At 50.7% G+C, this 44,657-nt stretch carries 37 protein-coding genes and 1 tRNA gene; 21 read left to right on the top strand and 17 right to left on the bottom strand.

Features of this window, described 5'->3' with window-relative positions:
- Positions 1-225: 225 nt before the first annotated feature.
- The gene (locus tag KSO86_RS08120) at positions 226-420 is read right to left on the bottom strand and encodes an Rv0909 family putative TA system antitoxin (RefSeq protein WP_216378742.1); all 195 of its coding nucleotides are present in this window, start codon (positions 418-420) and stop codon (positions 226-228) included.
- Positions 421-1,853: 1,433 nt separating this feature from the next.
- Between KSO86_RS08120 and clpB the strand changes: the two genes are divergently transcribed.
- Both clpB and KSO86_RS08130 read left to right on the top strand, forming a co-directional pair.
- Positions 1,854-4,520: an ATP-dependent chaperone ClpB gene (gene clpB / locus KSO86_RS08125; protein ID WP_216378744.1), complete on the top strand. Its 2,667-nt coding sequence runs from the start codon at positions 1,854-1,856 to the stop codon at positions 4,518-4,520.
- Positions 4,521-4,601: 81 nt separating this feature from the next.
- Positions 4,602-6,074, top strand: coding sequence for an amino acid permease (locus KSO86_RS08130; RefSeq protein ID WP_253280524.1), 1,473 nt, complete (start codon positions 4,602-4,604; stop codon positions 6,072-6,074).
- 75 nt (positions 6,075-6,149) lie between these two features.
- Here the strand turns inward: KSO86_RS08130 and KSO86_RS08135 are convergent, their stop codons facing one another.
- The 3 genes from KSO86_RS08135 to KSO86_RS08145 all read right to left on the bottom strand — a co-directional run bounded on the left by KSO86_RS08135 (position 6,150) and on the right by KSO86_RS08145 (position 9,697).
- On the bottom strand, positions 6,150-6,848 hold the full coding sequence (locus KSO86_RS08135; protein WP_216432061.1) for a hypothetical protein: 699 nt from the start codon (positions 6,846-6,848) through the stop codon (positions 6,150-6,152).
- Positions 6,849-6,889: 41 nt separating this feature from the next.
- Positions 6,890-8,395 carry a coiled-coil domain-containing protein gene (locus KSO86_RS08140; protein WP_216432063.1) on the bottom strand — a complete coding sequence of 502 codons (1,506 nt, stop codon included), beginning with the start codon at positions 8,393-8,395 and terminating at the stop codon, positions 6,890-6,892.
- Positions 8,396-8,617: 222 nt separating this feature from the next.
- Positions 8,618-9,697 carry an inositol-3-phosphate synthase gene (locus KSO86_RS08145; RefSeq protein ID WP_216378747.1) on the bottom strand — a complete coding sequence of 360 codons (1,080 nt, stop codon included), beginning with the start codon at positions 9,695-9,697 and terminating at the stop codon, positions 8,618-8,620.
- 368 nt (positions 9,698-10,065) lie between these two features.
- Between KSO86_RS08145 and KSO86_RS08150 the strand changes: the two genes are divergently transcribed.
- Positions 10,066-10,881, top strand: coding sequence for a serine hydrolase domain-containing protein (locus KSO86_RS08150; protein WP_216378749.1), 816 nt, complete (start codon positions 10,066-10,068; stop codon positions 10,879-10,881).
- Here the strand turns inward: KSO86_RS08150 and KSO86_RS08155 are convergent.
- Positions 10,874-11,680, bottom strand: coding sequence for an exodeoxyribonuclease III (locus KSO86_RS08155; RefSeq protein WP_216378751.1), 807 nt, complete (start codon positions 11,678-11,680; stop codon positions 10,874-10,876). The genes KSO86_RS08150 and KSO86_RS08155 overlap by 8 nt on opposite strands.
- Before the next feature lie 36 nt (positions 11,681-11,716).
- Between KSO86_RS08155 and KSO86_RS08160 the strand changes: the two genes are divergently transcribed.
- From KSO86_RS08160 to KSO86_RS08170, 3 genes are all read left to right on the top strand, one after another.
- Positions 11,717-12,484, top strand: coding sequence for an SDR family NAD(P)-dependent oxidoreductase (locus KSO86_RS08160; RefSeq protein WP_216378753.1), 768 nt, complete (start codon positions 11,717-11,719; stop codon positions 12,482-12,484).
- Positions 12,485-13,051: 567 nt separating this feature from the next.
- Positions 13,052-13,975: a DUF8370 family protein gene (locus tag KSO86_RS08165; protein ID WP_216378755.1), complete on the top strand. Its 924-nt coding sequence runs from the start codon at positions 13,052-13,054 to the stop codon at positions 13,973-13,975.
- Between the two features lie 76 nt (positions 13,976-14,051).
- The gene (locus tag KSO86_RS08170) at positions 14,052-14,459 is read left to right on the top strand and encodes a (deoxy)nucleoside triphosphate pyrophosphohydrolase (protein ID WP_253280525.1); all 408 of its coding nucleotides are present in this window, start codon (positions 14,052-14,054) and stop codon (positions 14,457-14,459) included.
- A gap of 58 nt (positions 14,460-14,517) precedes the next feature.
- Here KSO86_RS08170 and KSO86_RS08175 read toward each other — a convergent pair whose 3' ends face one another.
- From KSO86_RS08175 to KSO86_RS08185, 3 genes are read right to left on the bottom strand one after another with little or no spacing between them, the layout of a single operon-like run.
- Positions 14,518-15,825: an ApeA N-terminal domain 1-containing protein gene (locus tag KSO86_RS08175; RefSeq protein ID WP_216432065.1), complete on the bottom strand. Its 1,308-nt coding sequence runs from the start codon at positions 15,823-15,825 to the stop codon at positions 14,518-14,520.
- Positions 15,818-17,458 carry a restriction endonuclease FokI C-terminal domain-containing protein gene (locus KSO86_RS08180; RefSeq protein WP_216378759.1) on the bottom strand — a complete coding sequence of 547 codons (1,641 nt, stop codon included), beginning with the start codon at positions 17,456-17,458 and terminating at the stop codon, positions 15,818-15,820. The genes KSO86_RS08175 and KSO86_RS08180 overlap by 8 nt, the downstream gene beginning before the upstream one ends.
- 2 nt (positions 17,459-17,460) lie before the next feature.
- The gene (locus KSO86_RS08185) at positions 17,461-18,558 is read right to left on the bottom strand and encodes a DNA cytosine methyltransferase (protein ID WP_216378761.1); all 1,098 of its coding nucleotides are present in this window, start codon (positions 18,556-18,558) and stop codon (positions 17,461-17,463) included.
- Between the two features lie 217 nt (positions 18,559-18,775).
- Between KSO86_RS08185 and KSO86_RS08190 the strand changes: the two genes are divergently transcribed.
- Together KSO86_RS08190 and KSO86_RS08195 are read left to right on the top strand one after the other, a co-directional pair.
- Positions 18,776-19,282 carry a hypothetical protein gene (locus KSO86_RS08190; RefSeq protein ID WP_216432067.1) on the top strand — a complete coding sequence of 169 codons (507 nt, stop codon included), beginning with the start codon at positions 18,776-18,778 and terminating at the stop codon, positions 19,280-19,282.
- Positions 19,275-19,925, top strand: a complete 651-nt coding sequence (locus tag KSO86_RS08195; protein WP_216432069.1) for a TrmH family RNA methyltransferase — start codon at positions 19,275-19,277, stop codon at positions 19,923-19,925. Before KSO86_RS08190 ends, KSO86_RS08195 begins: the two co-directional genes overlap by 8 nt.
- A gap of 3 nt (positions 19,926-19,928) precedes the next feature.
- On the opposite strand, the gene KSO86_RS08200 is transcribed toward KSO86_RS08195, so the two are convergent.
- Positions 19,929-20,795 (bottom strand): SIR2 family NAD-dependent protein deacylase, encoded by an 867-nt coding sequence (locus KSO86_RS08200; protein ID WP_216432070.1) that lies wholly within the window; start codon positions 20,793-20,795, stop codon positions 19,929-19,931.
- Positions 20,796-20,935: 140 nt separating this feature from the next.
- Between KSO86_RS08200 and KSO86_RS08205 the strand changes: the two genes are divergently transcribed.
- From KSO86_RS08205 to KSO86_RS08240, 8 genes are all read left to right on the top strand, one after another.
- Positions 20,936-22,309 (top strand): putative Ig domain-containing protein, encoded by a 1,374-nt coding sequence (locus tag KSO86_RS08205; protein ID WP_216432072.1) that lies wholly within the window; start codon positions 20,936-20,938, stop codon positions 22,307-22,309.
- Positions 22,310-22,457: 148 nt separating this feature from the next.
- Positions 22,458-23,480: a class II fructose-bisphosphate aldolase gene (gene fbaA / locus KSO86_RS08210; RefSeq protein ID WP_216432076.1), complete on the top strand. Its 1,023-nt coding sequence runs from the start codon at positions 22,458-22,460 to the stop codon at positions 23,478-23,480.
- 209 nt (positions 23,481-23,689) lie between these two features.
- Entirely contained in the window at positions 23,690-25,345 is a 1,656-nt protein-coding gene (locus KSO86_RS08215; protein WP_216432078.1) for a DUF4091 domain-containing protein, read from the top strand.
- On the top strand, positions 25,342-28,362 hold the full coding sequence (locus KSO86_RS08220) for a glycoside hydrolase family 2 TIM barrel-domain containing protein (protein ID WP_216378770.1): 3,021 nt from the start codon (positions 25,342-25,344) through the stop codon (positions 28,360-28,362). The genes KSO86_RS08215 and KSO86_RS08220 overlap by 4 nt, the downstream gene beginning before the upstream one ends.
- Before the next feature lie 57 nt (positions 28,363-28,419).
- The gene (locus KSO86_RS08225) at positions 28,420-29,907 is read left to right on the top strand and encodes a glycoside hydrolase family 5 protein (protein ID WP_216378771.1); all 1,488 of its coding nucleotides are present in this window, start codon (positions 28,420-28,422) and stop codon (positions 29,905-29,907) included.
- Positions 29,908-30,036: 129 nt separating this feature from the next.
- Positions 30,037-31,359 carry an ABC transporter substrate-binding protein gene (locus tag KSO86_RS08230; protein ID WP_216378773.1) on the top strand — a complete coding sequence of 441 codons (1,323 nt, stop codon included), beginning with the start codon at positions 30,037-30,039 and terminating at the stop codon, positions 31,357-31,359.
- 68 nt (positions 31,360-31,427) lie between these two features.
- Entirely contained in the window at positions 31,428-32,378 is a 951-nt protein-coding gene (locus tag KSO86_RS08235) for a carbohydrate ABC transporter permease (RefSeq protein WP_216378775.1), read from the top strand.
- Complete coding sequence (locus KSO86_RS08240; RefSeq protein ID WP_216378777.1) at positions 32,378-33,289, top strand: carbohydrate ABC transporter permease; 912 nt, start codon at positions 32,378-32,380, stop codon at positions 33,287-33,289. The genes KSO86_RS08235 and KSO86_RS08240 overlap by 1 nt, the downstream gene beginning before the upstream one ends.
- Before the next feature lie 66 nt (positions 33,290-33,355).
- On the opposite strand, the gene KSO86_RS08245 is transcribed toward KSO86_RS08240, so the two are convergent.
- The 3 genes from KSO86_RS08245 to KSO86_RS08255 all read right to left on the bottom strand — a co-directional run bounded on the left by KSO86_RS08245 (position 33,356) and on the right by KSO86_RS08255 (position 35,763).
- A complete protein-coding gene (locus tag KSO86_RS08245; RefSeq protein ID WP_216378779.1) occupies positions 33,356-33,811 on the bottom strand; it encodes a hypothetical protein in 456 nt (151 codons plus the stop codon).
- Positions 33,798-34,766, bottom strand: coding sequence for a hypothetical protein (locus tag KSO86_RS08250; RefSeq protein WP_216378781.1), 969 nt, complete (start codon positions 34,764-34,766; stop codon positions 33,798-33,800). Before KSO86_RS08250 ends, KSO86_RS08245 begins: the two co-directional genes overlap by 14 nt.
- Positions 34,767-34,896: 130 nt before the next feature.
- Complete coding sequence (locus KSO86_RS08255; RefSeq protein WP_216378783.1) at positions 34,897-35,763, bottom strand: hypothetical protein; 867 nt, start codon at positions 35,761-35,763, stop codon at positions 34,897-34,899.
- A 334-nt stretch (positions 35,764-36,097) separates the two neighbouring features.
- Here KSO86_RS08255 and KSO86_RS08260 point away from each other — a divergent pair, with 334 nt between their 5' ends.
- The 4 genes from KSO86_RS08260 (at position 36,098) to KSO86_RS08275 (ending at position 40,912) form a co-directional block, all read left to right on the top strand.
- On the top strand, positions 36,098-37,948 hold the full coding sequence (locus tag KSO86_RS08260; RefSeq protein ID WP_216378785.1) for a phosphoenolpyruvate carboxykinase (GTP): 1,851 nt from the start codon (positions 36,098-36,100) through the stop codon (positions 37,946-37,948).
- A 151-nt stretch (positions 37,949-38,099) separates the two neighbouring features.
- Positions 38,100-38,999: a phosphoribosylaminoimidazolesuccinocarboxamide synthase gene (locus KSO86_RS08265; protein ID WP_216378787.1), complete on the top strand. Its 900-nt coding sequence runs from the start codon at positions 38,100-38,102 to the stop codon at positions 38,997-38,999.
- Between the two features lie 130 nt (positions 39,000-39,129).
- Positions 39,130-40,467 carry an NADP-specific glutamate dehydrogenase gene (gene gdhA, locus KSO86_RS08270; protein ID WP_216378788.1) on the top strand — a complete coding sequence of 446 codons (1,338 nt, stop codon included), beginning with the start codon at positions 39,130-39,132 and terminating at the stop codon, positions 40,465-40,467.
- Between the two features lie 88 nt (positions 40,468-40,555).
- Entirely contained in the window at positions 40,556-40,912 is a 357-nt protein-coding gene (locus tag KSO86_RS08275; RefSeq protein ID WP_231699872.1) for a sterol carrier family protein, read from the top strand.
- A gap of 82 nt (positions 40,913-40,994) precedes the next feature.
- Here KSO86_RS08275 and KSO86_RS08280 read toward each other — a convergent pair whose 3' ends face one another.
- Positions 40,995-41,228, bottom strand: coding sequence for a DUF3073 domain-containing protein (locus KSO86_RS08280; protein ID WP_216378816.1), 234 nt, complete (start codon positions 41,226-41,228; stop codon positions 40,995-40,997).
- A 357-nt stretch (positions 41,229-41,585) separates the two neighbouring features.
- On the opposite strand from KSO86_RS08280, the gene KSO86_RS08285 reads away from it, so the two are divergent.
- Positions 41,586-41,777 (top strand): BldC family transcriptional regulator, encoded by a 192-nt coding sequence (locus KSO86_RS08285; protein WP_168917182.1) that lies wholly within the window; start codon positions 41,586-41,588, stop codon positions 41,775-41,777.
- Positions 41,778-41,848: 71 nt separating this feature from the next.
- On the opposite strand, the gene KSO86_RS08565 is transcribed toward KSO86_RS08285, so the two are convergent.
- The 4 genes from KSO86_RS08565 to KSO86_RS08305 form a co-directional block, all read right to left on the bottom strand.
- Complete coding sequence (locus KSO86_RS08565; protein WP_216378789.1) at positions 41,849-42,199, bottom strand: DUF3618 domain-containing protein; 351 nt, start codon at positions 42,197-42,199, stop codon at positions 41,849-41,851.
- Positions 42,196-42,630, bottom strand: a complete 435-nt coding sequence (locus tag KSO86_RS08295; protein ID WP_308165734.1) for a phage holin family protein — start codon at positions 42,628-42,630, stop codon at positions 42,196-42,198. Before KSO86_RS08295 ends, KSO86_RS08565 begins: the two co-directional genes overlap by 4 nt.
- A 100-nt stretch (positions 42,631-42,730) precedes the next feature.
- On the bottom strand, positions 42,731-44,506 hold the full coding sequence (gene murJ, locus KSO86_RS08300) for a murein biosynthesis integral membrane protein MurJ (protein ID WP_216378790.1): 1,776 nt from the start codon (positions 44,504-44,506) through the stop codon (positions 42,731-42,733).
- Between the two features lie 74 nt (positions 44,507-44,580).
- A tRNA-Asp gene (locus tag KSO86_RS08305) sits at positions 44,581-44,657 on the bottom strand.

Here is a 44,657-nt window from a genome sequence, read left to right on the forward strand (position 1 = left end):
TTCCGCTCGGTTCTGAGCTGCCGGCAGACTCTCCTACGCCGCCCAAGCGCCGGCTGTCCCTTCCGCTCGGTTCTGAGACGAGATAAAGCTGAAAGCTGGGTGTCGATGCTCTATACCGAGTTTTCGGGACAGTGGGCGACTGCACCTAACAAAATGCAGGGGGGTGAGCGCTGATGCGCTCACCCCCCCTGCGAGTTTTTAATCTAGCAGTTAGCTAATATTTAGTCACTCATTCCCAATTTTGGAATCAATTGCGTCGCGTGCTTGCGAGATTTTATCTGCATGCTGCTCGCCGGCGACCTTCTTAGCTGCTTCTTCAGTCTTATCTAGAACCATGTCCGAAATTTCTTCGGCCTTGTCGCTCTTGAGTACGTCCTTGTTGTTCTCAAGTGTTTCTTTTGCTTTATCAAATAGTGACATGAGAGCTCCTTTTCTTTTTGCCTATGTGTCAAGAATATAGGTACTTCTGCTACTTCGATGTTGTTGCAGACGATTTCTGGGAGCAATTTAGCTAGCGGGTGAATATGCTGGCTTCTTCCATCTTTGGAAGCCGTGTTGAAGTAAGTATTTTATCCATATCTTGGTTTCATTCCAGCGAAGCCAGATGTCTTCGTATGTTAACCGGACAGTGAGGAACCCACAGATCAGGGCGGAATTACTCCGTGATCGGTCATTTTGATAGTTAGCCATAGATGTATGGTGGGCGCGACTGTCACATTCGACAATCATGCGCGGATGGACAAAAATATCCACCCTGCCAACATGGTTAATACTCTTTTGCGGTGTTACGCGAAACCGGAGCGACTGAATGTAATTGCGCACTCGTGTTTCACTACCTGACTGGCTCCCGCTACATAGCCTTTTTAGTAATCGTTCAGCACGTGTTATTGGTATCTGTTCAAGGAGTCTACGAGCGTAATCGATCTGGATAAGGCCTTTATTGATAGCTGATTCAAATACTATGAGAGCAGTTTCAAAAGGTTCATAACGTGCTACATGAATCAATGCCGTATCAAGGGGAACCAACGGACCAGGTAGCTTTGAACTCAGATGTCGACGGGTGACTCCCCGCGTCCGCGAACGTCTAACAAAGTCTGGAACTGCCACGAATATATCTGTTGTTGGTGGTGTCCACAGGCCATATATTTTGCAGGCTGACAAGCTGGTCAAGGCACCATAGTGTCGTACTGCAGTGACTAAATCTGGATGCGCGTCTGGAGTCGCGTACCACCCACGACGAACTCGGTGTATTTTTCCTAATCTCATTGCGCGCTCGCGGGTTCGACGAGTATGTATCCCAATGAGTCTCAGCTCTCTGGTACGGAATATTCCCAGTTTGGTTGGTCGCGGGGGAAGATGGGTATACATAACTCCATTATCGTGACGTGGCCTTAGAGTTTTCGTTACTACTCAAATCTGTGGACTAAAACTGACGGCAGCTAGATTGTGGAAAACAGAAAGTCGTAAGGCGTCTCCAGACAGCAGTGCAAATGTTTGCTTGAAAGAATGTCTGTCCCAAAAGCTCGGTTGGTAGCGTAGATAGCCCAGTATGTGGCTTATCTGAGACGTGGGCCGAGTTTTCGGGACAGGGCTGGCAACTGGCGGGACAGGGTTGGCAACTGGCGGGACAGGGTTGGCAACAGGTAGGACGACAGGGCATGGGACGAAGAGTAGGTCGGGACAGCACGGCCCACCTGACAGCCCAGCGCCCCATAAAAGCAAGAAAGTTAAATAAAGCTGATTCAACTATTGTTAATTAAGGTTGAGTGGAATAGACTCAAGGTATCAAGCGTTTATCTCAGTAGAAAATAATTTGCCGAGCCCTTCGGGGCTAGGCACGAAGGAGTTTTACGATGGATAAATTGACAACGAAATCGCAAGAAGCGCTTGCTGATGCGATAGATATGGCAATGCGTGCGGGCAATCCACACGTGGAGCCGGCACATCTGCTGGTTGCTCTGCTCAAGCAATCTGGTGGGGTTGCAGGTGCTCTGCTGGATGCGGTGGGCGTGGAGTCTGCCAAGGTGATTGAGCGCGCCCAGGCACAGATCGCAAGTTTCCCCGCAGTTCAGGGCCAGACTGCTTCCCAGCCCCAGGCTTCCCGGAATTTGTCTCTCGTCCTGTCCGATGCGGGTAAAGAGGCTACAGCACTGGGTGATGCATATATTTCTACTGAGCACCTGCTTTTGGCGTTGGCGGCGAACCAGAGTTCTGCCGGCGATATTTTGCGTTCCGCTAATGCTGGTCGCGAGCAGTTAATCGCAGTGTTGCCTAATGTGCGGGGTTCTGCAAAGGTAACGTCGCCAGATCCTGAGGGTACGTTTAAGGCGCTCGAAAAGTATGGCACGGATTTGACGCAGATGGCTCGCGAGGGAAAGCTAGATCCGGTTATTGGGCGTGATACTGAGATTCGCCGTGTGGTGCAGGTTCTTTCGCGGCGTACTAAGAACAATCCAGTGCTTATCGGTGAACCTGGCGTTGGTAAGACGGCGGTTGTTGAAGGCTTGGCACAGCGCATTGTCGATAGCGATGTGCCGGAGTCATTGCGTGGCAAGCGGCTTATTTCCCTTGATATTGCGGGGATGCTGGCTGGTGCTAAGTATCGTGGCGAGTTCGAGGAACGGTTTAAGGCTGTTTTGCAGGAGATTAAGGAATCCGACGGCGAAGTCGTCACCTTTATCGATGAGCTCCATACTGTTGTCGGTGCCGGTAGTGGCGGCGATGGGGCTATGGATGCGGGCAATATGCTCAAGCCGATGTTGGCTCGTGGGGAGTTGCGCCTAGTTGGTGCGACGACGCTCGATGAGTATCGTGAGCATGTTGAGAAGGATCCGGCGTTGGAGCGCCGATTCCAGCAGGTGTATGTGGGTGAGCCAAGCGTGGATGATACTGTCGCTATTTTGCGCGGTATTGCGCCAAAGTACGAGGCCCATCACAAGGTGACTATTTCTGATGGTGCCTTGGTTGCGGCGGCCACTCTGTCGGATCGCTATATTTCAGGGCGTCAGCTTCCGGATAAGGCGATTGATCTGGTTGATGAGGCGGCGTCGCGGTTGCGCATGGAGCTGGATTCGTCTCCGGAGGAGATTGATGTTTTGCAACGCCAGGTGGACCGCTTGAAGATGGAGAAGTCGTATCTTGAGGAGACCGATTCGGATGATGACGCTTCGGCTGCTGATCGTCTGGAACGGTTGAACGCGGAATTGGCGGATAAGTCTGAGGCGCTTGCTTCGTTGAATGCTCGGTGGGAGTCGGAGAAGGCCGGCCGTAATAAGGTTGGCGATTTGCGTGTGCGTCTTGATGAGTTGCGAACTGAGTTGGAGAAGGCAATTCGTGAGGGCCGGTATGAGGATGCGGGCCGGATTCAAAATGGCGATATTCCGCAGGTTGAGGCGCAGATTGAGGCTGGTGAAGCGGATAAGGACACGGTTGTTGATGAGGCTCCGATGATTGCGGAGAAGGTTGATGCCGATGGTATTGCCGACGTGGTTTCGGCCTGGACCGGTATTCCGGTTGGGCGGCTCATGCAGGGCGAAACAGAGAAACTGTTGACGATGGAAGATGAGATTGCGAAGCGTCTTATTGGTCAACGTTCGGCAGTCCGGTCGGTTTCTGATGCGGTGCGTCGTTCCCGGGCCGGGGTGGCCGATCCGCAACGCCCGACTGGTTCATTCTTGTTCTTGGGCCCAACGGGTGTGGGTAAGACGGAGTTGGCAAAGTCGCTTGCTGAGTTCCTGTTCGACGACGAGCGCGCAATGGTTCGTATCGACATGTCAGAATATTCCGAGAAACATTCTGTTGCTCGCCTCATTGGTGCCCCTCCGGGGTACGTTGGCTATGAGGAGGGCGGCCAGCTGACGGAAGCGGTTCGTCGTCGTCCGTATGGTGTGGTTCTTCTTGACGAAGTTGAGAAGGCGCATCCGGAAGTGTTCGATGTTTTGTTGCAGGTTCTCGACGACGGTCGGCTCACTGACGGCCAGGGTCGCACTGTTGATTTCCGCAATACGATTTTGATTTTGACGTCGAATCTTGGTTCGCAATTCTTGACGAATACTGAGCTGGATGTGGCGGTGCAACACAAGGCTGTTATGGATGCTGTGCATGCTCATTTCAAGCCGGAGTTTTTGAACCGTCTCGATGATTTGATCATTTTCGAACCGTTGAGCGTTCAGGACATCGGCAAGATTGTGGATTTGCAGGTTACCCAGATGAGTCAGCGGTTGGCGGCGCGTCGTATTTCTTTGGAAGTGGAAGACGATGCGAAGTCGGTTTTGACGTTCGAGGGATACGATCCGGCATTCGGCGCTCGGCCGTTGCGGCGGTTGGTGCAACGTGAGATCGGCGATCAGTTGGCTCGTATGTTGCTTGCTGGTGCGGTGAGTGATGGGCAGACGGTGATCGTGCGCAGTGCCGAGCTTGATACCTCGGTTTTCGATCGGGAAACGGGCATGCCGGTTGCGACAAGCGACCGCCCGGCAGACGACGGTCACAAGCTGCAATTGCTTGTTAAGGAGCAGTAATACCGTCTGGTTGTCATGGTGGTTGTCCCAAAAAGTGGACAGCTGTGGGATTTGTGTAGTTGGGCGGGTAAGCTCCTTGCTATGACAGATCATGAAACATCACTAGTTGAATCGGCAGAGACCATGAGCGTCCCTGCCGATTCAACTATGCCAACGAAACATATTCAGCTCAAACGTGGATTAACATCTGCTCAGGTATCGATGATCGGGCTTTCGGGCGCGCTCGGTACTGGTTTGTTTTTGGGGTCGGGTTCGGTGATTGGCTATGGTGGCCCGTCTACTGTTATCGCATATTTGGCGGCTGGGCTTTTGGCACTATCTGTTGTGTGGGCACTGGCTGAGATGGTGTCTGTCCATCCGGTTCCGGGCGGTCATGGTGCGGTAGCTGCATCTTACTTGGGACCTTACGGTGGATATGTGACGCGCTGGAACTTTGCGGTGACCATGCTGATTGCGGTGGGTGCAGAAGTGACTGCAACGGCAACATATTTGCAGTTCTGGTTCCCGAGCCTGCCACTGTGGGTGGGCACGGTTTTGTGTTCACTGTTTATCGTGGCGTTGAATTTGTTTTCTGTTCACCTGTACGGTTCGAGTGAGTACTGGTTCTCAATGATTAAGGTGATAGCGATTGTCACCTTCATTGCGTTAGGCTTGTCGATTATTTGGGGTCTGTTCCCTGGGATTGATGCGATTGGTACTCGGAATCTCACGGCACATGGCGGATTTTTCCCTAAGGGTGTCACGGGCTTGCTGGCTGCTATTTGTTTGGCCGTTTTTTCCTTTGGTGGTATCGAGAATGTTTCTGTGGGTGCGGCCGAGTCGGAGCATCCCGAGCGTGACGTTCCGCGGGCGGCGCACACAATGATCTGGCGTCTTTTACTCTTTTATGTGCTAGCGATCCTTGTTGTGCTCATGTTGCAGCCATGGACGGAAACTGCTGGCTCAAATGGCAGGATTGATGAGTCGCCGTTCGTACGTGCGCTGGATATTACTGGTGTTTCGGGTGCGGCGCACATAATGAACGCGATTTTGATCGTGGCTGCGCTTTCGGCCGCTAATGGCTGTTTGTATTCGTCGAGCCGGATGATTCATTCGCTTGCTAATGACCGTCAGGCGCCGAGCTGGGCTGCGGTGACTGCGCAAAACGGTTCGCCGCGTCGTGCTGTAATTATTGCGATGGTTGGCATGGTTATCGCCTCGGCGTTGGCAATTGCTAGCCCGGAGAATGCGTTCTTGTGGCTGTATGGTTGTGCGACGATCGGTATTTTGGTGACGTGGGTGATGACGATGTTGACTCACATGGCGTTCCGTGCGAAGCGTAAGGCGGCCGGGTTGCCGTTGCCGGAGCATCGGTTGTGGGCGGCGAACATTGTTGCGCCGTTGGCGATTGTTATGTCTATCGGTATCTTTTTTGGTCTGTACTGGTTATTGCCGGTGGCTTGGTATGCCGGCATCCCATACGTGTGTATCTTGACGCTGTCTTACTGGGTTGTTCGTAGTGTGCACTCGATGAAGACTCGCGATTTATTGGAAGAAGATTTAGCTACTCGCTAGATCGTCTAGAAATCATTGTGGGCTACATCGTGTCGATGTAGCCCACAGTTTTCACTTGAGGTTGTTGCGAAAGTTTTATGCTTGACGACGACGTCGGGAGACTCCCGCCGCAAGCGCGCCTAGACCGATGAGGGCTCCAGCGCCGAGCAATGCTTCTTCTGGCGCAACACCCGTGTGCGCAAGCTGTCCAGAAGCCTTGTTTTGGACGCTAGCTGGTGCCGTCTTTTGAATCGGCTGTGCTGGTGCTGGTGTTGGTGCCATTGGTGCAGGGTGCTTTGTTGCGCACTGTTCTTTCTCAGTTTTCACGGACTCAGAGTGAAGAATACGCTTGGCGTCAAGCTCCTTGGTGACCTGGTCAAGTTCGGCAGACGAATCTGCGATGTGGTCACGCATTTCTTTTGTCTCAGTGATTTGCTTGGTGAGAGAATTCTGTGCTTTAACAGCAGAATCATGATCCTTGTGGGCTTGATCCAGCTCGTTCTGAGCAGCCTCAAGGTCTGCGTTAGCTTGAGCTAGTTCATTGCGCAGCTTCTCCACACGACGGGTTTCCGCGGCAACCTTCTCTGATTGTGCCTCTTTAGCTGCCAAAGCTTCACCGTAGGCGGCGTCAAGTATCTTAAGACGTTTCTCAGCATCCTGCAGTTTAATCTTGAGGTCAGCCAGTTGCTGTTTTGCTTCGTCCAACTTTTGCACAAGATCTGCAATGTTGTTCGTAATTGGCGTTTCTTCCAAAGCTTTCAGCTCTTGCTCGAGCTTTGCTTTTTCCTTCGACAATTCGGCGATCTTCGCCTGCTGTTCAGTGCGACCCTTCTCTGCTAATGCAATATCGCGGATAGCCTTTTCAGGGTCTGCTCATCCGCACGAACTCCATCGGAGAGAATGCGGATTTCTTTTTGGGCCTTAATTAATCCTTCTTGAACTCTTTCGATATCATTTTGCAATGTACCGATATTCTCGTCCAGCGATTCACTGGTATTTTTTGCCTGTTGTTTCTCAGCCTCGAATTTATCAAGCTGCCGTTGAATCTCTTCAACGATATTGAGCTCAGCTAATATGTTGATGCGTAGTGCCTCGAGTTTGTTTTTCTCCTTGGTAAGTTTGAGGATGGTTTCTTCATTTTCTTGGATCTCCTCTCCCAGCTTTTTCTTTTCGTTTTCTAACCGAAGATGCTGCTGCTTAATATCGGCATTTTGATTTATTAATTCTTGAAGGGAGCCAGCTATAGATTTATCGACTATGACGCTTGCCTCGGCACTTTCACGGAGCTTTTTCTCTGCGAGACGTTCAAGATCCTTACGCCCTGCCTCATTTGAGCTGAGACTATTCTTCAGCTCGTATTTCTTTTTCTGGGCGACTTCCAGCTGCATCGATACTTTACCCAGATCATTAGCGTTCAACTTTTCTGTTAATTCGCTTTTAGAAGGGTAAGCCTTCAGCTTGGTTTGCACTTCAATAATTTTTTGATTGAGTCTGGTTATTTCTTTTTCTAGATCATCTTTTTCATTCATATGATGCTGTTTTAGACCAACGTAACTGTTCATCTCTTTCTTCAGGCTATTGAATTCTTCAATCTTTTTTACGGAGCGTTTCTGTGATGAGCTAAGACCGTCTTCTGCCTTCTTTTTATCGGCTTTTGCTTGATCCAGATTTTCGTTTATTTTGGAAAGCTGGTCCTCAGCACTCTGGAGGTTTCCGGTAGCCTTCTCAAGCTTGGCCTTACTTTGAGCAAGTCTATGGTCACGGTCTTCGACAGCCTTGTTATAGGCCTCTTCCTCTTTCTGCAAGGCTTTTTCTGCAGCAGCTACTTCTGATTTCGAATGTTTAACTGCTTCTTCACTCTTGCTGACTTCTGCGCGGGTCTTATCACGGTCGGCTGCAATAGCGTCAAGGTTCTTTTGGGCAACGGCGAGTGCCGTCTTGGCTTTTTCTAGTTCCTGAGTTTGCTTGTCTATAGCCTTGTTGAGCTGGCCAATCATCGACTCGAGTTGTTTAATCTTCGCAGTCGCACGATCGATCGCGTTTTGTGTCTGAGCGATTTTATCCTTATTAGACTCGGCAGCTTTTTCCAGCTCAGCTAACTTTTGCTCAGCCTGAGCACGAGCATCTTTTTCAACTTCAAGCTTCTTCATTAGTTCACTCTGGCGTGCTTTAAGTGTTTCGAGGGCTTGTTTGTGCGAAGCGACATCAGCTTGAGCCTGCGTACACTGAGCTGATGGTCCAGCGGGTGTTGCGGCGAAGGCTGTGCCGTAAGGGTGGACAAGTGCGGTTCCGGCGATCATGAGGCTCAGAACTGAGTGTGTTGCGTATTTTTTAAAAGTCATAGATTGAATAGTATGGAATTTTGTTGACATTTCAAGGCAGATTGTTTCATTTTTGAATAGTGTTTTCTACATCATAAGAATTTACACTTCCCCATATATTTGTCTGAAAATTTCCTGGGAAGATGGCGAGAAAAGCAAGGTATTTTTACGCCCGCCAATGGCGTTAAAATGGCGTGGCTGAACGGATCAGCCACGCCACGCCGTCGTCGAAAAACTAATTAATTATCGTTCCCGACCGCCGTCAATAAACTCTTCCAGACGCTCACGGGCTTCAGCGTCGCCAAGCTGCTCCTTCGGCGACTTCATCAAATACGACGACGCCGACAGCAAATTCCCCGAAATGCCACGATCAAGCGCAATCTTGCACGCCCGCAAAGCATCAATCACAATACCGGCAGAATTCGGCGAATCCCAGACCTCCAACTTGTACTCAATCTGAATCGGAACCTCGCCAAACGTCGTCCCCTCAACCCGCACAAAAGCAAACTTACGATCATCGAGCCACGGCACATAATCCGACGGGCCAACATGAATATTGTGCGGATCCACCTCGCCAGTCATATTCGACGTCACCGAATTCGTCTTAGAAATCTTCTTCGACTCCAACCGATTGCGCTGCAACATATTCTTGAAATCCATGTTACCGCCAACATTTAGCTGATACGTCCGGTCAATGCGCACCCCGCGCGACTCCATCAACGCCACCAAATCACGATGCGAAATAGTTGCACCGAACTGCGACTTAATATCATCGCCGATAATAGGAAGACCGGCATCCTCAAACTTCTTCGACCACTCCTCAGTAGAAGCAATGAAAACCGGCAAACAATTGACGAACCCGCAGCCGGCATCGATAGCGCACTGGGCATAGAAACGGTCCGCTTCCTCAGAGCCAACTGGCAGATAAGAAATGAGGACGTCCACCTTCGCCGCCTTCAGTTCGGCAACAACATCAACTTCTGGCTCGTCCGACTCAGTAATCGTCTCGCGGTAGTAGTCACCGAGGCCATCAAGCGTGCGGCCACGCAACACCTTGACGCCTGTTTCTGGGACGTCGCAGAACTTCATCGTGTTGTTTTGGGACGCGAAAATAGCTTCCGAAATATCTTTGCCGACCTTCGCTGCGTCAACATCGAATGCGGCGACAAACTCAACATCTCCCACGTGGTAGCCGCCGAATTTAACGTGCATAAGGCCGGGGATGGTGGTGTTTGGGTCGGCATCTTTATAGAATTCGACGCCCTGGATGAGTGAGCTGGCGCAGTTGCCAACTCCGATAATACCTACGCGGATTTTTGACATATTTTCTCCTTTGGTCGGTCTGCTTGCTGGTTTTGGTGGCGGGCAGTGTGTTAATTGTCAGGACATAATTGTCATGACAATTAACAGTCTTATCTGTTAGCAGGCTAGATGCAAGCGCAACACGGCACATCCGGTTTTGGCGGCTAGGGGCTTGGGCATGGGTTGTCCCTAAAACTCGTCTCTGGGAGGAGATAGGCGAATATAGTGGCTATCTCTGCTGTACGACGAGTTTTTGTGACAGCGGGGGCGCGCTGAGCTAGCTGCCGGCGGTGGGAGGCGGACAGGCGTTGCCCGCTCCGGTACTGCCCAACGCTCCGGTACCGCCCACCTCCCGGGCACCGCCCGCCCGAATATGCCAAACTGGAGGCATGTATGAAGATTTTTTACCGGCTGACGCTTTGGCATTCGATCACTCTTACATGACTCTCACCGCTGGCCCACGCGGCGTGGAGATAGCAGGGATCGCCGGCGATCCCGACGTGGTCTATTCGCTGGCATCGGTCACGAAGCCAATCGCGGCATGGTCTGTGCTAGTAGCGGTAGAACGTGGGCTGGTTTCGTTGGATGAACCAGCCGGGCCGGAGGGCTCAACTATTCGCCATTTGTTGGCACACGCTTCGGGTTTGCCGTCGGCGGCAGGGGATCCTATTGCAGCGCCTGGCACTCGCCGGATCTATTCAAATTATGGTTTTGATGTGCTGGGCGAGGCGGTTGCAACGCGGGTCGGCATGTCGATCCAGGACTGGGTGCGGCAGACGGTGCTTGAACCCGTGCGCATGCTGGATGCCAGCGTGGATGGGTCGATCGCGTTTTCTGGTCGGGCGTCGCTCGATTCGGTGGCTCGGTTTGCGGGGGAGTTGCTGGACCCGCAGTTGATTTCGCCCGAGCTGGCCCAGCAGGCGTTTACCCCGCAGTTCGCTGGGATTCCCGGTATTTTGCCGGGTTATGGCCGTCAGTCGGATAATCTGTGGGGTCTGGGTTTGGAGATCCGTGGCACCAAGTCACCGCACTGGACGGGATCTGATTTTCCGACGACGACGTTCGGACACTTCGGCCAGTCCGGCTCGTTTGTGTGGGTCGATCCAGAGGTCAAACAAGCTGGCGTCTTTTTGGGAAACCGGATGTTTGGCCACGAGCACGCCGAGGTCTGGCCGGAGTTAACTAATCAGATGCGGGCTAGCTAGCAAATTCGACGATCACTGGCACGTGGTCTGAGGCGCCCTTGCCTTTGCGTTCGTCACGGTCGATTGCGCCGGCGATCGTGCGTTGGGCCAGTCCTTCGGACGCCCACACGTAGTCGATGCGCATCCCCTCATTTTTGGGGAACCGCAGTTTTTGGTAATGCCAGAACGTGTAGTTGGTAGCAAAATCGCGCGATACTTCGTGCATCCCGGCATCGGCGAATGCATGGAATGCGGCGCGTTCGGCGTCGGTCAGGTAGATGCCGTCTTCCATTGCGGCCGGGTCCCATACGTCGTCGTCGGTAGGAATAACGTTCCAGTCTCCAACTAAGGTGAGGTCAATTCCGAGGCGGGTTTGGGCGGTGGCGAATTCTTGGAGGGCGCGCAAGAATTCGAGCTTGTAGAAGTAGTGCGGGTCGCCGACTGCGCGGCCGTTGGGAACATAAAGTGACCACAGGTCGATTCCGCCCACGCGCGCCCCGATAGCGCGAGCTTCACGCGGACCGTTGATGAAGGTAGCGCCGTCGTCAGGAATGCCTTTGGTGAAACCGGGCTGGCCGGGGAATTCGTAGTGAACATCGGAAAGACCAACGCGGGAAATAATGGCGACGCCGTTCCACTGATTCAGGCCGTGTGCCGCGACTTCATATCCGGCGGCTTCGATGTCGGCTGCCGGGAACTGTTCCGGTTTGCATTTGATTTCTTGGAGCGCAAGCACGTCAAGATCGTGGCGATCGAGGACGCCTAGGATGCGGTCGGCGCGGGCACGGGCAGAGTTAATATTCCACGTTGCGATCTTCATGAGACCAGTTTACGGGTTGCGCGGTAGTCTTGTCGTATGGGACGAGCGTTGATTACCGGAGCAAGTGCAGGGTTGGGGCTGGCGTTTGCCCGCCAGTTAGCTAGTGATGGGCACGACGTCGTGCTGGTGGCCCGCAACCGCGATCGCCTTGCGGAGGTGAGTGCCGATATCCGTGCCCGCTACGGCGTGGAGGCTGAAATACTCAGTGCTGATTTGGCTGATTACGAGGACACGGCACGGGTTGCTCGCCGGGTGGTGGATTGTGATTCGCCGATTAGTTTGCTGGTGAATAATGCGGGCTTCGGGCTGGGTCAGGATTTTGTGGGCGGCGCGCTGGAGCGCGAGGTCGACGGCTTGAACGTGATGGTTCGGGCGGTGATGATGCTCAGTCATGCGGCGGCCGGTGCGATGGCGGCGCGGGGCCGGGGAACGATTATTAATGTTGCGTCGATGACGTCGCTGACGGTGCAGGGCACATATTCGGCACATAAGGCCTGGGTTCGTACGTTTAGTGAGGGGCTGGCAGTGGAGCTTGCCGGGACTGGGGTCGGCGTGACGGTGGTTAATCCGGGGCTCATTCGCACCGAGTTTCATGAGCGCTCGCACGTTGATTCGAGCCAGTGGCCGGCAGCAGTTTTTGCGACGCCGGAGCAAGTGGTGCAGGCCGCGCTGGCGGCTGCGCGGGCGGGCCGGGTGGAGGTTACGCCAACTGTGCTCTACAAACTGGCGAGCGGGGTAGTGCGTCATGCGCCGCGCCGGCTGGTACGGAAGTTCGCCGGGCCGGGGCTTTCCGGGCGGGAGTAGGCCGGCGCTATTGGTTAGATTACTGGCCGGTGGTTGGCTAGACTGCCGGGGTTTGGCGTAGCTGTTTCTTGAATTGTGCTGATTTCAGGCTTGGGCTTCGGTGGGTTTGAGATTTTTGGGCTGTCCCGAAAATTCGGTTCTGGGAGTAGATGCGGGTAAAACTGGGGTATCGGCACGCATAGCCGAGTTAATGTGACAGTGTGGGAGCCGTGATTTAGGTGTTTCTTCTTAAGAAGGAGAAACAGTAATTTGTTTTATTATTTTGAAACAGTTAACCCGTCTTTTTGTGGATAACTTTTTAGTTGTAACTATGTTTTAGACGTTTTCCACAGATAATAATCAATATAAATAGATTATGTATTGCGGGTTTTCCCGATTTAACGAGGTATTTGCGGTTTCTTGCTACCACATCTGGTCTGTGGATAACTTTGGATGGTTCATGTTTTCTTGCTAAAGAATCCCTATATGTACTTGATTGTTGTAATCTAACTACTAGATATAGGTTTAGCTGTGTTTTTAGCTAGTCCTTGTCTCTGTAGAAAATTTTTTCAAGACTGATGGAGAAACATGAGAATCATAAAATATTTAGGACTCCCCGCGGATGTCGAATTTGTAAACATTGATTCAGATAGAGATACAGAACTCTATTGTCAGCCAGCGATGATTAGGTATCAGGCTCGTAGAGGATCGCAACTCGCATTAAAAGCACTTCATTATATTTCTAGTTTCGATTTGAATTGTTTTGGCTTGCTAAGATCTCCAAATGCTGAAGATCGGCAAAAGGTTCGAGAGCTGTTCCAGCATTTTAATGAAGTGGATGAATGTGGATTGGGAATGTCTAAAACTGCAAAGGGAGGAAAAGGTAGTTCATTTATTTTGGGTGAAGCTATGCATGAGTCGCTTATGAATGATCTTTGTGCACAAGTCAAGGTTGGGATACTAAATGAGATAGAAGTTCTTGCTCCGCTAACGGACGGTGTTGCTGTAGATCGCGTTTCAGATATCACTACTAAGCTGATTAGGCCAGTATTGGCTAGGTTTACGCAAGAAATGCGAGTAAAATATCCGCAAATTGGGGCGCTTCCTGTAGAAGTTAGAAATCTAGAGGTCTGGGATATTAACGAGCGTACTTGGGTGAAAAGGCCTTTTGAACTGATCAATTTTCAAGGTCGATTAGTTCTACTTGTTCCGAAAAAATGGACGTGGAAGTATCTGTGTTTTAAACGAGAGAGTTTCTTCAATGTGACTATCCTGGGGGAAATCCAAGAAAGAACCACAATTTTTCGTGGAAATGAGGAAGTCCGAAAAACGAAGCAAAGATTGAAAGAAGAGAATCCGTATAGTGTGTCTCTGGTTTCAGATGTAGTGTTGCAGGCTTTCAAAGATAGAGAAATCAATCTGTTTGAACGCCATAAGTCCTATGTAGATGATGTTTACCTTTTTAGACATCTTAAAAATAAAGATGGAGATCCTTGGAATGTTGAAGATTAATTTCTTGGCATAGAAGACAAGTGTCTGCTCGGGGCTGCTAATCTTATTACCAGTAAAAGAATAGTGAGGGTGTACTTTGGCGACTACGGATAAGAAATTGATTCACGTTGTGGGCGCAGTTTTTGAGCGCGATGGCAAGATTATGGCGGCGCAGCGAGGTCCAGGACGTGCACTCGAGAATTATTGGGAATTCCCGGGTGGAAAAATTGAGCCGGGGGAGACGCCCGAGCAGACGCTCGTCCGTGAATTACGCGAAGAGCTATTGACTGATGCGGAAGTCGGCGAGTTCGTTGGCCGGTCAGAATTTGAGTATGACTTCGGTATTGTTCGCCTAGATGCCTACTTCGCAAAGATCATCGGCAAAGAACCAACGCTGACCGAGCACAAACAAATTCGATGGCTAGGTGCTGACGAGCTATTTAGTGTTGAGTGGGCACCAGCTGATATTCCTATTATTGAGAAGCTAGCTACCTTTTTATCTTAAGTAATATGATGGAAAACAATCGATAAAATAACAATTATTAGTGCAATTAATCAGTTTCTTATCTGAAATGAATTTGATAGAGACTATCAGAGTGTAGTCTCTCTTGTACGTCTGACAGATCAACACCTATCTTGTGGCAAATCCAGAAACGTATAATCATTAGACTTTCCTTGATAGCGGACAATACTGTAGCTCGTGACGCGAGCTTTCTGTCTGCGTGTTTCCATGATGTGTAAGCTTCGTGCGTATGCACTATCCATTCGTTTGGGTCATCTAATGGTGATAGTGGTAGCTGATCGATAATTGCTTTCAATGCTGATTTGAAAGGCACCTGTCCTTTTCGGCTTGAAAAATATTTGGAATCCTCAGATTTTTTAGCTATTTCTAAGCCAATTCGCTCCAAAACTGGGCCAAGTGTAAGTATGAATTCAGGATTCCAGGGATCGGCGGAATATAAAACATTGACAAGAGATTCTACTATGCGTTGTTGGTGATCGCAGAGTTGTAGCCAACGGTTATAGCTATCCTCTTGTAGATCTTCATGAGAGAAAAGGAAACTAACCTCGGGTGCATCGCTGGCATATGAAATGAATCGCTCAGATACATAAACAGGTTCCAGGTCAGAGAAGGGTATTAAGTCTGATTCGTTGTGAGGGTTTGCCTGAATGAGTAGTTTAGAGATGAAACAAGGTTTCCAAGCGCTAATAGCAAACAGTGTGTAGAGATTTTGGTGTACTTGATAGTGATCGCCGAACTCGGCTCCGGGATCGCTGTGGGATTCCAGAGTGGTGCAGATGTTTCCGTTGAATTCAATACTATTATGGTATGTTTCCCAGCGTGAAGTGGCCTTTAGATGCATTAAAGGAGAAAGGGGGACAGGATCTGATACAAGAATATTGCTTTCAAAACGTGTGTGGGGCGTTCTAGTTATAGACGCATTCATCTTTCCGAGGTTAAACCATGCATCTAGAATTCTAGCTTTCGTCACCATGGAGGTTATCTCTGCTTGGGTGTAGAAGCTATCGGAATTAACTGCGATACGTGCAAAAAATTTTAGTTCCGAACCGTAGGCTGTTGCCTGCAAGCCATAATTTCGGCACCGCCAAAGACAAACACGGCCGTATGCGTCTGAAAAATACATTGTTTCTGGGACTGAATTTCTCCCAATCTGGGAAGAGTGCTCTCGGTAGTATCCGTTGCTATCTATAATGGATAGATTAATTATTCCCACAACGCCTTTGGCTGTGTACTGAATTGTTGCAGGATAAAGCAACGTGGAAGAGTCAGGATCAATCAGCCAGCCAACACGAATATCTGATTCCTTAAATTTACTAGACATAGGATTTAGAGGGATTATTCTAGTCAAGGAAGCTGACTATGTCTGGCACTGTAAGCTCACGATCAGATTGCCAGAGACTAATCAAATCAGAGCGTGTCCTACAACTTGAGGGGTATCCCTGAATAAGTCGAATAAGAGCTTGTATACCAATCCCGCAACCATGGACATTGGTGGCGTCAACAATTGTTCTTAGGTGAGCTCCGAAGCTTGGAGAGAAACCACCCGCGATATATATAAAAACTTGCGCATTGGGAGTAGAAGGGATGTAATTTGTTTGCATTCTGAGTTGATGATCAGATTCTAGTGAATAGCTAGAATATGCTTTTGTGTCGATTATTCCTTCGAAGCTCTCATCGGAAAAGAGTACATCTGGTTTCTTACCTTGTTGCCCGACATGTTGTGTATGAAATCCAAAAATATCGTGAAAGATTGACGCGGTAGTCTTTTCAAAAAGTATGGCATTATCTGTTCCTGAAAAAGCCATATCGTGGTAGCGTAGCAAGAAGTCGGACAGTACTTTTTGTTTATTAGGGAATAGCTGTATGAGAGCAGCTTCAATGAATGACTCTGGTTGACCGGTCTGATTGTGAATGATGGTGATTAATTCTTCAGTAGGTTCCGTTATTAGACGATCAGGAAAAAGCGTTGTTACAGCAGCAGAGATAATTGCTAGGTCGCTTAGTTGTTTTGCCGAAGCCTGAATTTCTGATATTCGTCTATTATCGCGGCTATGCAAAGGACCTCTTCCAAAGGTTCTTTGAAAACTAGCTAATGCTTTTGATTTCTCGTTTTTATTAATCTGATCTTCAAAGACTGGCATCAAAGGTAATTTGCCGAAATGTTTAATGTGATCACGTACTTTATTGACTTTTGAAGGATCAAGTTTAACTGTTGTGCCCGGTGAAATGGTGCTGTTTGTTCTCATATCGTCTTTGACGACTAGCCCCGTATAGAGCAACCATTGCATTATTGTATCTGCGATATCTCCTAGGGTTTGGCCTTGTAACACAATTTTGTCAGAGGGCTTAGATAAATTTGCCGTTTCAGCTAGAGAACTTGGAACTTTTTGTTCGGAACGAAAATTCAGAATCTTTTCGGCAATTTCTGATACGGCTTTATCGTTATGCTTTTCCGCAAAACATAGTACACAGGTTGCTATTTCAGTAGCTGTTAAGTACCCGTTTATACTCGGGTGTAAGAGTAACTTCAAGAGAAATACGAATGGCCTAAGCTTAAATCTTCTATCGATATTTACATGTCTATTCACCGAGTATGGTGAAGGATATTGAAAAGAAAGAATCTGATTCGTGAGTACTGGAAGTGCTGGTTTGTGATTCACTAAATCTTCCCCAGCGAGTGTAAGAAAAACAGTATCTGAATTGGTTTCGGTCGGATACGTGAAGTAAAGCCCAAGAGCATAGAGGAGTGCCGCATGGGTGCGTCCACCAGATCCTCCGCGCCCTACAGCTCTTTCAGAGTAATCACCAGAGATCTTTAAGCCGCGATTGTCCAGAGCGTTCTCAAACGCTATCTGTATAGCGCGATTTCCTCTCCATTGTTTCCCTAAAGCAACGGAAGAAAACGTCTGTAAGTTTAGAGGAACACGATGAGGCTTTCTGTGTGGGCGAGGGACCATCCAGTATTGTTTTGCTTCAGCCATAATTATCCAATCCGGGGAAAACTAGGTTCTATGGACGCATATGGAATTCCCGCAAACGTCTTGAGAATCGCTTCGAAGATAATTTTTGATCCTGCCACTGGAACGGCCATACCAATTTGTTTTCTAACTGATTCTTTAGAACCCACGAAAACAAAATCGTCTGGGAAAGTTTGCAACCGAGCTCGTTCGCGGTTCGTTAAAGCACGGGGCTCCTCCCAGTGATACATATGTGTTCCACCGCCACCCGAACCGGTGACAGTATAACTAGGTTTTTCGGGATCGAGTCTACGATAAATTTGGCTAATTTTTGTTTTTGTGTTGATTCTTAGATGCTCTGGTAGATCCGCTGTAAACGCATTTTGTCCGGGTAGAATGTGTTGGAGACGCTCTACTACGGTCGCGGATTGCTTCGTGCGCTCCTGACCTGTAGCCCATGTTGGTATATTTGAAAGTGCAGTTTTAACTGAAATGTCGATGTCCTTGTAAGGTTCTGGACTTGGCACTTCAAAATTAAAAGGAAGATCCTCACGGATTCCCACTATGATGATTCGATGTCGTGCTTGTGGTATCCCATAGTCTTCGAATTTGTAGAGATGTGGAACTAATTTATATCCAGTAGCGGAAAGATCTTTCAGAATAGTTTTAAACGCATTCCCTTCTTTATTTGATGACAGACCGGATACGTTTTCAGCTACGAAAAAGTATGGTTGGAATTCTTCTAGTATGGGCAGGCCATATGAGTACAAAGGACCAAACTCTCCATCCATTCCTTTGCGCTCTCCAACTGTGCTGAAATCATTACAAGGGAATCCGTATGCAAATGCATCAATTTTTCCAAGTTTTTTGAATGTTTCTACAGATAATTCGCGGATGTCCCCATGAACTACAGATTCGGATTTTTCTTTATGACAAATATTTTTGCTGTATGTCAGTGTGGTATCGAGGTCATAATCATTGGCCCACTTATGGACGAGTTTATAGTCCGGATCGTCAATTTTGGCCGAGAAGGCACCAGTTGCTAATCCTCCGGGTCCGGAGAATAATTCCCCCATACGGAAAGTTTTCGGGAGATCAGCCTTATGTGAAGGGTTGATTGTCATGCCTACTGGAACCTCTGTCGTTTTCTGTTAAATGCGTGGCTGAATTGGACTATGCTGGAATCTATCTTGCCCCAAATATAGTCTAATTGCAGCTGGAACGTTTTCTTGTTCAATATTATTTCGAGGCTCCCACATAGTTCTGTGACAATGACTATTTGATGTTCCAGTAATCAGGTTTTATGAGAAACCATGAGTATATGCGGATATACTAACCACCGTGTTTAGTAATGATCCGCAAAAGAGCGCGCTGGCCGAGTTGCTTCGGCCGATTTTCGCTACCGACGTTGTCCCGCCAGCAAATGATAGTCAGCCAGTTGGTACCCAGCGTCCCAGCTCCGCACCCGCCCGCGAGTTGCGTGCCGTGCTACTGAGCTACGACGGCGCTATCCTCGCCGGCCACGTCATGCTCGACCTGCTTGAGGAAAACGGCTACGGCCCGCTCGACATCGACATCCTTACAGTAGCGCCGGAAAATCTACCCCTCGCGCTCGCGATCCAACACGCCGCCGCCTCCCGCGGCCTTGCCTACGACGTCGTCACCCAACTCGACGGTGCCCTGATCGGCCCAGATGCAACCGGCCGTACCGCCGTCGCCATCAAACTTTACGACGACGAACCCGCAGCAATCCCAGATCTGCCAGTAGCAGCAACTGCCGCCTTGATCGGCACAACGCTCGCGTCCTACACCGAAAACGACCTCATGAGTGGAGAAAAACATGACTGACGAAGCATTCGACTTTTGGGGAAACGGCGAAAAGCCGGGCGGAATCACCGGTGTTGGCCCGTGGGAAGGTCCGCTTCCAGACGATCCGCGATACGATCCGGAACTCTTGGCGAATGGCGATAAGCGTAACGTCGTCGACAAATACCGCTACTGGACGGTGGAAGCTATCCGTGACGATCTGGCCACCCACTCCACCAAACTGCATATCGCCATCGAAAACCTCGAACATGATCTGAACATCGGATCAATCGTGCGCACTGGAAATGCTTTCAACGTCAGCGGCGTCCATATTGTTGGCCGCAAACGCTGGAACCGGCGCGGCGCACTCGTGACCGACCGTTACCTCAACGTCCACCACCACCCAGACGTTGCCAGCCTGGCACAGTGGGCTCGCGAAAACGACTATGTGCTTGTTGCGGTAGACAACATGGAGGGTTCGACGCCGATCGCCGCCACTCCGTTACCGGAAAATGCGCTGCTGATCTTCGGGCAAGAATCCAACGGGCTGAGCGCCGAACTGTTGGCGGCCGCCGATTCGGCCGTCTATATTCCACAGTTTGGTTCCACGCGGTCCATGAATGTTGCGGCAGCGGCTGCGATTGCCATGCACATGTGGATTATGCAGCACGGGCCGCAGGAATAACGCCTAGATGCCTAGCGCTTGTGCGATTGCAGGTAGGAGCGTGGATGCGTCGTCGTCACACCGAATATCGGCGATGCGATCGAGCGCAGTTGGTCCTTGATTGATGATGACGACGTCGGCTTGGCGGGCCCACGCTTGGCGAGCCACCCACGCACCGGTACTCACAATCAGTGAAGTGCCCACAATCAAAATAACGTCACATTCGTTCGCGGCTGACATCGCATAGTCCATAGCCGGTGGCAGCGCTTCGCCAAACATGACGATGTCAGGCTTCATGATTCCACCACAATACGGACACGGAGCCGGATGGAAGCGGGACTCTTGGGCGAGCTGCTTGGCCGCCGCGGTGGCTTCCGCCAAAATCGCAATATCGCCCGGTACGGTGGGCCAGTTCGGGTTGAGCTGATCTAACAAAACCGCATATTCGGCGCGTGGGAGTCGCTTATCACACTGGGTGCATCGGGCGAACTGATATGTGCCGTGAAGCTCCCAGACATTTTGGCTTCCTGCCAGCGAATGCAAGCCGTCAATATTTTGGGTGGCAATGCCAGTAACGAGCTCGGCCTGTTCTAACTGGGCTAATGCGTGATGTGCTGGATTAGGCTCAATTGTCAATAGGTTGTGCCATGTTTCGTGATTGCGTTGCCACACCCAGTTTCGCCAATACTGGTGTGCGTGGAACATGTCGATATCCACTGTGGGCGTTGCCCCACCGCCAGTGCCGCGATAATCCGGCAAGCCAGAACCAGTTGAAACCCCGGCGCCAGTAAGAACAAGCGTGCGCCGAGAACGCATCAGATCTGCGATCTGCTCAGCAACTGGAGATGGCGGCTGGATAGTGAACTGATTAGGGCCTAGCGAATCATTCATATTCTCACCTTAGTTGCTTTTGGATAAACGTGTAGGGTGGACAGAAGCGTATCCGAGTGTAGTTTGACGATTGTCGCAGGCGATGCTTATGCGCACAATTTTCAGACACCGGATATTGTTATTCGGGGAGAGGAAGTCATATGATCTTCCATCGAAAAGGGCGAACTCGCTCACGACTTATTACGACGACGCTGATAGTTGGCCTGTTTTTAACGCCGTCGATTGCGAGCGCAGCAACTACAATCAACATTCCCGACGAACATTTGGCGAACTGCATCACCAAGGCTTTGAAAAAGCCGGCCGGAAGTGAGATCACTGACGACGACGTCAACGAACTGATCAAACTAACCTGCCGTCGAGGCGTCACTGATGTTACTGGCCTCGGTGCCTTCACTCAGCTAGTCAGACTTGATTTAGGTGAGAATCCGGGGCTTACGAACGTTGATGAGATTGCACCGCTAACTGGGCTAAAAAGTCTTAATCTGCAAAATAATACTGAGCTGGACAACGTCGACGTGATAAAGAATCATCCGACACTCCAGAAACTAGCTCTCAACAATATTGGTCTTGAAGATTCCGATTTGGAAAGGGTTATCGCGACCATACCAACGCTGACGTATCTTGCGGTGAGCAACAACAAGATTGAACATGTTTCGGCGTTGACTGCGGACGTGTTACCGAATCTGCGCGACATCCGGATCGCGAGCAACCGGGTAGTAGATCTGTCCCCGCTTGGACAATCACAGCTGACGAAACTTTATGCTGGTGGCCAAGTCAATGAATCTGGACCGACGATGTACGTTCCAGCCCGCGCGGATACTTTCATAATGAGTATGCAACGCCCAGATATTCTTACTACTACTGGGGACAACGGAATCGTTGTTGCTGGAGATCAGTACACGTCCGAATACGAACTAGGGACGGATACTGTCACTGTTAGTAATCTTGATGAGATGACCACCCAACTGGGGGTCAAGTTCCAGGACCCAGCTCCACGCGCCGGAGAGACCTTTACTGGATGGGTTTTCTATCCAGTTGTACAAGCTGACGTGACAAGTGAACCACCAACTACCGGCACGGTAGAAACAGCGTATTCACACCAGTTCACAGTGACCGAAGGTTTCCCGGTGTCAATGTGGACATGGACGTCGGCAGCTATTCCTGGGCTAAGTTTCGATCCGGCGACAGGATTATTGAGCGGGACACCTACGCAAGCTGGTCAGTTTGAGGCCAATATTGCTGCTGAAGACGAATTAGGAAATGCTATCGAGTACAGCACCACCGTTAATATCGAGCCAGTGCAGGTAACCCCGCCAGCTGGAGATATGACCCCGCCAGTTTCGGATGTGACTCCGCCAGTTGGAGATGTGACTCTACCGGTTGTTCACCCAGCAAGTAAGACGCCGCTAGCACAAACTGGAATGACCGGTTTCCTCGGCATGGGCATTGCGAGCCTGCTACTGATGAGTGCCGGTGGCGGTGTTCTCCTGATGCGTAAAAAGCGTACCGTCTGAATCTCTCGCCAGGCGTCTATCTACTATTACCCTCGCATAGATAGATACCTAGTGCACATAATTTCACGAACGGGACTGAGGGCTTAACAAGTGAGCACGAATAGTGCGATAATGGAACTGTTCTAACCACTACAAGAGGAGTATTCCCGTGGCAATTGCAACCCCAGAGGTTTACAACGAAATGCTTGACCGCGCTAAGGCCGGCAAGTTCGCATACCCAGCAATTAACGTTACGTCATCTCAGACGCTAACCGCTGCTATCCGTGGCTTTGCTGAGGCAGAGTCTGACGGTATTATTCAGGTTTCCGTTGGCGGTGCAGAGTACTGGTCAGGTTCAACTGTGAAGGACCGCGTTGCCGGCTCCCTCGCAATGGCAGCATACGCTCGCGAAATCGCAAAGAACTACGATGTCAACATCGCACTGCACACCGATCACTGTGCAAAGCAGAACATCGATTCTTGGATTCGCCCACTTATGGAGCTCGAAGCTGAAGAAGTCAAGGCTGGTCGTCTCCCATTCTTCCAGTCCCACATGTGGGACGGTTCTGCTGTTCCACTCGCAGAGAACCTTGAGATCGCTCAGGAAATGCTAGAGCTTGCTGTCAAGGCAAACACCATCCTCGAAGTCGAGATCGGCGCTGTTGGCGGCGAAGAAGACGGCGTTGTTGGCGAAATCAACGAGAAGCTTTACACCACTGCTGAAGATGGCATGAAGACCATCGAAGCTCTTGGTCTTGGCGAAAAGGGCCGTTACATCACCGCTCTTACCTTCGGTAACGTCCACGGTGCATACAAGCCAGGTCACGTCAAGCTTCGTCCAGAACTCCTTGGTGAGATTCAGGAAGAAGTTGGCAAGAAGGTTGGCAAGGAATCGCCATTCGATCTCGTTATGCACGGTGGCTCCGGCTCAACCGCAGAAGAAATCGCAACCGCTGTCCGCAACGGTGTTATCAAGATGAACGTCGATACCGATACCCAGTACGCATTCACCCGCCCAGTCGCTGAGTGGATGATGCGTAACTTCGATGGCGTTCTTAAGATTGACGGCGAAGTCGGCAACAAGAAGCAGTACGATCCACGCTCGTGGGGTAAGGCTGCTGAGACCGGCATGGCTGCGCGCGTTGTTGAAGCATGTGAGCGCCTCGGTTCCGTCGGAACCAAGATGCGCTGATCGAGCTGCGTCAACGCCTAGCATGCTGCGTTAAGTATGCACATAGGCTTGAAGGCGGGCATCCGATAGGGTGTCCGCCTTTGCAGTCTCTATTAGCCACTACACGGTTGCATAATTATTGAGCTCAATAATAAAATATGCGGAGTATCAGAACGGGAACAACGATGTTTCCCAACTAATATCAAGCTCAGAGCTTGAGGAGGCTGGCCATGGAGGCCCTCATTGTTGATGAACTAACGAAGATTCTTCCTACGCAACGCCCGCGCCCGGCTGAACTTTCGCGTACTCGGTTCAGCAACGAACCTTTCCAGTTTCAGATTGCCTGGCATGAGCCGCCGCATGGTATCGACCGGATCGAAACCACGATCACCATTTCCGCTGGTGATTTAGCAACTGTTCGATGCGAAGAAGCCATGCTTGTTCCGGTATCTACCCCGTTTTTTATGGGGGACGACGACGGTTATCTCGTCTCTCGCCCAGATCTTATGCCAGATGTTTTGCGTCCAGTGGAGACCAAAAAGACCAATAGTGCGGACGGTTCCGAATGGAGCTGTTTCGTTCAACAACGTCACCAGGGGTGGAATAGTGTGTGGGTGAGCGTCGATGACCCGGGCGCCTATATCACGGTAAAAGTCGGCGAAATCGTGCTACCAACACTAGAGGTGACAACGATTCCGGCCACCGTTCCAGAACCAGATATTGTCAACACCCGCTGGTTCCATTGTGATTCCTTAGCGCATACAGCTCATGTGTCAGTATGGAGTGACGAACACTGGCAGGCGATTGAAAACCAGATGATTGCTGCCCGGCGGATGCACATTAACTGTTTGCTGATGCCACTGTGGACCCCGCCGCTTGATACCGCTCCCGGAAAACGCCGGATGCCAACCCAGCTCTTAGACATTACGCGTACCGAAACCGGAGAGTACCTATTCGATACGGCACGGGCGGTGCGTTGGCTCGGCTTGCTGAAAAAGCACGGGTTTAGCGCTATCGAGATCCCGCATATTTTCACCCAGTGGGGAGCGAAAGCCTGCGCACAATTCTATATTCGGCAGGGCCAAGAGGTTCAGCCGGCTTTTGGCTGGGAGACCCCTGCTACCGCGCCAGAATACCGCGCATTCCTCGAACAACTTATTCCGTTTGTGCGTAGTTTCTTGAGCGAACATATGGATCCTGACTCGCTCTATTTCCATATTTCAGATGAGCCTGCCGAAAACAATGTGGACACGTATGTTGCAGCTCGTGCCCAAGTGCTCGACTTGCTTGACGGTTGCCACGTCATCGATGCTCTATCTGACGTGGCTTACCACGAACTTGTGGACACCGCCGTCGTCGCCACAGACGCAATCGACAAGTTCCGTGCCAGCGGTATCGAACCAGAATGGGTCTACTACTGTGTATGTCAAGAAACGAAACTTGCCAACCAATACATCGCCCAACGCCCGAACCGCCACCGCTATCTGGGGTTCCAGCTCTACAAGTCTGGCGCTCGCGGATTTTTACAGTGGGGATACAACTTTTATAACACGCAGCTGTCCACCGGGTATGTCGATCCGTTCTGGGAAAACGACGCCGGTGGCGGATTCATCTCCGGAGATGCGTTCATCGTTTATCCCGCGCCGAACGGTGAAGTCTGGGAAAGCCTGCGACACCGCATGGTGGGCGCCGGCTTCCAGGATCTAGCCGTCTGCCAATTCGCGGAAACCCTGATGGGGCGCGATGCGGTACTTGACATTATTGATCCGGACCAGACCCTCGATTATGCGAGCGGTTGGGTTTCGGAACAGGAACTGATCCGGCGTCGAGAGCGCCTCAACTCTACTATTGACGCCAAGCTACAAGAAAAAATGAAGGAACTATGAGCACGCCACAACATATCGAAGAAATTTCTGCCTCCACTGGTTTCCTCGTACCTCCGCGCACATGGCGTCCGGCCAGCGACTATCCGCATCACATCTCGCTCAACGGCGAATGGCGCTTCCGGCTTCACCCCACAGCCCAGCTAGATGATTCCCTCCCGTGGGAGACCATCACGTTACCGTGCCATTGGGCGTTTAGTTCCGAACGCGACGACGCCGGGCGGTTGCTGTGGACACGAGGCAAGCCGATCTACACTAACCAAAAGTTCCCGTTCGCACTCAACCCGCCGCACGTGCCGCAAGATAATCCCACCGGGGAACATGTGCGAACGTTCAACGTTTCCGCCCAAGCATTCGCTGACGTGGCTGCAGGCGGGCGCGCAATTATTCGGTTCCTTGGTGCTGAGTCCATTGCGCAGGTTCGGGTCAATGATGTTCTGGTTGCTACCTTGCGTGGGTCGCGGTTGATGCACGAAGTCGATATTTCTTCGGCTATCCAGGAGGGTACAAACACAATTTCGGTGGTTGTGAGCCAATGGTCGGCGATGAGCTACATCGAGGATCAAGACCAGTGGTGGCTGGCCGGCATTTTCCGTGACGTTGATTTTTATGTGGAACGCGCGGGAAGTTTCCGCGATGCCCGCGTTCACGGGGACTATGATCCACACACCGGCGTGTGCACGTTACACATCCGAGTTGAGTCCGACGGCGATACCTACACCTGCCGTATCGGGGACCGCGATTATGAGCTACGAACCGGGCGGTGGGAGCACGTCGTCGTCGAATCAGCGTTGCCGTGGAGCCCGGATGCGCCACACCTATATCCGATCACGCTTACCAATTCAGTAGATACCCGGACGATCCGGGTGGGATTCCGCCGGGTTGAGGTGTTCCGTGGAGATCGGCCACGAATCCTGCTCAACGGAAAGAAGCTAGAACTGCGTGGCGTTAATCGCCACGAAACCCACCCAGACAAGGGACGTGCTTTCGATCCAGACCAGCTCCGCCGGGATCTGACCATGATGAAACGGCACAACATCAACGCGATCCGGACCGCCCACTACCCTCACGATCCACGTTTTTACGATCTGGCAGATGAATTTGGGTTCTGGGTAGTGTGCGAAGTTGATCTGGAAACCCATGGATTTGTGTTTGCCGACTGGGCTGGTAACCCGTCTGATTCTCCGCAGTGGCGAGGCGTCTACGAGGATCGTGCCCTACGGACGGTTTCGCGCGATTACAACCATCCGTCGATTATTATCTGGTCGCTCGGGAATGAGTCTGGATACGGGGAAAACATGGCGCGCTCAGCGGCTTTGATTCGCCGGGAGGACCCGTCCCGTCCGATCCACTACGAAGGCGATTATGACGGGCGAATCACCGATATTCATTCCCGCATGTATTTGCCGATCGAACAGATTCACGCCATGTGTTCTCCTGGCGGTGACGTACCGATTTCTGATGTGGCAGTGTGGGGTCAGGTGCATCAGTTCCCGTTGATTAACTGCGAATACGCTCATGCGATGGGAAACGGGCCGGGTGCGTTGATTGACTATGACGAGTGTATTGAGCGCTACGAGCAGTATCATGGCGGTTTCGTCTGGGAATGGCGCGACCACGGCTTGCGTACCTGGGACAATGGCCAGGAATACTTCGGGTACGGCGGTGATTTTGGGGAGCGCACGCACGATTCGAATTTCGTGATGGACGGGTTAGTTCGGTCCGACGGCGTTCCCTCACCGGCACTTGCAGAGCTCAAGGCCGTCTACACCCCGGCCAAGTTGGTTGCTCGGGCAGAAGCGGGCCGGCTGATTGTTGATGTTCGTAACCGATACCATGCGCAACGCTCGCGTATTCTCACCACTCGTGTTTACGTGGGTGGGACCTGTTTAGGCGTACTAGAGCATGATGTTGCTCCGGGTGAACGTGAAACGCTCGTGTGGGAAAACGACGCTATTTCGCCAGAAGCTGTGATTGATCTGGTCTCGTGTCGCAACGAAGTCCCGATTCCGGGGAATGCGTGGGAAGAAGAAGGCTGGGAGGTGAGCCGTACCCAGATTCGTCCGCAGGTCCAACCGTTGCGGTATCCGGTCGGGGGCGTGATTGAACCCGCAACAGAACCGCTCGTGGAGCTCGACGGCGATCGGCTGATTCGTATTCTTGAGCTTCCGGTTGCTGATATTCGACCGTCGTTATGGCGGGCACCAACGGATAACGATGAATCGCGTGGGTTTGGGTCATTTAGTTTGGCAAGCCCAGGGAAGACGTTTGGTGCCGGCTTGGAAGGTGCGCCGTCGTCGGCAGATCTGTGGCGTGCTGCAGGACTGGATAAGATGGTATGTCACGAATGGCATACTGAGCTTTCGGGCGATGAGTACAGTGGACGATACGTGCGCGAAGAAGTCTGGGCGAGTGATCAGTCCCAAGCCAGAGTGAACGTCACCTGGCACTGGGAATGGGGCGTTGTCGACGGCGAACCAGTCGTCCGGTTGTCTACGGACGTGATGCCGTCAGCTAGCTGGCGTGGCTCGTGGCCACGAACCGGAATCCATGTTGCTATCCCGCGGCCAGAACATGTCTCATGGTACGGATATGGACCTGGTGAAGCATATTCGGATTCTCGCCAAGCAGTGACATTGGGGCACTTTGCTGCTGAACCGCAAGACCTAGAATTTGAGTACTCGGTTCCGCAAGAAAACGGGACGCGAATTGGGATGCGTGAGCTGGCCTTGAGCTATGGCTCATATGGGGTTAGCCTGCATGCGCATCCGCATATCAGTTTGCCGGAGTATTCCGATTACTATCCGTCATTTAGTCTGCATGAGCAGGACGAGTTTGCACTTACGGTCGCGCGCCACCCATACGAACTGGAAGAAAACGATGGATTCTGGCATCTATATCTTGATGGTGGCCAGCATGGTTTAGGTTCGCGCACATGCGGTCCAGATGTCTACCCACAACACGCATGGACACCACGGGCGGTGACTATCTCGTTAGATATAAAACGACATACTCGATGATTTCTCATCTCACACATTCTAAGCAACGGCGCTTAGAAAAGAGGGAAGGAGTAGAGAATGAGACTGAAGTGGAGAAAACCTGCAGCGTTAGTGATTGGATTCGCTATGGGAGCATCGTTGCTGCCAGAAGCTGCATATGCGAATGAAAAAGATGAGCTATCGACGGGCGAACAAGCTAAGTCGATAGTAGAAACATTTGGTAAGGGAGGTGATGGCGGATCATATTTGACAACGTCTGATGGTCGGCAAGTGATTCTTCGTGGACTCAATACGCATGGTTCGACGAAAGTAGCGAAAGACTGTATGCCGGAATACTACGAAACTGACATCGCTCGGGAACGCGGCGAACTCAGTAGTAACGCGGTAAGACTATTGATGCAGTGGAGATGTGTAGAGCCGCAACCGGGTGTGTACGATGATGCCTATCTTGATCGGATAGAAAGCCTAGTCAACACCTATAACTCTCATGGCATGACTGTTTTGTTAGACATGCACCAAGACCTTTACGGACCGGGTGTAGCTGATATTCCTGGTGTCGGAAATGGCGCTCCAGCGTGGGCAACATATACTGACGGGCTACCAGTAAATAAACATGATAACTGGGCTATGTATTATCTCGAAGATGGGGTTATTCGAGCATTCGATAATTTCTGGAATCACACCGGACAACATCCTGAACTAGCGGAGCATTATGCCAAAATGTGGGCTCATGTTGCTCATCGTTTTGCGCATCATCCTGGAGTTTTTGGCTACGATCTGATGAATGAACCATTCGCAGGTAAATCTCTTCCAGCATCGTTGGAAAAAGGGCCACTAGCTGATCTTTACACGCGGGTTATTAATGCAATTCGCGAAACGGATAACGATACTTGGATTTTCCTAGAACCAGTTGCCTTAGGTGCAAATCAGGGATTGGGAACACATCTGCCATACATCCCAGACCCACGCCAAGGACAACCAAAGATCGGTTATGCTCCGCACATGTACATGCTTGGTACTGAAGAAGGCGGGATGCCTCAGTGGTCAGCACTTGCAATTAAAGGGGCAATGCGATTGTGGCAAGCCAATGTTCGTCAACAAGCCAAAGATCTCTCGCCAGACGGGACGACTGTCCCCATCGTCGTCGGCGAATATGGACTTAACACTGACAAACCGGGTGGGCTGGAATATGTCAAGTATGCCCAATGGCGTTTAGGGATGATGGGAGCCTCTACTTTTTATTACTCCTCTGATCGCGGACAATGGGGGCCCTGGGATGAAAACGGCCATAATCGCAACACGCACGACTTATTGGCAACATGCTATGCCACAGTCGTAGGCGGCTTCTTGGATTCGCAAGAACCATTAGCTGATGGGTGTGGGATCTATTTTGAACGCGGTGATGGGCGCAATACCGAAATCCAGGTTCCATGGGCATCGGCGATTGACGATATCCGTGTTGAGGGGGCAACAATCGTTAGATTTAGTCCTGAAGAAAAAATACTGACAATTAACGCTGGAACTTTTGCGCAGTACAAGGAAGTTTGGGTAAAACGGGCTAAGTAAGTAGCTTCCGGACTACCAATATCTGTTGACAAGAAAAGTGTTATGTTACCGGATTCACTTTTTAGTGAACAGCGGTATAGTGTAATGGCAAGCAGAACAGTCATTCTGAACTCAAAGGGGAGAAAAATTATGACAACACTGTCGCATCGCAGCAAAGTCGCTGCCGTTTTGGCAACTGTTTCACTCGCAGCCGCAGGCTTGGCTGGTTGTTCATCGGACTCGGCTGGAAAAGCATCGTCCGGCGAAGACGGAAAGACAGAAGCCAAACTTGAGTACGTCCATCGTTTGCCAGATGGTGAAGGCATGGTCAAAGTTCAAGAAATCGTAGATCGATGGAACAAAGATCACCCGGATATGACAGTCAAGGCAACAAAATTCGATGGTAAAGCTGCAGATCTATTCCAGAAGCTTGAAAAGGATGTGGCAACTGATACCGCCCCATGTTTAGCACAGCTCGGATACTCCGAGGTCCCAGAGGCATTCGTGAAAGGCATGGTTGAAGACGTCACCAAGCAGGCAGAAAAGTACAAGGACAACTTCTCCGGTGCATATGGTCAGATGGCAGCCGGTGGAAAAGTCGTGGGTCTACCACAAGATACTGGCCCGCTCGTCTACTTCTATGACAAAGCAGAATTCGATGCTCTCGGGTTGTCCGTGCCAACAACACTCGACGAGCTGAAAGAAACTGCTAAGAAGGCAGCGGAACAAGGCAAGTACATTTTGAATTTCGAACCCGATGAAGCTGCTCACTGGCTTTCAGCACAGGCTGCTGCTGTAGGCGATCCGTGGTTCACTACCGAAAATGATAAGTGGAAGATCAATACCCAAAACAAGGGATCTGAGGTAGTAGCTAACTTCTGGCAAGAACTCATTGATGCCAAGGCAGTCACCACGATCAACCGCTGGGATGACGCATACACCAAGGCATTGACCGATAAGAAGGTTATTGGAAACATCGGTGCAGCTTGGGAAGCTGGTTTTATGCTTGACCCAGTTGTTCCAGAAGATGCTGAAGGTACTTGGCGAGTAGCTCTACTACCAGATTTCGGTGAAGGCGTGAAGACCGGCCCTGACGGTGGATCGGGCGTTGCCGTGATGAAGGGATGCAAGTACATCGACGAGGCAATGGAGTTCAACAACTGGTTCAACACCCAGACGGCAGATCTTGCAACACAAGGCCTCGTTGTTGCAGCTAAGGGAGACGTGACCACTCCAGAAAAGATTAAGCGTCAGTTTGGTGGACAAGACGTTTTCACTGAGCTTGCCAAGGCAAACCAGGGCTTGAACCCTGACTTCCAGTACATCCCAGGATTCTCTGCGGTAGGCCAAAAGATGGTTGATACGGCAGCGAACGTTATTGATTCCAAGGGCAAGATTGCCGATATTTTTGCGGCAGCTCAAGAAGAATCGATGAAGACGCTTAAGAATCTCAAACTACCAGTAGCCGAATAGTAGGTGATCCGCCGCCGAAAGAGACGTGATTGGTTGAGGACTATAAGGAATTTATATTGAGGCACACTATGACAAACACGGTAGAAATCGATAGCTCAAGAAAAAGAGGCAGACGCAGGCGCGAGCGCCATGAAGCCCTAACTGGTTGGATCTTCATGCTCCCGTTCGTTATCGGCTTCACGTTGGTTTTTCTGCTACCGATTGGGGCATCAATATATTCGTCGTTCTTCCAAGAAGTCTCCGACGGCGGCGGACTCTACGGCGGAAGCGAGCTCATCAAAGAGTTCGTTGGTTTAGATAACTACTACAACACTGTGGCCAATGAGAGATTCTGGATGGGAATTATGCGAGTAATTCTCTATACACTCATCCAGGTCCCCGTCATGATTTTTGTGGGCTTGGCATTGGCTCTTGTTCTAGACTCGCTGCTCGTTCGACACGTTGCGGTATACCGACTCGGCTACTTTTTGCCATTCGCTATCCCCGGTATCGTAGCGGCAATCATCTGGCTCTACATCTACACTCCAGAAATCTCACCACTTATTTCGCTGTTGAACTGGTTGGGGCTAGACGTTAATTTGATGAGCAAGAATCTCATTTTCTTCTCGATGGCAAACATGACTACCTGGACCTACACGGGCTATAACATGCTGATCTTCCTCGCAGCACTACAGGCGATTCCAACCGAGCTTGAGGAAGCGGCCCGGCTTGATGGAGCTACTGGGTTCCAGGTAGTAACAAAGGTGAAGGTTCCAATGGTTCGTGGGGCAGTGCTACTGTCCGTCCTCCTCTCAATTGTAGGAACGATCCAACTGTTTAACGAACCAGCTGTTTTGTCCACTGTGAACCGGTGGATGGGTGCTGACTACACTCCAATGATGATGGCGTACAACACTATGGTTGGGCAGATTACCCCATCTGGTGACGGGCCGGCAGCTGCTACTTCTATTGTGATGGCTGTGATTGCGGGTGGTTTAGCTGTGGTCTATGCATTGATTGAGCGGAAGGTGAATAACTAATGTCAAAAATGACCAAACGTATGCTCAGCGACGGAACCGAGTATGTTCCATCACGTGAAGGAATCCCGGCTCGTTCTATCGCGCCATCTGCTGTGGCTCGCTGGATCACCAGAGCTATCCTATTTCTTGCGCTCGTGTACTTCTTGTTCCCGGTTTATTGGGTGATTGTGGCATCCACGAAGACGAATTCCCAACTCGTGTCCACGAACGGTTTATGGTTCGACGATTTTAATTTGTTGAAGAACCATGACACGCTCATGGTGTGGACGCGCGGAATGTTTTGGCGGTGGGTATTGAATTCGTTACTCTACTCCACTGTTGCTGGGGTAGTTGGCACACTCATTTCTGTGATGGCAGGTTACGCAACCGCTAAGTTCAACTTTCCTGGCAAGGGAATTGCGATGGGCGTGATCATGTCCGGCCTGCTCATGCCAGCAGCGCTCCTCACTATTCCGCTCTACATTATTTTCCATCACATCGGAATCACCAATACAATGTGGGCGATTATCATTCCAGCTTGTGTGAGCCCATTTGGTGTGTTCTTGGGCCGTGTCTATGCGCAGACATCTGTGCCAACTGAGTTAATTGAAGCTGCTCGAATCGATGGTGCTAGCGAAGCTCGTATTTTCTTTACGATGGTGTTGCGGCTGCTAGCACCGGCGATGGTGACGATTTTCCTCTTTATTTTCGTAGGAACGTGGAACAACTTCCTGTTGCCGTTGATGATGGTGACGGCTGATGAAATTAAGCCAGTAACTCTTGGCCTGTACGGCATGATGAGTTACTTCGCCCCAGAAAAGGGAGCTGTGATGCTAGGCGCGCTATTGGGTGTTCTCCCATTGATTGTTCTCTTCCTTGCGTTGCAAAAGTATTGGCAGTCCGGCCTCGCAGCCGGCTCAGTCAAGGGCTGATAACCCGCAGACATAAAGTGGTGGCCACGAACAAAAGTTCGTGGCCACCACTTTGCTATTTAGCTGTTAGCCGCCGAAGCGATCGTTCAGGTAGCTGACAACTCCAGCGGATATTCCAGCCACCAGCGCGAACTGGGAGTGAGCAAGGCGTTTACCTTCGGCACGACGGCGCTCTCCACGCCGGAAGATCGCACGTTCAGTAAGGATCGACATGCCGAGAGAACCGGCAACCAGTGCGCCGCCGATTGCCAGCATATGGGGCTTAACATGGTGCTGGTCTGTATCTTTCAGATCAGCATCTGCATCTTTCGATTCAGCATCTTTCGGTTCTATATCTGAAATTGCGCCGGTTTTTGCTTTTTCTGATGCTATCTGGAAAGTAGCAGGTATAGCGCAGGACAATGTTTTCACTACGAATCGCATTGGCCGGGAACGAATCATATCTGGACTCGCATAGTAAAGAGTGATGCCAAGGCCGAGGGTAACGGCATCGAGCATCGCATGCGGATTACTTGAGCTCATCGTCAGGATCCTGATTATTTGGCATTGCTGTGGTTTCGGGCGCCGATACGTCAGGATGTGATTGCATCGGTGGAATCGGCTGTGCTGGCGGTGTCACTGGTGCTGAAGGCTGAGTATGCGACGTCGTCTGAGTCAGAATCGTTGGCTGCTCTGATGGCATCGGAGTAGGCGACGCTACGTTTGGATCGTACTGTGGTGTAAAACCGTATTCTGGTAGTTCAGTGGTCTGTTCTGGTTCCTTCTTACGAACCAAGAAGAACACGAGTAGTGCAATGGCTGCAATGATCGCAACTCCGATAGCAATCCACGCCCACAGTGGCATGCCTGAGGTCGCGCCTGCTGGTGCGAAGAGATCGCTGAAGTCAGTATTACCGGTCTTTTCACCTTCAACATAGATGCCATTCTTGATAATTGGTTCAAGACCTTCGTAGATAGCGCGGTTACCATCAATCGTTGCGCCATCAGCCTTGATAATCTTTCCTGGTGTAGCCACAACAACACGTGCATCAACGATGTCCATTAGCATTTTTGCTTCTGCCGGAATCTCGTCAGAAGTATCTTCGCGCATATCGATGACGTATGTTGAATCAGTTTCGGTGATTTTCTCGCCGTCGATAACTGATTCTGGAGTTTCAAAACTGATCCGGCAGCCGAGGCCATCTTTGGACGGCACTTCGGTCACATCCAGATGTTCTATCGCTTCATCTAGTGCGCCAGAAGGTAACTGTGCGACTTCTGGGCTTTTGCGCGCTTCGGCAATGACTTGATTAGCGAAATCGTCGCATGAAGAGATGTTTTCTTGGCTAAGAAGGCCGTATTGATCATGGAATTCCATTGCAATGGTGGCCGTTCCGTCTTCGTGGATCCCAGCGCCGGCGTCCACATGGCAGGCGCCTAAGGTCAGGGCAAGTACAGCTGTGGTTGCGTATGTTGCTATCTTCCGTGGCAGTCTCATATCGGCCTTTCGAATTTGGTGTACGTATTGTCAAAAAGTCTACTATAGTTATCGGCTTAAAATTATGACCCTAGAGGTTATATGGCCGTGGAGACCATCCGCTAGGGTCATAATTTAGTGGGACGAATAGTTATCGCAGTTGCGGTTCGTCGTCGTGATTACCAGCTTGCATTTCAGGTTCAGATAATGCTTCTGCGTTAATGTCGTCAACGGTTGGCTGGGCTAAGTCCCCCGGCTGAGTCGGTTCAGCTGGTGTAGCGGAAGTAGGCATCATCGGCGCATCTGGATTATGGTACGGAGCCGGTGTTAGCTCAGTAGTTGGCTTCTTACGGATAAGCAGGAAGATCAACACGCCAATAACAACGACGATGCCAACTCCGGCAACGATCCAGATCCATAGCGGAGTAGCAGAATTCTGCCCAATCTTTGCATCGTCTAGTGAGCCAGTGCCTTCTTTATGACCCTCAACAGTAATGCCCTTAACGATTGTGCTCAAAGACTTATATGTTGCTATGTTGCCGTTAATTTCGGCCCCTTCAGCTTTAATGATATCGCCGGGCATCGCAATGGTTAAAGTGAAAGTCCCCATGCTTTCAAGCATGCTTAGTTGAGCTGGAGGTACCTGCTGGCTGGTATCCTCGGTGGAAAAAATAAATGTGTCATCGGTTTCCTTGAGGTTTTTGCCGTCGATAGCACTTTTCTCTGACTCGGCAGTGAAACGGCAACCAAGATGACCATCGGTGCTTATGTCCGTAACCTTAACCTCGCCAGATCCACCTGGAACTTGGCTCTTGATCGCGGTTAGAAGGTCATCGCAACTATCCCCAGCACCCAGAGCGGCGAGTTTTCCGTCGTCGTCGTGCAATTCGACGACTGAGTTGACATTTCCATCGGGATGAATGCCGACGCCGAGGTCAACATGGCATGCACTGAGCGATACGGTAGCTGTCGCAGCAAGCGCAAAAAGAGCAAACTTCTTCAGTGAATATGAGGTCATAGGAATTCCTTTTCAACGTTTTATAAGTGATTCTAGGGAACAACGGCGTTTACGGCTAGTGCGATAACAAAATATCGGAAGCAATGAGGTGACCTAAGTGCGTCGATACATCGTTAACGGGCGATAGTGCGTTGTGTCACTCATCGTCTCTAAGCGAACATGAGTAGGTCTACCTAACCTCGAGAAAATTGTGATATAGCAGGGGTTTGGAAGGAACGATCCGGGAAATTGTGAATGTTCGGGTCCGATAGTCCCAGTAAAAACGTCGCTATCCCGGTAGCATAGTTATTGGCATAAAAACCATTCGTCGTCGTCAACTCTAGGAGGAAAAAGGATGACTGACATGTACACTATCGAGGCTGTTCGCGAAGGGGCACCATCGGTTGCCCCGGCCGATTTGGTCGAGTGGGTTACCAAGGTAGCTAACCTGACCGAGCCAAAGAACATTGAGTGGGCTGATGGATCTCAGGAAGAATGGGATCGCCTCACTTCGATGATGGTTGAATCAGGAATGTTCACCCGTTTGAACCCAGAGAAGCGTCCGAACTCCTTCCTCGCTCGTTCGCTTCCATCGGACGTGGCTCGTGTTGAGTCCCGTACCTTCATCTGCTCCGAGAAGGAAGAAGATGCAGGTCCAACCAACCACTGGGCAGATCCAAAGGAAATGAAGGAAACCCTCATTGGTGAGAAGGGTGTTTTCCGCGGTGCAATGCACGGTCGTACCATGTACGTCATTCCATTCTCCATGGGTCCATTGGGTGGTCCGATTTCTCAGCTAGGTATCGAGCTTACTGACTCCCCATACGTTGTTGTTAACATGCGTATCATGACCCGCATGGGTATCAAGGCTCTTGAGCTTATCGCTGAAGGTAAGCAGTGGGTCCCAGCAGTTCACTCTGTTGGTTCACCTCTGGAAGATGGCCAGGAAGACACCACATGGCCATGCAACGATGAGAAGTACATTACCCACTTCCCAGAGACCAATGAAATCTGGTCCTTCGGTTCCGGTTACGGCGGCAACGCACTTCTTGGTAAGAAGTGTTTCGCTCTTCGTATTGCTTCGACCATGGCTCGTCGCGATACTTGGATGGCTGAGCACATGCTCATCCTCCGCCTCACCAACGAAAAGACTGGTCGTCAGTTCCACGTAACAGCTGCATTCCCATCAGCTTGTGGTAAGACCAACCTCGCTATGCTCCAGCCAACCATTGCTGGCTACAAGGTTGAGACCGTCGGTGACGACATCGCATGGATGCGCCCAGGTGAAGATGGCCGCCTACGCGCCATCAACCCAGAGGCTGGCTTCTTCGGCGTTGCCCCAGGTACCTCCTACAAGACCAACCCAATGGCTATGGACACCATGCGTGCAAACACCATCTTCACCAACGTCGCATTGACCGACGACGGCGATGTTTGGTGGGAAGGCATCGACGGCGAGACCCCAGATCACTTGATCGACTGGCACGGCAATGACTGGACCCCAGAGTCCGGCGAGCCAGCAGCTCACCCGAACTCCCGCTTTACCACTCCAGCTTCTCAGTGCCCAATCATTTGCCCTGATTGGGAAGCTCCAGAAGGCGTTGCGGTTGACGCAATCCTCTTCGGTGGCCGTCGTGCAAACAACGTTCCACTCGTTGCTGAGCAGTACACCCCAGCTCACGGTGTCTTCATTGGCGCAAACGTTTCTTCCGAAGTTACCGCTGCAGCTCTTGACGTCAAGGCTGGCGCACTCCGCCACGATCCATTCGCAATGCTCCCATTCTGTGGCTACAACATGGCTGACTACTGGGGTCACTGGCTCGAGATGCAAGAAGAGCTTGGCGAGAAGTTCCCGAAGGTCTACCAGGTCAACTGGTTCCGCAAGGATGCCAACGGTAAGTTCCTCTGGCCAGGATTCGGCGATAACTCCCGCGTTCTTGACTGGATCGTTCGTCGCGTTGCTGGCGAAGTTGAAGCTGTTGAGGGTATGACTGGTCTCTACCCGAAGCGTGAAGACTTCAACCTTGAAGGCTCCGGCGTTTCCGAAGCTGATTGGGAAGCAATGTACACCCTTGATCCAGAAGCTTGGGAAGCTGAAACAGTTGAGACTGAAGAGTACTTCGCTAAGTTCGGTGACAGCGTTCCAGAAGCTCTTATGGACGAGCTCGCAGCTCTCCGTGAGCGCATCGCAGCTGCTAAGAACTGAATGTAGCTAAGCTATTAAGCTAAAAATGTGGCTCGGGTTTTCCCGAGCCACATTTTTTGCGTCCACAATATGAAATTGGGCCTGCCAGCCATAGAACTCATCATTGCTAGACGATAAAATATAGAGAGTTCAATCCAACGGAGGAGGAACAATGAAGCCGTTCGCAGGTAGCATGTCGATTCCTGGCTGGTCACGTATTTATGCTGGCAAGGTACATGACATGTATATTCCAGTTGATCAGCAATGGCATGCTGGTAACGAAACTATGCTTGTTGTCGCCTCTGATCGAATCTCGGTGCAAGACCGTGTTGTTCCAACTATCATTCCAGGTAAAGGAGAGCTCCTTACTAAGCTTGCATTATGGTGGTTTGAACGGCTCGACGATATCGTCCACAACCATTTAACAAGTGCGCAGGTGCCAGCTGAGGTAGCAGGACGAGCCATGATCGTCCGTCGCCTCCGCATGTACCCAGTCGAATGCACGGTTGCTGGATATATGACTGACACTATGCTCGATGAATATCAGAAAACGGGTGCGGTTAATGGCGTCGAGTTGCCAGCCGGTTTGCACGAAGGTGATCAGTTGCCAGCTCCTATTTTTCTGCCGGCGCGTAAGGGTGCCGTCGAAGCTGACGATGTTGACATCACTTTCGATGAATTTTCCTACATTGTTGGTGTGGATGCGGCGCGTTTAATTCGGCGTATATCACTAGCAATATATGAGCGAGGCCATGACGTGTGTATGGATGCAGGAATTATCTTGGCTACATGCAAACTTGAGTTTGGCTCATCTGCTGACGCTGGCGACGATGAAATTATTTTGGCGGACGAAGTTCTCACCCCGGACTCTGCAACTTTGTGGTTAAAAGATGACTATGTCCCTGGGCGGTCGCAAACGGCAATGGGGAAGCAATTTGTGCGCCGGTGGTTGGCTAGTACTGGTTGGGACCGTAACGCCGGAACTCCACCTCCGCCGTTGCCACATCACCTCGTTACTGCAACGCTGGAACGTTATCAAACAGTAGTAAAGATGCTCACTGAGACGAAATAGCGTCTTGTACGTGGCGCATACCACGTACATAGAATGAGATGATTAGTAAAGACTGGGCGTTCGTCCTTTTCGAAATATGTATCTGCGGTTTACTCTGTGAAGTAAGAAAAATATTTCAAGGAGTATGTATATGGATCCATATATCGAAAAGGTTTACGAAGAGTCACTTCGCCGAAACCCTACCCAACCAGAATTCCAACAAGCGGTACAAGAAGTTATTGAATCGGTTCAACCGCTACTACTATCGCGCAAGGATTACCAAGATGCAGCCATTCTGGCGCGCATTATTGAGCCTGAGCGTCAAATTATGTTCCGGGTGGCATGGGAAGATGACAATAACCAAGTCCGCGTTAATCGTGGCTACCGCATCCAATTCAACTCTACGCTTGGTCCATACAAAGGTGGATTGCGGTTCCATAAATCAGTCACTCTGTCCGTGGTGAAATTCCTTGGGTTTGAACAAATCTTCAAGAATGCTTTGACCGGTCAAGGTATCGGCGGCGGCAAGGGTGGGTCTGATTTTGATCCGCATGGTAAGTCAGACAACGAAGTTATGCGCTTCTGTCAGGCGTTTATGACCGAGCTTTCCCGGCACATCGGTGCAGATATTGACGTTCCCGCAGGTGATATTGGTGTTGGAGCGCGCGAAATTGGTTACCTGTTTGGGCAGTACAAGCGGTTATCGAACCGCAATGAGGCCGGTGTACTCACTGGTAAGGGCCGAAACTGGGGCGGTTCCTTAGCTCGTACCGAAGCTACTGGCTATGGCCTTGTGACGTTCGCACAAGCGATGCTTGGGGAACGTGGCGAAGATATGGAAGGTAGTAAGGTTATTGTTTCCGGTTCAGGAAACGTGGCCACATATGCGATCGAAAAAGCCCAGATGCTCGGTGCTAAGCCGATTTCAATTTCGGATTCTTCTGGTGCCGTGTACGATCCAGATGGGATCGACGTCGAGCTTCTCAAGCAAGTCAAGCAGGTTGAGCGTGGTAGAGTCTCAGACTACGCCGAACGCCGCCCTAATGCGCAATTCCTGGCCGGAGAACGGGTCTGGGGAATCGCTGGTGACATTGCGCTCCCATGTGCGACCCAAAACGAGATGGATGAGGCTGACGTAGCGACCTTGGCTAAGAACGGAGTTAAGCTCATCGCTGAGGGTGCGAATATGCCATTGACGCCGCGGGCTATTGAAGCGGCTCAGTCATCTCATATTCTCTATGCTCCAGGGAAGGCATCGAACGCTGGTGGTGTTGCTACTTCTGCTTTGGAGATGCAACAGAACGCCGGTTTGACGCAATGGCCATTCGTGAAGGTAGAGAACCGGTTAGATAAGATCATGCTGGATATTCATCGTGAGTGCTTGGAAACTGCGCATGAGTTCGGCAAGCCGGGGGACTACCTTGTAGGTGCGAATATTGCAGGATTCCGCAAGGTGGCTGACGCCATGCTTGACCAGGGAATCATCTGATTTATCGTTAGATAGACGTGGGGACGTAACGAGGTTGCGTCCCCACTGTTGTTTATCGACGACGACGCAACCGTCTACAATACTTAGTATGAAGAGAAAAGTTGATCCGGCGGCAGGAATGTCACTTGTGCGATCATTTGCTCGTGGTGATGAGTTGACGGTGTCGCAACAACGGATGGCGGTACGGTTCGCGTTAGAAGAATTTGCGAGTCGTCACCCTGGGCGATCGGTAGAAATCCGAGTGCCGTGGGCTGGGGCAGTGCAGGCTATCGATGGCCCAGTGCATACCCGTGGTACACCGCCGAATGTGGTGGAAATGGATGCGCAGACATGGCTGGAATTGGCCGTCGGAAAACCGGCCTCAGGAACAATCAAGGCGAGCGGGTCGCGCTCAAACTTGGAAGAGTTTTTGCCGTTATTTGGCTCTGGGCAACTTGGTGAATAACCAGCAGAAATAGGGTGAAAAGGGTACAGAAATGTTCCAGCCAGGCCATCTGGCCCGGCTGGATAACAAATCTTCGTGCGCGTCACTTATGTGGCGGCATCCAATCGTCCTCGTCCCAGTCTACTGCTGGGGGTACATCATACGAATCGTAATCTGACCAATCGCCATCCGATTCATCGGAAGCATCATCAGCAGACGAAGCGCTGGATTTCGCAACCAGCTCTCTTTCAAGGGCTGCGTAATCCGTTTCAGGACTGAAATACTTTAGATCACGTGCGACTTTTCGCTGTTTGGCTCTTTGACGGCCGCGTCCCATCGGGATCCGACCCCCCTCAACTCGTTTTGGGGCGACGCGAGGTGGCCCCTTCATGTACTTAATTGTTCTCGTTGAACTACTTTACAACGAATCGGTCCCTAATCTCCACGTGGAGGTAAAGGAATTAGAATTTTCCCACTATTCGCCACCTTATTTTCCAGTAATAATTCAGTAATGCGACTTCGGGTTAATGTCTTATACATCTGTAGTTGGGGTACATTTGTGGGAAATCATATCTAGGTCGTACATTCCTTATTTAATGTTCGTTTTATAATTGAAGTGGACAATTTGTAATCAAGCATTTATAGAGACAAATCGTTATATATGTTGGCTTTATGGTGCGGAAGGAAAGATATAATGACCGAGTTTGATACTGAGCTCATGACCCCTGCTGAAGTTGCAGCACTTTTCCGTGTAGACCCAAAGACTGTTGCTCGCTGGTCTGATTCCGGAAAGATCCCATCGATTCGTACTCTCGGTGGACACCGTCGCTTCCGCCGTTCAGACATCGTTGCAATCTTGGAGAACAATACAACTGAAATTGACTGACTTTTTTCGTGTGTGATTGACAAGTGGGGCGTCAGACTTTTAGTCTGACGCCCCACTTTAGTATTGTTAAGCTACTTCATTGCTTTGCGGATAATGAGGGCTGCAACGCTGAATGCTACACCAGCAATAATACCGATAGCTTTTTTATCGCCAGCAGCAGCATCATGAGCCAAGGCTTGCGCCTTTGCTTTAACTTCCTCGACTTTTTCCTTCATAGCTGACGTTAAATCTTCTTTGAGTACTTGAGGATCAAGCTTCGCGGCAAGCTCATTGACAGTTGCCGTCATTTCTTCCCGAACTCGTTCGATATCACGCTGTATTTCAGCGGCGCTACGATTATCTTCGATTCCAGCTGGGGCCTCGTAATCAGCAGCTGATTTTGAATGTGCCGCCAAGCGGGCAGCCTCGTTTATATTGCTCACTTTTCAAATCCCTTCTTGATGGCCTCAACGTTTTTCACAAGTCCAGCCTTGGGATTGACCGTAGCCTGGGACGCTTTGTCAATTGATTTCTTTCCTACAAGAGCCAAAATAAGAATGATGACAAGCAAAATACCAGCCGTAATCAGATAGCCGGCCCATATTGGCAGAATTATTGCAAACGCCCATGCAATACCGGTAAACAAGAAACCGAGCATATAGAGTGCAAGGATTCCGGCTACTGCCAACAGTACGCCACCGATTCCTAAGCGGGTTACTTTAGCTTTAGCCTGCAGGCCGGTGTATTTGATTTCATCGCGAACCAGTGCTGAAAATTGGCTTGTAATTTTAGCGATAAGCTCACCGATCGAACCGCCGGAAGACGGTGTTGATGATTCCACCATATTGATTTGGTTGGTGTGTTCAGTAGCCACGAACTACTCCTTAGTGGGTTTCTCTAGCCCTTGGGTAGATTTAATTTATGTTCCCATTCTTTCATGAATACAGTTAAAAGTTCGAGTTTCTATTTAATAATTATGAAAGTCGACCAGACATTTTTGCCATGATTGAGCGAATTGGGCGAAGAAGAATATTTCCTTCTGGTAAGTTGAACAACTTCAGTAGCCCAACATAAACGATTCCCATGGCAAAAGTGACAACGATGATTGAGATAACTGCCAGCGAAAACGAACTGGCGACATTACGGTAGCCGAAGCCGAGCATGATGATAAACCCGAGTGTCCCAGAAATAGCGCCTAGTAGTGTGAGTTTGAGATGGGTCCGGATTATTCTACGTCCGTCAATGCCGCCGAGGCGTCGTCGTAACACAACTGCATGGACGATCATGATAACGGTATTTTCCAGCGAGAAAATAATGCACAGTCCAACTACCGTCCACTGTGGCGGAATAAGCGACATCTGTAAATAGAGTAGCGGTGTGATGATCTGGAAAGGCAGAGCAAGCCAAAAAGCAGTTTTGGTGTCTTCAAAAGCATAGAACACCTTCATCAGAACCATGTCTGCCGCTGCGAATACTAGACCGAGCGTCATCGCACCCAACACCCAAGCTAGAGCCCAAGCCTCTTGTGGCGTGGAGGTCGGCGTGACCACTTTAGCTACTGGCACTGCTAAGACGAAAATAAGCGCGGTTGCCAAAATATTGAATACACCGATGGTACGGATTGATACTGAGACATCGGCACGAACCGCTGCAAAGTCTGACCGGGCGGCAGCTCGAGACATGCGTGGGAATACCGCCGTGATGATCGATATGGTGACCAACGATGATGGCAGCGAATAGATAGCGTAGGCGATTGTGTACATGAAGTTGCCAGCAACCAGCGTCGTATCTAGGCCAGCGTCTAAAGCACGTTGCGTAGCTCCGGCAGCAATATTGACCAAGATCATGAATGGGACTAGACCCGTAATCATGAGGGCCAAAACCCAGCTACCGGCCCGTCCGACGTCGCCCAAACCCGAGTTACGCCACTGGAAATCAGGACGATAACGGATTCCCAAGCGGTGAAGCGGCCAGAACAAGATGACTGCTTGAGAAACGATTCCGAGGGTGGAAACTCCGGCGAGAATCACCGTGGGAGCGCCGGCCCAGTCCGCTGCTGACGACGGCGCCGTGGAGTCTTCTGGACCGAACAAGATGAGCATGAGGATTAAACCGGCGATGGCAACGATGTTGTTCAGGGCAGGCGACCACATGTACGGTCCGAACTTTTCATAGGCGTTGAGAATCTGACCAAGGACGGCGTAGAGGCCGTAGAAGAAGATTTGCGGCAGACACCAGAACGAGAAAATGACGGTGAGCCGGTACCACTCCGTTGACATGGTTGCGGCATAGAAATTAACGATTAGCGGCGCAGCCAAGGTGATCGCTAGTGTTATCGCGCCAAGGGTAACGAATGAAAAAGTAAGGAGCTTGTTGATGAAGGCGACGCCGTCGGTGCGGGATTTCTCGGTAGCGCGCACGATTGCCGGGACAAGTACCGCGTTCACCAGTCCGCCCGCGATGATTCCGTACAACAGGTTTGGGACATTGTTAGCGACGTCGAAAGAATTTGCTACCGGAGTGGAAACGCCAACGACTGCGCCCAGGAGAATTGGCGATCGCACCATACCTAGGGCACGGGAAACAAGGGTTCCGAGGAACATGATGAGCGACGAACGCGCGGCTGACGTTTGATTTTTCTGGGGGACGACGACGGCGGGCCGCCTGTTGCGTACCTTCATAGTTGCCGACCGAGGCGTTGAACCTTGGCCGTGTCGAGGCGTGAAGCGATTTCCGGAACGAAAGTGCATGGAACTAGTGTACCGGTCTTTTTACGAGGGAGCGGAATATGAAAATTTCCCCTTGCTATGGCAAGAGGAAATAATGGCGACCCTGACGGGACTTGAACCCGCGACCTCCGCCGTGACAGGGCGGCGCGCTAACCAACTGCGCTACAGGGCC

The organism is Arcanobacterium phocae (assembly GCF_018913465.1).
Taxonomy (GTDB): domain Bacteria; phylum Actinomycetota; class Actinomycetes; order Actinomycetales; family Actinomycetaceae; genus Arcanobacterium; species Arcanobacterium phocae_A.

Bases quoted from the DNA above. Each gene is read 5' to 3' on its own strand.
- KSO86_RS08225 (WP_216378771.1), top strand. From the start codon at position 28,420: ATGAGACTGAAGTGGAGAAAACCTGCAGCGTTAGTGATTGGATTCGCT.
- gdhA (WP_216378788.1), top strand. From the start codon at position 39,130: ATGGATCCATATATCGAAAAGGTTTACGAAGAGTCACTTCGCCGAAAC.
- murJ (WP_216378790.1), bottom strand. From the start codon at position 44,506: ATGCACTTTCGTTCCGGAAATCGCTTCACGCCTCGACACGGCCAAGGT.
- KSO86_RS08120 (WP_216378742.1), bottom strand. From the start codon at position 420: ATGTCACTATTTGATAAAGCAAAAGAAACACTTGAGAACAACAAGGAC.
- KSO86_RS08150 (WP_216378749.1), top strand. From the start codon at position 10,066: ATGTATGAAGATTTTTTACCGGCTGACGCTTTGGCATTCGATCACTCT.
- KSO86_RS08180 (WP_216378759.1), bottom strand. From the start codon at position 17,458: ATGGCTGAAGCAAAACAATACTGGATGGTCCCTCGCCCACACAGAAAG.
- KSO86_RS08220 (WP_216378770.1), top strand. From the start codon at position 25,342: ATGAGCACGCCACAACATATCGAAGAAATTTCTGCCTCCACTGGTTTC.
- KSO86_RS08265 (WP_216378787.1), top strand. From the start codon at position 38,100: ATGAAGCCGTTCGCAGGTAGCATGTCGATTCCTGGCTGGTCACGTATT.
- KSO86_RS08155 (WP_216378751.1), bottom strand. From the start codon at position 11,680: ATGAAGATCGCAACGTGGAATATTAACTCTGCCCGTGCCCGCGCCGAC.
- KSO86_RS08185 (WP_216378761.1), bottom strand. From the start codon at position 18,558: ATGACAATCAACCCTTCACATAAGGCTGATCTCCCGAAAACTTTCCGT.
- KSO86_RS08165 (WP_216378755.1), top strand. From the start codon at position 13,052: ATGAGAATCATAAAATATTTAGGACTCCCCGCGGATGTCGAATTTGTA.
- KSO86_RS08145 (WP_216378747.1), bottom strand. From the start codon at position 9,697: ATGTCAAAAATCCGCGTAGGTATTATCGGAGTTGGCAACTGCGCCAGC.
- KSO86_RS08160 (WP_216378753.1), top strand. From the start codon at position 11,717: ATGGGACGAGCGTTGATTACCGGAGCAAGTGCAGGGTTGGGGCTGGCG.
- clpB (WP_216378744.1), top strand. From the start codon at position 1,854: ATGGATAAATTGACAACGAAATCGCAAGAAGCGCTTGCTGATGCGATA.
- KSO86_RS08140 (WP_216432063.1), bottom strand. From the start codon at position 8,395: ATGACTTTTAAAAAATACGCAACACACTCAGTTCTGAGCCTCATGATC.
- KSO86_RS08275 (WP_231699872.1), top strand. From the start codon at position 40,556: ATGAAGAGAAAAGTTGATCCGGCGGCAGGAATGTCACTTGTGCGATCA.
- KSO86_RS08230 (WP_216378773.1), top strand. From the start codon at position 30,037: ATGACAACACTGTCGCATCGCAGCAAAGTCGCTGCCGTTTTGGCAACT.
- KSO86_RS08240 (WP_216378777.1), top strand. From the start codon at position 32,378: ATGTCAAAAATGACCAAACGTATGCTCAGCGACGGAACCGAGTATGTT.
- KSO86_RS08245 (WP_216378779.1), bottom strand. From the start codon at position 33,811: ATGAGCTCAAGTAATCCGCATGCGATGCTCGATGCCGTTACCCTCGGC.
- KSO86_RS08215 (WP_216432078.1), top strand. From the start codon at position 23,690: ATGGAGGCCCTCATTGTTGATGAACTAACGAAGATTCTTCCTACGCAA.
- KSO86_RS08235 (WP_216378775.1), top strand. From the start codon at position 31,428: ATGACAAACACGGTAGAAATCGATAGCTCAAGAAAAAGAGGCAGACGC.
- KSO86_RS08255 (WP_216378783.1), bottom strand. From the start codon at position 35,763: ATGACCTCATATTCACTGAAGAAGTTTGCTCTTTTTGCGCTTGCTGCG.
- KSO86_RS08130 (WP_253280524.1), top strand. From the start codon at position 4,602: ATGACAGATCATGAAACATCACTAGTTGAATCGGCAGAGACCATGAGC.
- KSO86_RS08195 (WP_216432069.1), top strand. From the start codon at position 19,275: ATGACTGACGAAGCATTCGACTTTTGGGGAAACGGCGAAAAGCCGGGC.
- KSO86_RS08250 (WP_216378781.1), bottom strand. From the start codon at position 34,766: ATGAGACTGCCACGGAAGATAGCAACATACGCAACCACAGCTGTACTT.
- KSO86_RS08280 (WP_216378816.1), bottom strand. From the start codon at position 41,228: ATGGGACGCGGCCGTCAAAGAGCCAAACAGCGAAAAGTCGCACGTGAT.
- KSO86_RS08200 (WP_216432070.1), bottom strand. From the start codon at position 20,795: ATGAATGATTCGCTAGGCCCTAATCAGTTCACTATCCAGCCGCCATCT.
- KSO86_RS08205 (WP_216432072.1), top strand. From the start codon at position 20,936: ATGATCTTCCATCGAAAAGGGCGAACTCGCTCACGACTTATTACGACG.
- KSO86_RS08260 (WP_216378785.1), top strand. From the start codon at position 36,098: ATGACTGACATGTACACTATCGAGGCTGTTCGCGAAGGGGCACCATCG.
- KSO86_RS08285 (WP_168917182.1), top strand. From the start codon at position 41,586: ATGACCGAGTTTGATACTGAGCTCATGACCCCTGCTGAAGTTGCAGCA.